The sequence below is a fragment of the Streptomyces hygroscopicus subsp. hygroscopicus genome, from assembly GCF_030269125.1.
GTDB classification, from domain to species: domain Bacteria; phylum Actinomycetota; class Actinomycetes; order Streptomycetales; family Streptomycetaceae; genus Streptomyces; species Streptomyces hygroscopicus_C.
This window is the reverse complement of record NZ_BSSM01000025.1, coordinates 55,991-104,481: the sequence shown is the minus strand read 5'-3', so window position 1 is coordinate 104,481 and position 48,491 is coordinate 55,991. Positions and strand designations below refer to the sequence as shown.

Genomic DNA, 48,491 nt, shown 5'->3' with positions numbered 1-48,491 from the left:
TGACGCCCACCTCACCGGCACACCCCGAGCCCGCACCCGCACCAGCCACTTCGCAGCACTTCGCCCCGCCGACCAAACGATCGACGGGGCGAAGTGATCAGGACCCCGAATTAACCAACAGCGTCCGTCACCGGAGCGGGGCCCCTCGGCGCCTCAGCCCTGCCAGACGCGGGTGCGCGGCGGCAGTCCGGGGGCACCCGAGGGCGGGGTGCGGATCGCCAGGACCTGGTTGATGCCGATGCGGTTGCGTTCGAAGGCGAGCGCGGACGCGGCCATGTACAGCCGCCACACGCGCGCCCTGCCGGGGCTGGTCAGCCGGACCGCCCCGTCCCAGCCGGCCTCCAGGTTGGCCACCCACTCGCGCAGGGTGTGCGCGTAGTGCTCGCGCAGCGCCTCCACGTCGCGCACCTCGAACCCGGCGCGCTCCAGCTGGGTGACGGTGGTGCCCACGGGAGCCAGCTCGCCGTCCGGGAAGACGTAGGCGTCGATGAACTGGTCGACGCTGTACGCCGATTCGTCGCTCTGCGGGCGGCGGGCGATCTGGTGGTTGAGCAGTCGGCCGCCGGGCTTCAGCAGGCCGTACAACTGACGCGCGTACTCCAGGTAGCGCTCGGCGCCGACGTGTTCGGCCATGCCGATGGAGGAGATCGCGTCGAAGGGGCCGTCACCGACGTCCCGGTAGTCCTGGACCCTGATCTCCACCCGGTCGGTCAGGCCCTCGTCCGCGATGCGCTTGCGGGCATAGCCGGCCTGCTCCTGGGAGAGGGTGACGCCGACGACGCTGACGCCGTGCTCACGGGCCGCGTGCAGGGCCATGGATCCCCAGCCGCAGCCGACGTCCAGCAGCCGCTGGCCCTCCTTCAGGCCGAGCTTGCGGCAGACCAGTTCGAGCTTGTCGCGCTGGGCGTCCTCCAGGGTGGCGTCCTTCCCGAAGGACTCCCAGTAGGCGCAGGAGTACACCATGGAGGGGCCGAGGACGAGTTCGTAGAAGTCGTTGCCGACGTCGTAGTGGTGGCTGATGGCCCGCCTGTCGCTGTGGCGGGTGTGCAGGTGGCGGTGCCTGCGCATCTCCTCCCGCGGCGGCGCGGGCGGGATGGGCGGCCCGGCGAGCTTCAGCAGCTCGCGGCCGGCGGCCCGTACGGCGGGGTCGCGCAGCGCCTGGAGGAGCGTACGGCCGTCGTCGTCGCGCTCCCAGATCAGTCCGGCCATCAGGTCCAGCGCCGTGTACAGGTCGCCCTCGACGTCCAGGTCGCCGGCGACCCAGGCGCGGGCGAGGCCCAACTCCCCGGGTTTGAAGAGGATGCGGCGCAGGGCGCGCCGGTTGCGCACGACGAGCGTGGGGGCGCCGGGGGGTCCGGCCTGTGATCCGTCCCAGGCCCGCAGCCGTACCGGGAGCGGGACCCCCAGTACCTGCTCGGCAAGACTGCTCAGCCGCGACGCGGCGTCGGTCATGACGCACACCTCCAAGACGAGATCCCGGATGCCGGATACCACGTAAACACCGTCGGCCGTCCGGCACAGTCCCGCAAAGGAGTTACGACTGGGCAAAATGGTTGCAGTAGCCATCCGAATGGACCCGGGAACGCCGAAAGACCTCCCGCACCACGGATGGCGGGAGGTCTTTCGGATGGAACGGGTGACCGGGTGTCAGGAAGCCTTGGCCTCGGTCTTCGCGGCGGCGACCGGCGCCGGCTTGGCGGCCTCGTAGAACTCCTCGCGGGGGTTCTCCATGGCGCCCAGCGACACGACCTCGCGCTTGAGGAACATGCCCAGCGTCCAGTCGGCGAAGATGCGGATCTTGCGGTTCCAGGTCGGCATCGCCAGACCGTGGTAGCCACGGTGCATGTACCAGGCGAGACGGCCCTTGAGCTTGATCTTGGTCTTGCCCATGACGATCATCGCCACGCCCTTGTGCAGGCCGAGACCGGCGACCGCACCCTTGTTGGCGTGCTCGTACTCCTTCTGCGGGAAGCCCCGCATGCCGGAGACCACGTTGTCGCCGAGGACCTTGGCCTGGCGCAGCGCGTGCTGGGCGTTCGGCGGGCACCAGGCGTTCTCGTTGCCCGCCTTGCGGCCGACGAGGTCCGGGACCTGGGCGTTGTCGCCCGCGGCCCAGATGTAGTCGGTGCCCTTGACCTGGAGCGTGGGCTCGCAGTCGACGTGGCCGCGCGGGCCGAGGGGCAGACCGAAACGGGACAGGGCCGGGTTCGGCTTGACGCCGGCGGTCCACACGATCGTGTTGGCGTCGACCTCAAGGCCGTTCTTGAGGACCACGTGGCCGTCGACGCAGGAGTCCATCGAGGTGGAGAGGTAGATCTCCACGCCGCGGCTCTCCAGGTGCTCCTTGCCGTACTGGCCGAGCTTCGGGCCGACCTCGGGAAGGATCTTGTCGGCGGCGTCGACGAGGATGAACCGCATGTCCTCGCGGGACACGTTCTTGTAGTACTTGGCCGCGTCGCGGGCCATGTCCTCGACCTCGCCGATGGTCTCCGCACCCGCGAAGCCGCCGCCGATGAAGACGAAGGTGAGCGCCTTGCGGCGGATCTCCTCGTCGGTCGTGGAGTCGGCCTTGTCCAGCTGCTCCAGCACGTGGTTGCGCAGGCCGATGGACTCCTCGATGCCCTTCATGCCGATGCCCTGCTCGGCGAGGCCGGGGATCGGGAAGGTGCGGGAGACCGCGCCCATGGCGATGACCAGGTAGTCGAACGGCAGCTCGTACGCCTCGCCCACCAGGGGGGCGATCGTGGCGACCTTGCGGTCCTGGTCGATGGTGGTGACCCGGCCGGTGAGGATCTCCGCCTTCGGCAGCACGCGTCGCAGCGGGACGACGACGTGGCGAGGGGAGATGTTGCCGGCGGCGGCTTCGGGGAGGAAGGGCTGGTAGGTCATGTACGACCGGGGGTCGACGACCGTGACGGTCGCCTCGCCGTAGCGCATCTTCTTGAGAATGCGCCGAGCTGCGTACAGGCCTACGTACCCACCGCCTACTACGAGGATCCTGGGACGCTCCGTGGTGCTCATGGCATCGAGTATCCACCCGCTCAGGGGGGGTGGCTCGTGCGCCCCTTCACAAGCTTGTCGAGGGCCTGTGCTAAACTCCGCGGCCCACTTGATGCGGATCACGGCGGCGAGAGGGAACCGCGAACCGGTTCGTACCGTTGTCAAGGCCGTGTGAGCTGCTGGTCCGGGTCCGCGAGGTGATCGCAGGGACTCCGGGACGGCCCGTGGAACCCCTCCTTCCGGCCATCTTTGCACGCTTCATCTGAACATGTTCAAACGGGTTTTGACCCCCCGGAAGGGCCAACCGGCCCCCTCGGGGCAGCGGTCGGGCCCCATTTCCTTGTGAAGAACTTCACGAAGGTTTCCACCGAGGCACGAACGCGGGGTCCACGAAGGCCCTCCGGAGACGCTCAAACGTTATCCGACCTGCTCAGCCTGATGCTACCGATGAGTAACAAAAGAGAGCCACGCCACCCTCCGGGAGCGGCCGGCGGGGGGGGCGGCGGGGGCCGGTTCGGCGCTCACCGGCGGGGCTCGCGCACCATGAACACGTCCACCTTGTCCTCGGTCTCCACCGTGAACCCGTGGCGCTCGTAGAGCCGCCGGGCCGGGCTGCCCCGCAGCACGTTCAAGCGGACGAGGGCGCCCCGGCGGTCACACCGCCGAAGCAGGTCGCCCAGCACTCCCGAACCGATGCCGCCGCCTTGGAGACGCGGCACCAGGTAGAAGTGCTCCAGCCAGTGGGCGTCCTCGGCCGGCCGCAGCGCCACGCAGCCGGCGAACGTGCCGCCCACCTCGATCACCCAGGTGTGCGCCGGGTCGAACGCGGCGAGCAGCCGCCGCCGCACCCGCTGCGGGTCGTAGCGCCCGAGCCGTTCCAGATCCGCCCGCAGCACCACGGCGCGCAGGTCGGCCACCGTCTCGGCGTCCGACGCCGAGGCCCGCCGCATCCCCCAGTCCGCCATCAAGTGCCGGCCTCCCCGCTTCCCCTTCTCGACGTCTTCCGCCCACCTCGAAGGCGATGCCGTCGAGGATCGCCCGCGTACGCGACTCCCCGAGCGGGACTCCGTGTACACGCGAATGCGTACACTAATCCCATGACTGAGAACACCGTGACCGTAAGGGAAGCCCGCGCGCACCTCGCCGACCACATCAACCGGGCCGAGGAAGGCGTTCCGACCGTCATCACGCGCAACGGCGCTCCGGTGGCGGCCGTGGTTCCGATCGCGGACTTCGAGGCGCTGGAGGAAGCGGCCGACGTGATGTTGGCGCGCGAAGCGGAAGCGGTCCTGACCGAGGGCGGTCCCACCGTGACGATGGCGGAACTGCTGGCGGATCTGTTCACCGAGCACGACGGCGAGGCGGCGTGAAGTACGCCTTCCGGTTCACCACGGCAGCACAGCGGCAGCTCCGGGCCATCAGCCGGCCCGACGCCATGCGCATCCTGACCGCGCTGACCGCGCTCGGCGACGACCCATACCGCGAGGACGCCGACGTCAAGAGACTCACCGGCCCGTCCGGGCTCTACCGGCTCCGGGTCGGAAGCTACCGGGTCGCCTACCAGATCAACGACGGTGAACTCGTCATCCTCGTCGTCAAGGTGGGCGACCGGCGGGACGTCTACCGCAACCTGTAGGCGGTCAGGCCACGGACCATCCGATGCCGTCGAGGATGTCGTGTTCGCTGACGACGACCTCCTCGGCGCCCGTGCGTTCCATGATCGCGAGGAGGACCAGGGAGCCGGCGCCGATGACGTCGACGCGGCCCGGGTGCAGGGAGGGGATCGCGGCGCGTTCGGCGTGGGTGGAGTGCAGGAGGCGCTCGGTGATCTCGCGGACGCGGGCGCGCGAGACGCGGGAGTGGTGGATGCGCGCGGAGTCGTAGTCGGGCAGGTCCTGGGCGATGGCCGAGACCGTCGTGACCGAGCCCGCGAGGCCGACCAGGGTACGCGCCTCGCGCAGCGGGACCGTCTGCTCGGCGAGGTCCAGCGCGGCCTCGATGTCCGCCCTGATCGCGGCGATCTGCTCCTCGGTGGGCGGGTCCGAGACCTCGCCGCCGTGCACCAGGTGCCGTTCCGTCATCCGCACGCAGCCGATGTCCACGGAGCGCGCGGCCCGCACCCGGTCGTCGCCGACGACGAACTCGGTGGAACCGCCGCCGATGTCCACCACCAGGTAGGGCCGGGCGAGATCCGTGCGGCCGGTCAGCTCCGCGGTCGCCCCGGTGAAGGAGAACTCGGCCTCCTGGTCGCCGGTGATGACCTCCGGCTCGACGCCGAGGATGTCCAGCACGCCGCGCACGAAGTCGTCGCGGTTCTCGGCGTCACGGGAGGCGGAGGTGGCGACGAAACGCAGCCGTTCGGCGCCGTGCTCCTTGATGACCTCGGCGTACTCGCGGCACGCGGCGAAGGTGCGCTCCAGTGCCTCGGGGGCGAGCCGGCCGGTGCGGTCGACGCCCTGGCCGAGCCGCACGATCGTCATCCGCCGGTCCAGCTCGACCAGTTCGCCCGTGCGCGGGTCCGCGTCGGCGACCAGCAGCCGGATGGAGTTCGTTCCGCAGTCGATCGCGGCGACCCGGGTCACTGCGCCTCCCCCTTCGATTCCTGCGCGGACGTCACGCACGCGCCCTTGCGCCACCACTGCGGCAGCATCGCGAGCGCCTCGTCGCCGAGCGGGTTGACGCCGGGGCCCGCGGCCAGGGAGTGGGCGACCAGGACGTGCAGGCACTTCACCCGGTCCGGCATGCCACCGGCGCTCGGGAAGCCCTGGAGGACCTCGATCTCGTCCCGGCGCCGGATGTAGTCCTCGTGCGCGGCCCGGTAGGCGGCGGCCAGCTCCGGGTCGTTCTGGAGGCGCTCGGTCATCTCCTTCATCACGCCGTCGGCCTCCAGCGTGCCGATGGCCGAGGCGGCCTTGGGGCACGTCAGGTAGTACAGCGTCGGGAAGGGGGTGCCGTCGGGCAGGCGGGGCGCCGTCTCCACGACGTCGGGCTGTCCGCACGGGCAGCGGTGCGCGATGGCCCGCAGGCCCCGCGGGGGGCGGCCGAGCTGCTGCTTGAACGCCTCGACGTCCGCGTCGGTGGGCTCGGTGCGCGGGGTGGGCGGCGGAGGGGTTTCCATGACTGCTTCCAGAGTGGCTTTCTGTGGGTCACCGGCCGGGGCCGGTCACTGGTCGGAGGCGTCGGACTTGTCGACCCCGTCCCAGATGTTCGTGTACCAGGGCCGGTGGGCGGCCCGGAGGTCGGTGCGGGACTGCCGGGCCGCGCCCGGGTCGACCACCACGTACCCGGTCTCCCCGGGCATCACATAGTGCAGGCGTCTGCGGATCTGCTGCTCGGCATAGGCGTCGTCCTGCCAGCGCGCCTTGAGGTCACGCAGTTGTTCGACGCGCTCGCGGGCCTCGGCCCGCTGCCGCTGGAGGTCGGAGATCTGGGCGCGCTGGGAGACGTACTGCCGCATCGGGTAGGCGAGCGCGACCACCAGCGAGCACAGCACCAGCGCGAGCAGCGCGGCCCGGCCGGTCAGCCGGGAGCGGCGCGCCTGCCGTTTGGTCTGCGAGCGGTAGACCCGGGCCGCCGTCTGCTCGCCGAGCAGCCGCAGCCTGGTCGCGGTGGAGAAACGGTCCCGGTCCCTTGCGGCCATGTCGGCTCTCCGCCTCCCCTTTCACGCCCTTTTTCACGCGGTCGCACGCGTGCGTACGTCCCCGGACACGGTACGGGACCGGGTACGGGGACGTACGTACGACTGGCCAAGAGGTGGCCCGGGGTGGCTCAGCCCTTGAAGCGCGGGAAGGCGCTGCGGCCGGCGTACACCGCCGCGTCGTCGAGGATCTCCTCGATGCGCAGCAGCTGGTTGTACTTGGCGACGCGCTCGGAGCGGGCCGGGGCACCGGTCTTGATCTGGCCGCAGTTGGTGGCGACGGCCAGGTCGGCGATGGTGACGTCCTCGGTCTCGCCGGAGCGGTGGGACATCATGCACTTGAAGCCGTTGCGCTGGGCCAGCTCGACGGCGTCCAGGGTCTCGGTCAGCGAACCGATCTGGTTGACCTTGACCAGCAGGGCGTTGGCGGTGCCCTCCTCGATGCCGCGGGCCAGGCGCTCCGGGTTGGTGACGAACAGGTCGTCGCCGACCAGCTGGACCTTGTCGCCGAGCTTGTCGGTGATGACCTTCCAGCCGGCCCAGTCGTCCTCGAACAGCGGGTCCTCGATGGAGACCAGCGGGTAGGCCGCCACCAGCTCCTCGTAGTACTCCGTCATCTCGGCGGCGGAGCGCTCCTTGCCCTCGAAGAGGTACTTGCCGTCCTTGTAGAACTCGGAGGCGGCGACGTCGAGCGCGAGGGCGATCTGCTCGCCGGGCGCGTAGCCGGCTTCCTTGATGGCCTCGAGGATCAGGTCCAGGGCCTCGCGGTTGGAGCCGAGGTTCGGGGCGAAACCGCCCTCGTCGCCGAGACCGGTGGCCAGGCCCTTGTTCTTCAGGACCTTCTTGAGGGTGTGGTAGACCTCGGCACCCCAGCGCAGCGCCTCGGAGAAGGACTCCGCGCCGATCGGGGCGATCATGAACTCCTGGATGTCCACGTTGGAGTCGGCGTGCGAGCCGCCGTTCAGGATGTTCATCATCGGCACCGGCAGCAGGTGCGCGTTGGGGCCGCCCAGGTAGCGGAAGAGCGGCAGGTCGGACGCCTCGGAGGCGGCGTGCGCGACGGCCAGGGAGACGCCGAGGATGGCGTTGGCGCCGAGCGAGCCCTTGTTGTCGGTGGCGTCCAGGTCGAACATGGCCTGGTCGATCAGGCGCTGCTCGGTGGCGTCGTAGCCGACCAGCTCCGGGCCGATCTGCTCGATGACGGCGAGGACGGCCTTCTCGACACCCTTGCCCATGTAGCGGTTGGGGTCACCGTCGCGCAGCTCGATGGCCTCGAAGGCGCCCGTGGAGGCGCCGGACGGTACGGCGGCACGACCGGTGCTGCCGTCGTCGAGGCCGACCTCGACCTCGACCGTGGGGTTGCCTCGGGAGTCCAGGATTTCCCGGGCTACGACGACGTCGATGGACGGCACGAGCATCTCCTTCTTGGATGTGACGCTGGAAGTGCGGGGCGGTCTGCCTTACGGCTGTGTCTTGCGCCTAGAGCCTAACCGTCCCGGGGTCGTCGGCCACCGACCGACCGTCTGGTAAGCGGCGGAGACATGCAGACGGTACCCATTGTTCACCGCCGGAACAAAGGGGTTCGACGATGAGACCCGGTTGAAGAACGGGAGAACGCAAGACCCCGCCCCGGCGCGAACGGGGGAAATCGCGCCGGGGCGGGGAGCTCGTGGGGACGGGGGGCGGACCTTTCGGGGTGTCCGCCGGGGGGGACGGACCCCTGGGGGCGGGGTCCGTCGGGGGAACGGACGGGGGCGGGGTCCGTCGGGGGAACGGACCGCCGGGGGCGGGGTCCGCCGGGACGGACCCTTTTCCGGGGGGAGGTCCGGTGGGCGGGTCCGTCAGCGGCCGGGCGTCACTTCAGGTGCAGCTGCTGGCCCGGGAAGATGAGGTCCGCGTTGTCGACGATGTCCTTGTTCAGCTCGAACAGCTTCTTCCAGCCGCCCGCCACGTGGTGCTCGACCGCGATGGAGCTGAGGGTGTCGCCCTTGACGACCTTGTACTCGCCGTCGCCCTTCTTGACCTTCTTGCCGGTCGGGGTGGTGACGGTCTTGCTCGCGGACGAGCCGGCGGAGGCGCTCGCGGACCTGCTCGGGGCCGGGGTGGTGCGCTCGGTGGAGCGGGTGGCGGCCCGCTGGTCCGCGGAGCGGGTGGCGGTGCTGTTCGACGTGGTGGTCGTCGAGGCGGAGCCGCCGTACGGGGTGCTGGTCAGGCCCGTGCCGCAGACCGGCCAGGCACCCTTGCCCTGCGCGGCGAGGACCTTCTCGGCGATGGTGATCTGCTGCGACTTGGTGGCCTTGTCGGCGGTCGACGCGTAGGCGGTGCCGCCGTACGCGGCCCAGGTCGAGGCGGAGAACTGCAGACCGCCGTAATAACCGTTGCCGGTGTTGATGGCCCAGTTGCCGCCGGACTCGCACTGGGCGACCGCGTCCCACTGGGAGGCGGTGGCGGCGGAGGCGTTGCCGGCCGCCATCAGCGGAGCGGCGACGGCGACACCGGTGACACCGGCGAGCGTGACGACGCGGACGGCCTTGGACGGACGACGGTGCTTGCCCTTGCCGGAAAACAGCATGGAACGATCCCCTCACCGACGCCTGCGAGGTGAGCTGTCGGATTCGGGCCGGTTGAGTTGCCCGGCCACACCTCCGCACGGAGGCGTGGCTTCACCCCTAGCCGGTCCGGCATCAACTGCCGGGCCCGGCGCTTACCTTGGGTCCCCCGCTCCTGCCTGCGGCGCTTGACGCGACGACTGTTCCCGGGCAGCCGCTGGCAGGATTCGGCGTTGCGGCCGCCGGGGCTCGTGGTGACGAGCGGCCTTGACCGTAGCCACGTGATCCGCGGAATTTCAAAGACGATCAGGGCTTCTGAGACTCATCCCACACTTTCACTAAAACGGACATTTAGCGATCAAGTGGGACGTCAACTACCCCTGTTCCGCGCCCGTTTCGTCACCGACTTTCAGGGTCTGACCGGCGGTGATGAGGTTCGGGTCGGCACCCACGACCTTCTTGTTGGCGGAGTAGAGCGCGTGCCATCCCCCACCGACGTCAAGGGAGTCGGCGATGGAGCTCAGCGAGTCCCCCTCGCGGACCGTGTAGGTGCCCGGTTCGGGTGAGGCGTGACGGCCGGAGCCGTTCTGTCCGTTTGTCTTGCTTTCGTCCGCGTTGCCGCCGCGGTGGCGTCCGCCACTCAGGGCTCCGGTGTCGACCAGGTCCCAAGAACCGACGTTCTGCCGGGGATTGTCCGGGGTGCCGGTGGACGGGGCGGGCGCCGCGGGGGTGCCGGCCGGGACGGACGGCGTGGCCGGGACGGACGGGTCGGCGGGGTCGGCGGGGACGGACGGGTCCGGGCTGGGGACGCCGGTCCCGGGGGTGCCGGTCCCGGGGGTGCCGGTGGGCTTGCCCGGGTGCGGGGTCGCGTGCTTGCCCGGCTGCCCGCCGGAGCCCTGGCCCGGCGAGGCGGAGGAGCCGGACGGGTCGGTGGAGGAGGCGTCGCCGGAGCCGGAGCCGTTGCCGGAGCCGTTCTGGTCGCCGCCCTGCGTGCCGGCCGGGGAGGAGGTCTCGGGCAGGCCGGACGGGTCGGTCGTGCCGCCGCCCTGGCCGCCGCTGTCGCCGACGCCCGGATCGACGTCGACGGAGCCGGAGTTCGAGGTGAGCCCGGACAGCAGGGCGCAGGTGGCCCAGGGCGCGGTGCCCTTGTCCTTGAGGATCCGCTCGGCCACGGCGATCTGCTGCGAGCGGCTGGCCTGGTCGGCGGAGGAGGCGTACCGGGTGCCGCCGTACCGGGCCCAGTCCTCCTGGGATATCTGGAGGCCGCCGTAGTAGCCGTTGCCGGTGTCGGCGCTCCAGGAGCCGCCGCTCTCGCACTCGGCGACCTTGTCCCAGGTGGTGCCGTCGGCCGCGTGGGCGCTCGCGGCGCCGAGCAGCGGGATGGCGATGGCGGAGCCGGTCACGCCGGCCGCGACGAGGAGGGCCGGAGCCTGACGGGGGCGGCGGTGACGACCGTTCCCGGAAATCATGCGGAAGCCTTTCGTGCGACGGCAGGAACCGGCGCGGCGGATCATGCCGGGCCGCCACGCTGAGGGGTGAAGGTAGCGGCACCCGATGACTTGTCACAAGTTCATGCCGCGCGGATCACGTGAAGATCACAGAGTTGGACGTTCGCCCTCCGCTCCGTCACCGGTTCTTTCACTCTTCGGGAACGGCGGTGCCTCGCCCGTGGCGGACAGGCTGCCCGGAACCATGGAACCGACCTGTTTCCGGGGGGCTGTTCACCCAGGAGGACACCTCATGCGGCACACCCGGTTGCACGGTGAGTCGGCGGAGTACCTCGCCGCGCGCGAGGAGTTGCGCGGCGCCGAGATCGAGCTGATGCGGCAACGCGAACGGGTCGCGGCGCTGCGCCGGGCACTGCCGCCGGGGGCCGAGGTCGGCGAGTACGTCCTCCTCGAAGGCCCCGCCGGTCTCGACGCGGGCGACACGCCCGTCCGCGAGGTGCGGCTCGGCGACCTGTTCACCGGCGGACCGGAGCGGGCCCTGGTCGTCTACCACCTCATGTACGGCAAACGGCAGACCGAACCCTGCCCGATGTGCACCCTGTGGCTCGACGGCCTGAACGGCGTCGCCCACCACATCGCCCGGAACGTCGACCTGGTGGTCGTGGCCGCCGCCGATCCGCCCGCCCTGCGCGGGCACGCGCGCGCCCGTGGGTGGTCCCGGCTGCGGCTGCTCAGCGCCGGGGACAGCGCCTTCAAGTACGACCTGGGCAGCGAGGACGAGGACGGCGTCCAGGACTCGGCCGTCTCCGTCCTCACCAAGGGCGCGGACGGCATCGTCCGCCACTTCTACTCCGCGCACCCGCGGATGGCCGAGGACATCGACCAGCGCGGCATCGACCTCCTCAGCCCCGTCTGGCACGTCCTCGACCTGACCCCGGGCGGCCGGGGCGACTGGTTCGCGGCCCTCGACTACTGACCGGGCGGCGTGAACCGCACCGGCAGGGTGCGCAGGCCGCGCATGATGAGCCCGCCGCGCCAGCGCAGCTCGGCCGGGTCGGCGGCGAGCCGAAGATCGGGCAGCCGGGTCAGCAGTGTGGCCAGCGCGGTCTGCCCCTCCAGACGGGCGAGCGGGGCGCCCAGGCAGTAGTGGATGCCGTGTCCGTAGCCGAGGTGCTGGTTGTCCCGCCGGCCGAGGTCCAGCACGTCCGGGTCCTCGAACCGCTCCGGGTCCCGGTCGGCGGCGGCCAGCACGACGAGCACCGGGTCGCCGGGCGCGATCTCCTGCCCGCCGATGGTGAGCGGCTCGGTGGCGAACCGCCAGGTGGCCAGCTCCACCGGGCCGTCGTAGCGCAGCAGTTCCTCCACGCCGGTCGCCAGCAGCTCGCTGTCGCCGCGGGCGAGGGCGTCCTGGAGGCGGTGGCGCTGCTCGGGGTGGGTGAGCAGGGCGTAGGTGCCGTTGCCGATGAGGTTGACGGTGGTCTCGAAGCCGGCGAAGAGGAGGATGAAGGCCATCGCCGCGGCCTCGTTCTCGGTGAGGTGCTCGCCGTGGTCGGAGGCGCGGATCAGGCCGGAGATCAGGTCCTCGCCGGGCGCGGGCTCGGCGGGCAGGGCCTCGCGCTTCTTGTGGATCAGCTCGGCGAGGTAGCCGCGCATCTTCTTCACCGACCGCGCGACCCCGCCCCGGGGCCCTCCCCCGTGCCGGATCATCATGCCCGCCCAGTCCCGGAAGTCGTCCTGGTCCTCGCGCGGGACGCCGAGCAGGTCGCAGATGGCGTAGATGGGCAGCGGGAAGGCGAACTCGTGGATGAGGTCCGCGGAGCCGCGCCGGGCGAACTGGTCGATGAGGTGGTCGGTCAGCTGCCGCACCCGGTGCTCGAACTCGGCGACACGGCGGGGCGTGAACGCCTTGCTGACGAGCCGGCGCAGCCGGGTGTGGTCCGGCGGGTCGATGTTCAGCAGGTGCGTCATCAACTCGGCCTTGCGCTCGCCCGGGATGCCGGTCTTGCCCTTGGCGTGCTCGGGCTCGTCGTGATGCGCCGGGTTCTTGCTCAGCCGCTGGTCCGCCAGCGCCTGCCGGGCGTCCGCGTACCGCGTGACCAGCCACGCCTCCACCCCGCTGGGCAGCCGCGTCCACCGCACGGGCGCGTGCTCGCGCAACCACGCGTACGCCGGATAGGGATCGGCGGCGAACTCCCAGGTGAACAGCTCGGGAGCAGGGGGAACGGTCTCGTCGGGGCGAAGCTGATCGGTCACTGTTCGACGGTATCCGGCCGGGCGTGGGGGTGTGTCACCGCCGGCCGCTAGCCATCTGCCCGGTCAGGGTCCACCCCCTCCGCCCTCCGTATCGCGTCCCGGTACGTACGGGCCGCGGCGCGCAGGGCCGTCTCCGGGTCGGTGCCGGCGGATTCGGCTCGGGCGGCGAGGGCGAGGAGGGTGTAGCCGATGTCGTCGCCCTCGGGGAGGGGGACGTCGAGGCCGGCGACGCGGGCGCGGGCGGCGAGTTTGGCGGCGAGGGCGAGGCCGGGCTGGCCGAGGGGGATGCCCTCGGTGACGGAGGTGCGGCGCTTCTCCTCGGCCTTGGTGCGCAGCCAGTGCGCCTTGACGTCCTCCGGGGTCTCCGCCTTCTCGTCGCCGAACACATGGGGGTGCCGGTGGATGAGCTTGGCGACGATGCCGCCCGCCACGTCGTCGATGGAGAACGGCTTCTCCGGGTGCTCCTCGGCGATCCGGGAGTGGAAGACGACCTGGAGCAGGACGTCCCCCAGCTCCTCGCGCAGTTCCTCGCGGTCGCCGGCCTCGATCGCCTCGACCAGCTCGTACGCCTCCTCGATGCCGTACTTGGCCAGGCCCTCGTGGGTCTGCCGGGAGGACCAGGGGCATTCGGCGCGGATGCGGTCCATGACCTGGACGAGGTCCAGCAGGCGGGCGCCGGGCAGGTCGTACGAGGCGGGCAGCAGCTCCAGCTCGGGCATGCGGACCCGGCCGGAGCCGGCCAGCCGGGCCAGGCCGTCGGTGAGGGCGGGCTCCCCCTCACCCGTCGCCACGACCACCACCGTCCGTCCGCCGGCGCAGGCGTCGACCAGCTCCCGCGCCGTGGGCGCCGCCTCGGCCACCGCTATCCCGGCCTCCCGCAGATACGGCAGCTGCGGATGGGCGCCGTCCGAGCAGAGCACGCTGTCGGCGGCGCGCAGGGCCTGCCACGCGGGCCAGGACAGCAGGCCGGGGGCGACACGGTGGCTGGTGGTGAGGAGGACGACGCGGCCGGGGTCGGCGGCGGTCGCGGCTCCGGGTCCGGTGGCTTCGGGGCTGGATGCGTTCACGATCCGAAAGTAACCCACCTCCGCGACGAGCGGGTTGGGTTGTCCACAGGGTCGACGGAGTCGTGGGATCGTACGACCTACGCCGTCACCGGGCCGCCTCCCGACACCGACGTGACCTCCCGCACCCACGGTGTCTTCGCGTCCACCCGGCTGCTCTTCTGCACGTCCCAGGTGCCGTAGCGCGGATTGACGTCGATGCGCAGTTCCTCGGACGCCTTGGCGAGGGCCTTCCAGAAGGCGGGCTGGGTGGTGTCCGTGCCGAGCCGGGCGGCGAGCTTCTGCGCCTCCAGCTGGAGCCGGAGGTTCTCGTCCAGGTGCGCGGGAGCGATGCCGTACTTCTGCAACCACGCGGTCTGCAGGCCCCTGGAGCCGCCCGCCTGCTGCTCCAGGCTCGCGCGCAGCTGCTGGACGTCCCTGCGGGTGACCGAGACGCCCTCGTCCCGCGCGGCCCGGTGGATCACCCGGTCCAGGACCATGTTGTGCAGGGTGTCGCGGGTGAGGCTGCTGGTCTGGGCGAGCACCTGCTGGTACTGGGCCTGGTCGGGCACCGCGGCCCGCTGGGCGTCGCGGACCTCGTCAACCCTGTTCTGCAACTGCGCGACGGTGATCCGCTGACCGCCGACCACGGCCGCCGCGCCCGGGTGCGCGTCGTGCCCGCAGGCGGTCAGCAGGGGTGCCGCGGCGGCGATCGCGGCGGTGAGGACGAGCGCGGTGCGACGGCGACGGGGCAAGGAGTCCTCCAAGGGGAGATTGCAAGGACAGGTGCGGCGCGCCAGCGCCTCCGCCAGGGTGGTGGCCGGGCGACGGGCGGGCGCACAAAGTCTTGCGGTGATCGATGGTAGGCAGCGGCACTGCTCCGGCCAACCCATTCGACCAACGATTCGCCACGACTTCGGGCACCGTCGCACCCCTAAGAGGTCACCGTTCAGCCCGTGATCGCCACCGGGCCGTCCCACGCGTCCCGGTCCACGGTGAGCGTCACGCCACCGTGCGCCTCCTTGCTGTTGACCATGTACTGGTGGGCGCGGCTGTGCCCGGTGAACTGCGTGGCGCCCCACGGCCAGTCCGTGGTCGTCGTGTTCTGCTTGTCGTACAGCGCGTACCAGAGGTTGCCCGGCAGGTCCGTCTTGTCCGACGCGGTGGCGATCGCCTTGGCGCTGGAGCTGGTGAAGCCGTAGAACCCGGCCCGGTACGTCTTGGCGTGCAGCTGCTTGTCGAAGGCGCGCACATACGTCAGCACGGCGGTGTTGCACGACGTGTTCGTCGTGTCGTAGCCCTCCATGTCGAGGTAGATGGGGCTGCCCGCCTTCATGCCGAGGGCGGATGCCTTGGCGACGGCGTCGGTGGCGTCCTGGGTGCCGAGGGTGGCGGCGTCCCGCCGTCGTCGCCGGGGGCGTGATCGCCGCGCAGACCTCCATGGCCGCCACCACCTGGCCCGCGCAGAGGACCTTCACCGGCCGGGCGTTCGACACCTGCACCGCGCCCTCGCTGTCCACGATGAAGGCCTGGCACACCGGCTTCTACGGCGCCGCCGCCGTCTACGTGGGCGGCGAGAACCGCGGCTGCGCCCAGCCCGACCTCACCGCCTCCTGGGTGAAGTCGGTCAGCTCCCTCGGCTGGAAGCTCGCCCCGATCTACGTCGGCGCCCAGCCGCCCTGCCAGTCCGGCTCCAACCCGGAGAAGATGACCACCACGACTGGATGAACCTAGCCGCGCACCTGGCCCAGCCAGTGCAGGGTGCGGCGGATCTCGACGGCCATCGGGTGGCCGGGGCCGCCGAGGCGTTCCACGTCCAGCACCAGGCGGGCGAGCGTGTCGTGCGCGGCGGGCCGGTCGCCGAGGGCGAGCAGCAGATGGCCGATGCGCCGGCGGACCTCGTGGGCCTGCTGCGGATCGCCGGAGACGTACTGGTTCTCGTAGTACGGCAGCAGCGCGCGGTACTCGGCGAGTGCCGCCGCGGGTTCGCCGAGTTGTTCGAGGCACTGGGCGGCGTCGTAGCGGAAACGCAGGGAGGCCGGGTCGGCCTGGCCGGCCTCGGCGGCGCGTTCGTCGGCGAGCCGGCGCAGTTCGGGCAGCGCGCGCCGGTACTGGCCGTCGTCCATGAGGGTCGCCGCGTACTGCTTGCGCAGTGTGCGGACGACCGGGGAGTGCTCGCCGTGCTGTTCGGCCGCGGCGGGCAGGATGGCGCCCAGGATGTCGACGGCCTGGGTGATACGGCCCTCCCCCAGCAGGCGTTTGACCTCGTCGACGGCGGCGGCGACATCGGGCTTGCCGGCCGCCGGGCCGGCGGGTGCGGCGGAGGCCGGCCGGGGCGCGGGCGTGCGGGCGCGGTCGGGCCAGGGTGCGTGCGGGCGCAGGAAGGGGCGCGTGGGGTCCAGGGGCGCCCCGCTGGGTGTGCCGCGCGCGGGCAGCAGCGGCACCAGGTGCTCGTACACCTCCTGCGCGGAGGCCGGGCGGTGCTGCGGGTCCTTGGCGAGCAGGCGCAGCACCAGGCTCTCCAGCGCCTCCGGGACCTCGGGGCGGATCCGGCGCACGGGCAGCGGGGGCTCGTACAGGTGCCGGTGCAGCACGCCGAGCGCGGTGGCGCCGGTGAACGGCACGTCGCCGCTGAGCAGTTCGTGCAGCAGCACCCCGAGCGCGTAGAGGTCGGTGTACGGGCCGACCGCGCCGCCCATCGCCTGCTCGGGCGCCATGTAGGCGGGCGAGCCGATCGGGGAGCCGGTGTGGGTGAGCCGGGTGGTGTCGGTGTCCATGACGGAGGCCACGCCCAGGTCGAGCACGGTGACCAGGCCGTCCTGCTTGACCATCACGTTGCGCGGCTTGAGGTCGCGGTGGACGATCGGGACGGCGTGCACGGCGCTGAGCACGGCACACAGCTGCGCGGCCACCGCGACCGCCCACGGCCAGGGGTACGGGTCGTGCTCGGCGAGGTGGTCGGCGAGGTCGGCGCCGTCGACGTACTGCATGACGAGGAACAGTTCCTCGCCCTCGCTGCCCGCGTCGTGGACGGTGACCAGGCCGGGGTGGTCGACCTGCGCGGTCACCCGGCACTCGCGCTCGAAGCGGCGGCGCAGTTCGTCGGCCTCCTGGCCCGCCACCTTGTCGGGGCGCAGCAGCTTCACGGCCACGCGCCGGTCGAGCCGCTGGTCGTACGCCGTCCAGACCTGGCCCATGCCGCCCTGGCCGATGAGGGTGGACATTTCGTAGCGGCCGGCGACGAGACGTCCTGTCGCCACGGTCACCTTCCGCTTCCGTCCGCGGGCCGGTCCCCGTGCCGCCCGTCGTGCCTGCGCAGATAGTCGCTGAGTTCGTCCAGCTCCGCCCGCACCTGGTCGATGCGCGCGGGGGCCGGGCGGTGCGGCGACGGGGGGCCGGGCACGGGGGTGTGCGGCGCCACCGGAGGCGGGGTGGGGGCGCCGGGTACGACGGGGGCGGCGGGCGCGGCGTACGGCGCGGCCGGGCCGGGGTAGCCGTACGCCGGTATCGGCGGGCGGGCCTCGAACTCGCGTCGGCGGCGCGCGTAGTGGCGTATCTCCGCGACGAGGTAGTACCCGGTCGCGGCGGCCAGCGTGCCGAACAGCAGGAAGATGCCCGTATAGCCGCCGGCGGTGTGGACGTCGTCGCCGGGCTCGCTGCCCAGCAGGACGAGACTGACGCCGTCCAGCACCAGCGCCGCCACGAACAGTCCCCAGTCCAGGGGCTTGCGGGTGACGGCGGCGAGCCGCAGCGGCATCACCCAGGCCATGAAGCCGAGGCTGAGGAAGCCGATCGCCACGAACAGCACGCGCAGCAGCACCAGCACCGCGGGGTGCGGCGGCTGCGCCGGCTGTCTGTAGCCGTGGCCTTGCATGGCTGCTCCTGTTGCCTGAAGTGCCTGGAGTGGGCGTGTGGGACGAGCATATGGCCCGGCGCCGACAACACATCCGGGATCTATCAAACCGTTGTCAGCGGTCAGTCAGGTGCGACGGTGCCGTCCGTGAGCCCGTCGTACATCCCGCGCACCAGGTGCTCCCCGAGCCGGCTCGCGTGGCGCAGCGCCCGCTCGAACTCGTCCAGGGCGTGGAACCGGGCGCCGTAGCGGCGCTGTTCGTCCAGCGGCAGCCGGGGCAGCTGGAGCCGGCGCACGTCGAGGCGGGTGGCGGTGGAGGCGTAGCTGCTGGCCTGCCGGTTGTTGGCGGTGCCGCGCAGGAACCCGGCGAGGAACCAGGGGTCGAGCGCCGTGCGGTCGGGGCGCAGGAGGACGAGGTTGCGCCCCAGGGCGGCGCCCGCCGTGGCCTCCTCGATCACCCGCGCCACCGAACCGCCGCCGAGCACCGGCACGACGACGTCGCCCGGCTCGGTCAGCACGGCCTCCTCGTCGCTCTCGGGCAGCGTGCCGGAGGGCGCCGTGGCGGTGAGGACGTCCGTGTCGGTGAGCACGGGCAGGCGCGCGTGGCCGCCGTTGCCGCCGGTGCGCATCACCAGTGCCCCCGCGCGCGCGAGTTCACCGATGGTGGTGAGGGGCCAGCGCACGGGCGGGGCCGCGTCGGCGGCCGGCGGGGTGAGGTCGGTGGTCAGGCGCAGGGTCTCGCCGAGGCGTTCGCGCACCGCCGCGAGCTGCTCCGCGCCGTCGGCCACGGAGGGCGGCGGCAGATGCCGGGCGGGCGCCAGGTCCACGTCGTCGTCGAGGAGTTCGATGACCGGCACCGAACGGGCGAGCCCCGGCCGCTCCGCCAGCCTCCCCGCGCGCGTGTAGGCGCGCCAGGCGTCCAGCACGGCGTCGCGCACCGCCGCCCAGTCCGGGCCCCCGCGCCCCTCCCCGGCGAACTGCCCGGTGTCCATGAGCAGCACCTCGGGCGAGGCCGGACTCCGCTCGGGCCGGCGCAGCACCCACACGTGCAGGGGGAGGTTGTACGGCGGTGCCGCGCCGACCGGCAGCGCGAGCACCGCCCGCAGCGCGCCCCGGCGCAGCAGATCGGCGCGGATGCGGCGCCCGGAGCGGCGGGAGGCGGCGGCCGGCGGCATCAGCAGGACGGCCGTGCCGCCGTCGGTGAGCCGGGCCAGGGCGTGCTGCACCCAGGCCAGCTCCGACTCGGTGCGCGCCGGGAAGCCGTACTCCCAGCGGGGGTCGTAGGCGAGTTCGTCGTGGCCCCAGTTGCGCTCGTTGAACGGCGGGTGGCACAGCACCGCGTCGGCGCGCAGCTCGGGGAAGGAATCGGCGCGCAGGGCGTCCCCGGCGGCGGCGCGCAGGGCGGCGCGCGAGTGCAGGGCGAGCCGCAGCGCGGTGAGCGCGGCGAGGTCGGGGGCGCTGTCCTGTGCGTACAGCCACTGCTCGGGACGGGTCTCGACGGCCCGCAGCAGGGTGCCGGTGCCGCAGGCCGGGTCCAGGACGCTGCGGGCCGGGCCTGCCAGGTCGGCCATGAGACCGGCGAGTTCGGACGGGGTGAGCGTGTACTGGCGGGGGTTGGCGTCCAGGTGCCGCCCCAGCAGGAACTCGAAGGCCTGCCGCGCCCCGGCCTCGGCGGCGAGTTCGGCGGCACCGCGCAGCAGGGGGACGGACGGCAGGAGGGCGGGGCCGGTGTTCACACCGGTGTCCTCGGTGTTCACGCCGGAGGCCGCCGACGGGGTGCTCGGAGGGGTGTTCACACCGGGAGCGGTCGACCCGCTGTTCGCCGCCGGTGGACCGTCCGGCGTGTTCACACCCCGTCCCACCCCGGCCCCGGGCATCAGCAGCCCCGCCCCCTCCCCGAACCGCGAGGTGAGCACCCGCTCCAGCGCGTCCGGCAACAGCCGGGCGAGCCGCTCGTCCGAGCCCGCGCTCGCCTCCAGCCAGACGGTGGGGCGCTCATGGATCAGCAGCAGCGCGCAGCCGGTGCGCACCAGTGCCGTGAGCGGTCCCTCGGGATGTCCCGCGAGCTGCTGCCAGACCCTTTCACGCAACGGGACTTCGGCGAGTTTCCCCTGCTTGCGCAGCCATGCCTCGACCTCGTCGAGCGCGAAGGACGGGCTGGTCTCCGTGCCGCCGACCGGCCTCGGGAAATCGGCGTGCCGGCGGCGCCAGTTGCTGACGGCGGCCCGGCCCACTCCGGCGAGCCGCGCGATACCGGCCGCGGTCACCTCTGTCGCCTGATCCTGCACCGGCCCCGCTCCCCTCGTCCCGTTTGCGCCGAGCATACCGGCGTACACAAGATCCGCGCATTCACGCTGTGTTCGCCATCGAGCGACAAGGTGATGTTGACTCGGTTCACAGGCTCTGGTCTTATTGATCCAGCGAACGAGCGGTCTCCGGAGGGGAAGACCGCCGTTCAGGGGAGGGAACAGCGCCATGGGCAGGAAGGCCGGGCTCACACCGAGCACCGCCGCGCGGGCGGCCGTCATCGCCGCCACGCCCTGACCTCGGTCCGCCCGGACTCCGCCCCACCGCACTCCTCTCGCTCATCCGTCCGGACCCGCGCCGGACGCGGTACGGCACGCCGTACGCACTTCTCCGTTCCACCAGCCCTGAAGGACTGTCATGCGTCTCTCGTCCCGCGCCGCCACGCTGCTCGCCGTCGCATCCGCCCTGCCCCTGGCCCTCACCGCCTGCTCCGGCGGCTCCACGGACGCCACCGCCCCGAGCACCAAGCAGACCAAGGCCAAGGACCCGAACGCCGGCCTGCTCACGGGCACGCAGCTGAAGAAGGCGCTGGCACCCGCCTCGGCCTTCCCGGCCGGGTTCACCGTCGAGGACGACAACTCCGCGGACAGCGGCGCCCAGCTCCTCACCCCGTCCGCCAGGAAGACCGCCAAGCCGGACTGCAGCAAGCTGGAGGCCACGTCCTGGATCCAGGTGACCGGCTACGAGGACAGCTCCTCGTTCGCGCAGAACGACTACGTGAACGGGCAGAAGACCGAGGAGATCGCCCAGGAGATCGACGAGTTCCCCGCCGCCCAGGGGACCGCCGTGATGAAGCAGCTGGAGACCGTGGCCACCGAGTGCGCCACGTTCACGGACACCGACGCGCACGCCAAGGTGAAGGTCACCGGCCAGGCCACCACCGGGCTCGGTGACGAGGCGTACACGATGACGCTGACGAGCGGCAAGTGGCAGAACGGCACCACCCTCGTCGCGGCCCGCTCCGGCAGCCACCTGGTCACCGTGCTGTCCACGGCGGGCGGCGACAACGGCGCCGCGTCCGCGAAGAAGCTGACGACGACGCTCCTGGCCGGGCTGAAGAAGTAGTCCCGCCCGCCGCCGTCCGCTCCGTCCTTCGCGAAGGGTGCCGATGCGTCCCCGCCCCGTCGGCCGGGCAGCCGCCGAGCAGGCCGCGGAGCGCGGCGCGCCGGGAGCCTCCCTGCGCGCCGCGCTCGCCCTCGGCCTGCTGCTCGGGTTCTACCTGCTGGCCCTGCTCCTCCTCGTCGCCGTGGCGGCCCTGGACGTCGTCCTGGCCCGGGGCACCTTCACCGTCGTCACCGTCCAGGGCTACCTCGGCTCGCTGGCCGTCGCCTGGTGCGTGCTGCGGGTCGTCGTGCTCAGCCGCGGCCCGAAGAAGGAGGAGCGGACGGGGCCCCCGGGCCTGTCGCTGACGCCGCGCGAGCAGCCGGAGCTGTGGCGGCACGTGCGTGAGCTGGCCGAACGGGTGCGCACCCGGCCGCCCGGGGAGATCCGGATCGTCCCGGGCGCCGTCGCCATGGTGCAGGAGGACGCCCGGCTGCTCGGGCTGGTCCCGGGCGAACGGCGGCTCTTCCTCGGCGTGGCCCTGCTGCTGGGCCTGCCCGAGGCCGAGCTGGACGCCGTGCTCGGACACGAACTGGGCCACTACGCCCACCACGACACGCGGCTGGGCAACCTGGTGGCGGCGCTGCGCGGCAGGCTGGAGCACACCGTCACCACACTGAGGGAGCGGGCCGCGCGCGAGGAGGCCGAGGAGAAGGCCGAGTTCGCCGCCAAGGCCGCACGGCGCCGGGCGGAGGGCAAGCCGCCACCGCTGAAGCGGGCCCGCACCCGGGGCCCGGACCACTACCTGGCCCTCGTCTTCACCGCGTACGCCAAGCTGTGCCTGCGGCTGACCGAGGCGGTCAGCCGTCGCCAGGAGTACGCGGCCGACCTGGTCGCCGCACGGATCGCCGGCCCCGGCACCACCGCCGACGCGCTGCGCCGCATCCCCGCGCTGGAGGCGGCGGACGACCTCTACCTGAACAGCTACGCCCTGATGGGCTGGGACGCCGGACTGCTGCCGCCGGAGGGCCAGTTCTACGGCGGGTTCGCCCTCCTGCTCGCGGACGGCACCCGCCGGGCGCAGCTGGAGGCACTGGCGCGCGAACCGCTGCCGGAGGAGACCTCCGAGGCGAGGTCGCCCTACGCCTCCCACCCGCCGACGGCCGACCGCGTCGAGGCGCTGACGGCGCTCGCCGCGTCCTCCGCGCCCTCGGGCGACGACACCCTCGTCCTCGTACGGCGTCCGGCCGCCACCCTGCTCCAGGCGCCGGAGCGGCTCCTCGCCGACCTGGAGCAGGCCACCCTCAGTCAGGAGGCACTGGCCAAGCGCCGGGTGCCCTGGGCCGAACTGCCGTGGCAGGCCCGGCGGGAGACCTTCGCGCGGGAGACCGAGCCGCTGCTCGCGGCCGTGGCCCGGCTGACCGGCACCCCGGCCCCCTCCGGCGCCGCGGCCCTGCACCACCTCCTGGACCTGCTCGACCACGGCCTGCTGCACGACCTCGCCGCCCGGCTGCCCCAGTCCGAGCAGGCCGCCCGCAGCAGCGGCCGCGCGGCGCGCGAGTTCGCCCGGACGGCCTTCCGCTCGGCCCTGCGCCAACTGGCCCTGCGCACCGCACTGGAGACGGGGCTGTGCCGGTGGGAGCTGTGCTGGGCCGGACCCCCGGTACGGCAGACGGCACCCCCGTGGTTCGGCGAGGACCTGCCGAGGGCGCTGGACCTGGCGGTCGCCGAGCCGGCTGTCACAGCACCCCTGCGTACCCTGCTGCTCGGCAGCGCCCGCGGTCCGCTCGACGGCACCGGGCCCGCACCCCTCACCATCCCCCAGCCTCCCCCGGCCTCCTCCCCCGGCGGCCCCTACCCCCGAAAAGACCCGGTATGAACGTCCTGATCGACATAGCCGGCGCCGGCGCCCTCGTCTACGCGGCCGTCACCATCCCGCGCAACGCGCGCAAGGCCCGCGCGCTGCGGGCCGAGGCGAAGGCCAAGGCGCCGGTCAACATCGACCCCGCCGCCTACGGACTGGTGCCCGCCGCACAGCTCGACAAGCGGACCGCCGGCCCCGACCCCGAGGCCGACGCGGTGACCGCGGCCGCGCTCGCCGGCGACTGGCGGCGGGCCGCCGACTACCTCGCCCAGGCGGGCCGCGACTGGGACCTGCGCTGGTACCGGCTCGGCATCCTCGTGCACGCCGCCGCCGAGGACGACACCTGGGTCAAGGCCTGGCGCGCGGAGTACCCCGACGACCCGTCCGCCGCGCTCGTGCACGCCGACGCGCTCGTCTCGCTCGCCGGCAAGGTCCGCGGCGCGAAGATGGCCAAGCACACCACGTCCGAGCAGTTCGAGGGCTTCCACCGGCTGCTGGCCGAGGCGCTGCCCGCCTGCCGGGAGGCCGCGCGGATGGCGCCCGAGGACCCCTGCCCCTGGATCGCGCAGATCACCATCGCCCTGGGCCTCGGCTGGTCGCACGACGACTTCCGGGCGCTGTGGGCCGAGATCACCGCACGCGACCCGCACCACTTCGGCGCCCACACCAGCGCCCTGCAGTACTGGTGCGCCAAGTGGCGCGGCTCGCACGAGCTGATGTACGCGTTCGCCGAGCAGGCCGCGGCCGCCGCCCCGCCCGGCAGCCTGCTGCCGGTGCTGCGGCTGTACGCGCTGTACGAGCACGCCGTCCGCGAGCCCGAGGAGCCCGTGTACGGCCGGCCGTTCGTCGACGCGGCCATCGACGCCACCCTGGACGCCGTGGACCGGGTCCCCGCCGGGCACCACCGGCTGCCGCTGGTGCGGCACCTGCTGGCCAAGATGCTGTTCCAGAAGAAGCGGTACGCGGAGGCCGTGGAGCAGTTCCGGGCGGTCGGCGGACACATCGGCAGCGTGCCGTGGACGTACTCCGCCGACCCGGTCAAGGCGTTCGTCTACGCCCGCACCAACACCTTCGTCGCCTGGGAGAAGGCGGGCCGCCCCGCCCCGCCGCCCCGCGTCCGCTGAGCGGCTCCCCCGGCCCAGGCGGGATGCGACCGGGCCTCTAGCGCGCCGTGAAGCGGGCGGGGGCCTCGGTCGGGTTGCCGCCGGAAGGGAGCTTCTGGTCCGGGCAGGCGGCGAGGACCTTCTCCATCGCCTCCTTCTCGCCGGAGGTGACCCACAGGCCGTACTTCTTCTTCACCGCCACCTGCGTCGCCACGTAGGGGCAGCGGTAGTCCTTGTCCGGCGGCAGCCAGGTGGCCGCGTCGCCGTCGCCCTTGCCGCGGTTGGCGCTCGCGTCGACCGCGATGAGGTTGAGCGGGTCGTTGGCCAGCGCGATCCGCTTGCTCGCGTCCCAGTACTTGGCGCCCTTCTGCCAGGCGTCCGAGAGGGCGACGACATGGTCGATGTCGACCTTGCTGGCACCGCGCCGGTAGGTGATCTCCTTGCCCGAGTACGGGTCCGGGTCCAGCAGACCGTAGGAGACCTTGCATCTGCCGCCGGTGAACCTCACGTCCTTCAGATCGCGTTTGAGGATGTCGTCCCGGGTGTCGCACGAGTTGGCGTCGGTGTCCGCCCACGCGCTGCCGAACCGCTCCCGGGAGTAACCCGTCTTCGGGGCCCGCCCCTTGACCGGCAGCGCCTCGGCGGCGGTCAGCACGGCGCCCCCGCCGCTCTTCGGTTCGGAGCCCGCCGCCCCCTTGTCCTGGCCCGACGTGCAGCCTGCCACGGCGGCCAGTACGACCACCGCACCGACCGCACCGCTCTTCAGACGCGTCATGCCGCGCCCCCCTCGCTCGCCCTGTGGGTCCGCCCTCGGAAGCGGGGCGGATCGTTCCGCCCCTTACCGTAACTGCCCGCTCCCGAGCGGCGAATGGGCCTCGAAGGGAGGATTCAGGGGCAGGCGGGCGTGCGGCGGAGCACATGGCGGACGGGCGCGGGCGCGCGGACGGGAGGTCCGAGCGCCGGTTCGCACCCGCGTTCCGGGCGGCGGCGCGGCGGCCGCGGCACCGGCGTCGAGCCGGCTACGGGGACGCGGGTCGCGGCCCGGCAGGAGCGCGGGTCACGACCCGAGCACCGAAGCCAGGAACTCCCCCGTCCACGCCAGCAGTTCGCGCCCGACCAGCGGCTTGCCGCCGACCTTCGCGGTCTTCGGGCGGGGCACCAGCACCTGGTCCACGGCCGGCTTGATGACCGTACCCGGGTAGAGCCGCTTGAGGCGCAGTTCCTGCGACTCGCGCAGCTCCACGGGGGCGAAGCGGATGTTGGTGCCCTGGAGGACGATCTCGCCGACGCCGCAGGCCCGCGCGAGCATCCGCAGCCCGGCCACCAGCAGCAGGTTCTCCACCGGCTCGGGCAACTTGCCGTAACGGTCGGTGAGTTCCTCGCGGACGGCCGTGATGTCCTCCTCCGAGTCGGCGGAGGCGATGGCGCGGTAGGCCTGAAGGCGCAGCCGCTCGCCGGGCGCGTAGTCGTGCGGGACGTGCGCGTCGACGGGCAGCTCGATCTTGACCTCCAGCGGGGCCTCTTCCGCTGGCCCCCCTGCCTCCAGCTGCCGCCGGTAGTCCGCGACGGCCTCGCCGACCATGCGCACGTACAGGTCGAAGCCGACGCCCGCGATGTGCCCGGACTGCTCGCCGCCGAGCAGGTTGCCCGCGCCTCGGATCTCCAGGTCCTTCATCGCGACGTACATGCCCGCGCCCATCTCGGTGTGCTGGGCGATGGTCGCGAGCCGCTCGTGCGCGGTCTCGGTGAGCGGCTTCTCCGGCGGGTACAGGAAGTACGCGTACCCCCGCTCGCGGCCACGCCCGACGCGTCCGCGCAGCTGGTGCAGCTGGGAGAGGCCGAAGGTGTCGCCGCGCTCCACGATCAGGGTGTTGGCGTTGGAGATGTCGATGCCGGACTCCACGATCGTGGTGGAGACCAGGACGTCGAACTTCTTCTCCCAGAAGTCGACGACGACCTGCTCCAGGGCCGCCTCCGACATCTGGCCGTGCGCGGTGGCGATGCGGGCCTCGGGCACGATGTCGCGCAGCCGGGCCGCCGCGCGGTCGATGGACTCGACCCGGTTGTGGATGTAGAAGACCTGGCCCTCGCGCAGCAGTTCGCGGCGGATGGCGGCGCCGATCTGCTTCTCCTCGTAAGGCCCCACGAAGGTGAGCACCGGGTGGCGCTCCTCGGGCGGGGTGGTGATGGTCGACATCTCGCGGATGCCGGTGACCGCCATCTCCAGGGTGCGCGGGATGGGGGTGGCGGACATGGTGAGGACGTCCACGTTGGCGCGCAGCTTCTTCAGCTGCTCCTTGTGCTCGACGCCGAAGCGCTGCTCCTCGTCCACGATGACCAGGCCGAGGTCCTTGAACTTGGTCTCGGAGGAGAACAGCCGGTGGGTGCCGATGACGACGTCCACCGCGCCCTCGCGCAGGCCCTCCAGGACGGCCTTGGCCTCGGTGTCGGTCTGGAACCGGGACAGCGCCCTCACGTTGACCGGGAACTGCGCGTACCGCTCGGAGAACGTCCCGAAGTGCTGCTGCACCAGCAGCGTGGTGGGCACGAGGACCGCGACCTGCTTGCCGTCCTGTACGGCCTTGAAGGCGGCCCGCACCGCGATCTCGGTCTTGCCGTAGCCGACGTCGCCGCAGACCAGTCGGTCCATGGGGACCGACTTCTCCATGTCGTCCTTGACCTCGGCGATGGTGGTGAGCTGGTCCGGGGTCTCGGCGTAGGGGAAGGCGTCCTCCAGCTCGCGCTGCCAGGGCGTGTCGGTGCCGAAGGCGTGTCCCGGGGCGGCCATGCGGGCGCTGTAGAGCTTGATCAGGTCGGCGGCGATCTCCTTGACCGCCTTCTTGGCGCGCGCCTTGGTCTTCGTCCAGTCCGCGCCGCCCAGACGGTGCAGGGTGGGCGCCTCGCCGCCCACGTACTTGGTGATCTGCTCCAGCTGGTCGGTGGGGATGTAGAGGCGGTCGCCGGGCTGGCCGCGCTTGGCGGGGGCGTACTCCACGACCAGGTACTCGCGGGTGGCGCCCTGCACGGTGCGCTGCACCATCTCGATGTAGCGGCCCACACCGTGCTGTTCGTGGACGATGTAGTCGCCCTGCTCCAGGGTGAGCGGGTCGATGGTCTTGCGGCGGCGGGCGGGCATCCGGGCGCCGTCGCGGGTCGCGGTGCGCTGGCCGGACAGGTCGGTCTCGGTGAGCACGGCGAGCCTGAGCCCCGGGTCGACGAGGCCGTACTCGATCGAGCCGCAGGAGACGTGCACGACGGACGGGCTCACCTCGCCGAGGTCGGCGTCCATGCGCGCCGCGATGCCCTCGTTGCCCAGCACCTCGACGGTGCGGGCGGCCGGGCCGTGCCCCTCGGTGACGAACACCATGCGCCAGCCGTCGGCGAGCCAGCCCTTGGCGTCGGCGAGCGCTCGGGCTGTGTCCCCGCGGTAGGTGTCGGGGGCGTGCATGCCCAGCTTGAGGGTGTCCGCCTCCAGTTCCTCGCCGGCGGCGAAGGGGGAGACCGACCACCACATCATGCCCAGCTCGCGGGCCCGGTCGCGGACATCGGCGATGGACCACAGGGAGGCCGCGCCGACGTCGATCGGCGCCTCGCCCCCGCCCGCGGTGGCCGCCCAGGACGCCTGGAGGAACTCCTGGCTGGTGGCGACCAGGTCGGCGGCGCGGGTGCGGACCCGCTCGGGGTCGCAGACCACGGACATCGACCCCTGCGGCAGCACGTCGAGGAGCAGCTCCATGTCGTCCACCAGGACCGGGGCGAGGGACTCCATGCCCTCGACCGCGATGCCCTCGGCGATCTTGTTCAGGAGTTCGCCCAGCTCGGGGTGTTCCTCGGCGAGGGCCCGCGCGCGTTCGCGGACGTCCTCGGTGAGCAGCAGCTCGCGACAGGGCGGCGCCCACAGGCCGTGCTCGGCGATCTCCAGGGAGCGCTGGTCGGCGACCTTGAAGTAGCGGATCTCCTCGACGTCGTCGCCCCAGAACTCGATGCGCAGGGGGTGTTCCTCGGTGGGCGGGAAGACGTCCAGGATGCCGCCGCGCACCGCGAACTCGCCGCGCTTCTCCACCAGCTCCACGCGCGCGTACGCGGCGGCCGCGAGGGCCGCCACGACGTCGTTCAGGTCGGCGCTCTGGCCGGTGCGCAGGGCCACGGGTTCCAGGTCGCCGAGGCCCTTGACCTGCGGCTGGAGCACGGACCGCACGGGCGCCACGACGACGGAGACCGGGCCGGTCTCCGGGTCGTCGGCGCGGGGGTGGGCGAGGCGGCGCAGCACGGCGAGGCGCCGGCCGACGGTGTCGCTGCGGGGGCTGAGCCGCTCGTGCGGCAGCGTCTCCCAGGAGGGGTACTCCACGACGCCCTCCGGGGGCAGCAGCGAGCGCAGCGCCGCCGCCAGGTCCTCCGCCTCGCGGCCGGTCGCCGTGACCGCGAGCACGGTGCGGCCGGTCTCCCGGGCGAGGCCGGCGACCGCGAAGGGGCGGGCCGCCGGGGGGCCGACGAGATCGACGTGCATACGGTTGCCGTCCGCGGCCGCCGTGATCGCTTCCGCGAGAGCGGGGTCCTTGACGACGGCGTCGAGCAGACCGTGCAGGCTCATGGGGCTTTCCGTCCAGGGTGGGCAACGCAAGCAGCCCGGCGCGGGGCGCGGCCGGGGGTGTCCAGCGTACGACGCCGTCGGGATTGGCGCCGGTGCCTGTGGACAACCCCGCCTCCCGCCGCCCCGCGCCGCGGTCGCCGCCCCGGGGGACTGCACCCCCGGATCCCGCAGCGCAACGGCAGAACCCGGTACCGAGGAGTCCCCCAAGACTCCTCGGTACCGGGTGCGCCCCCGCAACCCCCGTGTGCGGTGGCCGTCGGCCACGCCCGCGACGGCTAGTCCGTGGCGATGGCGTTCAGGATGTTCATGCGGCCCGCGCGGAAGGCGGGGACGAGGGCGGCGAACAGGCCCACGAAGGCGGAGCCGATGAAGACGGCGATGATCGTCGGCCAGGGGATGTCCAGGACGTTCAGCCCCTGGAGGGCGAGGAGCTGCTGGGCGGTCGCGCCCCAGCCCATGCCGAGGCCCAGGCCGAGCAGGGCGCCGAAGACGGCGATCACCACGGACTCCAGCCGGATCATGCGCCGCAGCTGGCGGCGGGAGAGACCGATGGCCCGCATCAGACCGATCTCCCGGGTCCGCTCCACCACCGACAGGGCCAGGGTGTTCACCACACCGAGGACCGCGACGATGATCGCCAGGGCCAGCAGACCGTAGATCATGTTGAGCATCTGCCCGATCTGGTCCTTGAGCGTTTTCTTGTAGTCGGTCTGGTCGCGCACGGTCAGCGCCGGGTCGGCGCGCAGCGTCCGCTTCAGCGACGTGTAGGCGGCGGTCTCCTGCCCGTCCTTGGCGGTGGCGAACACCAGCTGGTCCAGCGGCATCCGGTCGGCTGGCACGTACTTCGCGGCGGTGGCGATCGAGGCGTACATCGCGCCCTTGTCGATCACGACGTCGTCGCTGGTGATGGCGCGGACCGTCAGTTTGGCGGCCCGGCCGTCCCGGAAACCGACCGTGACCGTGGAGCCGAGCCTGATGCCGTGCTCCTTGGCGAAGCCCTCGAAGACGGACATGGAGTCGGGCCGGTAGGCGTCGGCGAGGTCACCGGCGACCGTCTTGGTACGCAGGTCCTTCGCGTAGGTGGCGTCGGCGGCGTTGATCGTCTCGTTCTTGGAGACCTTGCCGTCCGGCGTGCTCAGCGTGGCGTCGAGGAGCTTGTACTCGGTGACCCGCTCCAGCCCCGGCGTGGCCTTGATCTGCCGCACCATCTGCGGCTTGACGAAGGTGAACTCCTGGTCGCCCTGGATGATGAAGTCCGCGCCGACGGTCTTGTCCAGCTGGTCGGTGGCCGAGGCCACCATCGAGGAGCCGACCACCGACAGGCAGGCCACCAGGGCGAGGCCGATCATCAGGGCGGCGCCGGTGGCACCGGTGCGGCGCGGGTTGCGCAGCGCGTTGCGCTCCGCCATGCGGCCGACGGGGCCGAAGACCCGCAGGATGATCGCGCCGAGGACCCTGACCAGACCGCCGGCGAGCAGCGGGCCGATCACGACGAAGCCGACCAGGGTGAGCAGCACGCCGACACCCAGCAGGCCCGAGCCGGACTTGGCCTTGTCGGCGGTCGCGGCGGCGTACAGGCTCCAGCCTCCGGCGCCGGTGAGCACCAGCCCGAGCACGGCGCGCACGGCACCGGACCTGGCATCGGTCGGGGCGCCGGAGTCGCGCAGGGCCGCCATCGGGGAGACCCTGCCGGCCCGGCGGGCGGGCAGATAGGCCGCGAGGACGGTGACCACGACCCCCAGCAGCAGGCCGAGCGCGGGCGTGGTCCAGGCGATCGTCAGGTCGTCCGTGGACAGCTCCATGCCCATGCCGCTCATGAGCTTCATCAGGCCGACCGCGATGCCGACGCCCGCGCCGACGCCGAGCACGGAGCCGATCACCCCGAGCAGCAGCGCCTCGACCAGCACCGAGCGGTTGACCTGCTTGCGCGAGGAGCCGATGGCGCGCATCAGACCGATCTCGCGGGTGCGCTGGGCGACCAGCATGGAGAAGGTGTTGATGATCAGGAAGATGCCGACCAGGAAGGCGATCCCGGCGAAGCCGAGCATCGCGTACTTCATGACGTTCAGGAAGCTCTCGACGCTCTTCTGGTTGGCGTCGGCGACCTCCTTGGCCGTGCGCACCTTGTAGCCCTGGCCGAGGGCGGCCGTGACGTTCTTCTTCAGCTGGTCGTCCGTCACGCCCTTGGCGGCGGTGACGTCGACGTCGGTGTAGACACCGGTGCGGCCGATCAGGGTCTGCTGGGCGGTCCTGGTGTCCAGGTAGAAGATCGCCGCGCCGGGGTTGGTCACCTTGAAGGCGGCGATGCCGGACACCCGGGCGTGGTGCGTGCCCACGACCGAGATGACGCCGATGTCGTCGCCCAGCTTCAGGTGGTGCTTGTCGGCGGTGTCCTTGTCCACCATGACCTGGTCCGGGCCCTTGGGCGCCGCACCCTCGGTGATGTCCATGGTGCGGGCGTCATTGCCGTTCCAGCTGCCCACGATGGTCGGGGCGCCGCTGCTCGGGGACAGCTTGTCCTTCTTGGCGTCGATCACGGTCACCGAGGTGGAGAACACCGTGCCCTCGGCCGACCGTACGCCCCGCGCCGTGCGGACGGTGCCGACGACGGAGGCCGGCATGACCGGCGGCTTGCCTGTGCGGGAGGTGGTCTGGCCGGTGTCGGAGGAGCCCTTGGCGCTGACCGTGACGTCCGAGGCGGTCGCCTGGAACAGCTTGTCGAAGGTGGTGTTCATCGTGTCGGTGAACACCAGCGTGCCGCACACGAAGGCGACCGACAGCAGGACCGCGACCGCCGACAGCGCCATGCGGCCCTTGTGCGCGAAGAAGTTGCGCATCGAGGTCTTCAGGACGGTCATGACGTACGGCCCCGGGCGTCGAAGTCCTTCATGCGGTCGAGGACCTGATCGGCCGTCGGCTGGTACATCTCGTCCACGATCCGGCCGTCGGCGAGGTAGAGCACCCGGTCCGCGTACGAGGCGGCGACCGGGTCGTGGGTCACCATGACGATGGTCTGGCCGAGTTCGTCCACCGAGCGGCGCAGGAAGCCCAGCACCTCGGCGCCGGCGCGCGAGTCCAGGTTTCCGGTCGGCTCGTCCCCGAAGATGATCTCCGGGCGGGCGGCGAGCGCGCGGGCCACGGCGACGCGCTGCTGCTGGCCGCCGGACAGCTGGGTCGGCCGGTGCTTGAGCCGGCCGGCGAGACCGACGGTCTCCACGACCCGGTCCAGCCAGGCCCGGTCGGGCTTGCGGCCGGCTATGTCCATCGGCAGCGTGATGTTCTCCAGGGCGTTCAGCGTCGGCAGCAGGTTGAACGCCTGGAAGATGAAGCCGATCCGGTCCCGGCGCAGCTGGGTGAGCTTCTTGTCCTTCAGGCCGGTGATCTCGGTCTCGTCCAGGTAGATCTGACCGCTCGTCACCGTGTCGAGGCCCGCGAGGCAGTGCATCAGCGTGGACTTGCCGGACCCCGAGGGGCCCATGATCGCGGTGAACTGGCCCCTGGCGATGTCCACGTCGACCTGGTCCAGGGCGACGACACGGGTCTCCCCCGAGCCGTACGCCTTCACGACCTGCCGCGCCCGCGCGGCAACGGCCGTGCTCCTTCCAGTGCCCCCGTGCCTGGGAATGGTCACAGCCGATGTCACGGTATGTCTCCTATATCGGTCGGTAAATGCGTGCGCGACGCCCCGGTGGTCCGAGGCAAGCGGGTTCCGGCCACGTCGCGCGTGGTTCCGGCTACGTCGACGAGTCTCGCGCCCGACGAGGGTGCGGCGCGCTGGTGCGGAGCCCCCTCTTCGGCAGGGGGAAAACCCCACCCCTCCGGTCGGGCCGGCCGCCCCCCAGCGGCGTAAAGCCAGCTTAAGGAACCCCCCGGCCCCGGCTCGTCCTCCGCCGGGACGAGCCCTCCCCGACCCTTGGTACGGAGATACCCCTAGGGGACCCCCACCCTCGGGTGGACCCGTTCTCGGGGTTCGCCTCCACCCTCCGGCGGTTCGCCTCCACCCTCCGGCGGGTCCGTCTCCACCCTCCGGCGGGTCCGTCTCTCCCCCCGGCGGGTCCGTCTCCACTCCGGGTCGCTACTCCGCGACCGCCTGACCGGTCAGCGCGGTCAGCTTGCTGCGCACGTGGTCCATGTGGGCCTGCACGTCGTCCCAGGTCGCGCTGTGTTCGCGCAGGACCCGTTCCGTTTCGCGGGCGATGCGGTCGGCGCGCGCGTGGGCGTCGGCGAGGATCGCGGCCGCGCGGATCCCCGACTCCTCCTCACGGCGGCGGGCGTACTCCTCGGCCTCCCGCAACGCGGCCCTGGCGGCGACCGCTCCGGCCTCGGCGCGGGCCACCGACTCCTCCTGGCGCGCCTCCAGCGCGGCCGCCTCCTCGATCTCCTCGCGCTCGACCGCGGCCCGGCGCTCGGCCTCCTCCCGGGACCGCTCGGCGAGCAGGTCCGCGGTGCGCCGCCGTACCTCGCGCAGCGCTTCCAAGGACTCCTTGCGGCCCTCCTTCACCGCGCGCCGGGCGCCGACGCGCAGGTCGTCGGCCGCGGCGCGGGCGACGAGGAGGATCCGACGGGCGCGTTCGTCGGCCTCCGCGCGCAGCGCGTGCGCCGCTTCTTCCGCCGCCCGGCGCACACCCTCGGCCTCCGCTTCCGCCCGCGCGACCTGCTCGCGCGCCTCGCACCGCGCGCGCTCACCCAGTTGCCGCGCCTCCTCCAGCGCGAGCCGGAACAACTGCCGGGCGCCCTCGTCGAGCGTGTCGTACTCCTGGGGCCGCAGCCGGGAGACGACCTCGCGCAGCCGCGCGGCCTCCGCCGCCATGTCCTTGGCCAGCACGGTCAGCCGCGCGGCACGTTCCCACGCGGCGTCCCGGTCCCCGGACAGCGCCTCCAGATACGCGTCGACCTGGTCGGGGCGGTAACCACGCCCCCGGACGGTCGCGAAGCCGTGCGGCGGCATCCATGCGCTGCTCACCTCGGGAACCCCTCTCCGACGGACATGCACGACAGCAAGAGTTCGCGCACATCGTGACGGATAGGGCGTAACTGTTCATAACGCGACACTCCGCAGCCGTGTCACGGGCGGAGTGTCGCGGGTTCACCGTCCTCGGCGTGTTCCCGAGGGCCGGGCTACAGCAGCCCGTCCCACATCTGCTCCAGCAGCACCGACCACCAGCTCTCCGGCGACCCCAGCGCCGCCGGGTCCAACGCGGCCAGCTGCGCCTGGAAGTCGACGGTCCAACGGCCCGCCTGCTCCTGGTTCAGCCCGTACCGCAGCCGCCACATCCGGCCCAGCAGCGCCAGGCAGCGCACGAACTCCGGCAGCCCCGTGTTCACGAACTGCGGCGGCACCGGCGCGCCGCCCGGACCGGCCTCCACCGGCACGGCCACGATGTTCGCCGTCCCGTACTGCACGCAGAGCGCCTTGCCGAAGTCCGTGCCCATCACGAGGTACGACCCCGCGTCCGCCGCCGGACGCACCCCGCGCTCGGCCGCCAGCTCCGCCAGCGTCGGCACCGGACGGCCCGGCTGCGCCTGCGCCCAGAAGAACGGGCCCATGTCCACCGGCAGTCCGGCCACCACCAGGGTGTGCGCCACGACCGGCGGCACCCCCTGCCGGGACACCGCCTGCTGCTCGAACCGGAAGACCCCCGGCCCGAACGCCGCCGCCAGCTCCTGCCCGACCGCCTCCGGCGGCACCGGCGGCGCGGCCTGCACCGGCGGCAACGGCGCCCGCACCGGCGCGGGCCGCGCGGGACCGTCCGCCACCTGGTGCAACTCGCCCTGGTGAGCCAGCAGCTGATGCATCCCCTGCTGTCGGCTCGCATGGTCCGTGCCGTACGGCGCGATGCTCGTGATCCGCGCCTGCGGCCACTGCTCCCGGATCATCCGCGCACAGTAGGCACCCGGCAGCTCGCACGACTCCAGCTCCGTGTGCAGCTCCAGCACCTGGTCCGGCGGCACGTTCATCGACCGCAGCTCGTGGAAGATCTGCCACTCCGGATGCGGCGTACCCGGCGCCGAACGCCGGATCAGCTGCTGCTCCGAACCGTCCTGCGCGCGGTACCGCAGTACCGCCTGGTAGCCGGGGCCCACCGTCGGCTGCCCGGCCTGCGGATACCCGTACGCCGGGGGCTGTCCCGGCAGGGGGGCGCCCATGCCGGGAGGGGGCATCGGCGGCGGCGCCCCGGGCACGCCCGGGGGCATCCCCGGGGCACCGGGCGCACCAGGCGGCGGGGGCGCGCCGGGGCCGACCACGGGCGGCGCCGCCAGCATGGTCTCCGCCTGGTGTACGGCACCACGGGCACCCGGCACCCCGGCGGCACCGGGCACGCCGGGGGCGCCGGGCACGCCGGGGGCGCCGGGGGGCTGCGGGGCACCGGGAGTCGGGGGCACGCCCGAAGCCGCGGGGGCCCGGGGCACGCCGGGGGGCTGCGGTACGCCGCCCGGGGCGGGGGGCATGCCGGGGGCGCCCGGAACACCGGGCACGCCCGGGGCCGCCGGAGGCTGGGGCGCGCCGGGGCCCATCCGTGCCGGGTCGGCCAGCATCGTGGCCGCGTGGTGCACGTCGCCCGGAGGCGTCGCGGGCGGCTGGGGAGCACCCGGCGCACCCGGGCCGGCCGCCGTACCGTCCTGCCCCTCAAGCCCCTCCGGGTCGATCGCGGACACGAGACGCGTCGGCACGTACCCGCCGCCCGACGACGCGCCCGGCGGAGGCGGTGGCGGCGCGCTCCCCGGGTGCGCGCCCGGCGTACCCGGCGCACCCGGCGGCGGAGGCGGCACGCCCACCCCGCCGCGCGCCTTCCTCGGCGGCGGCGCGGCCTTGCTCGTCGCGGCATCGGCGATGTCCCCGGCGTTCGGCGCGAGCCGGCGCTCGGACGCACCCGCGCCGCCCGGACCCACCGGAGGCTGCGGCGCGTGCGGACCGCCCGGCGCCTGCGGGTGGGCCTGCGGCGGAACACCCGGCGGCGGAGTGCCGCCCGGCGGCACGGGCGCGGCGCCGGGCCCCTGCGGATAGCCGTGCACGGGGGCGCCCGGAGCGGGCGCGCCGCCCGGCGGCGGGGTGCCGGGGCCCGCCGGTGCCTGCGGGTACCCGTAGGCCGGGGCACCCGGAACCGGCGGCGGGGGCGGCGTGCCGAGGATCGGCGCACCGGGAATCGGAGGCGGAGTGCTCCCCGTCGGCGCGCCGGGCGCACCACCGGGGCCGGGCGAACCACCCTGCGCGCCCGGCGGGTTCGGCAGGTCGAGCGCCGGAGCGACCGCCGTGCGCGGCAGCTGGCTGCCACCCGACATCAACGCCGTCTTCGCGTCCGGCACGGAGACCGGCGGCTTCGACGCGTCGTCGTCCGAACCGCCGAGCGGCGGCGCGAACACCGTCGCGGGCAACGGCACCGAACGGTCGTCGTCCTCACCGGCGCCCCCGTTCGTGTCCGTACCCGCCCACGGGGTCGCCCCGGCGGGCACATCCGCGGGAACCGGAGCGGGAACCGGAGCGGGAGGAGGCGTCGGGGCAGCTGTAGGAGCAGCCGGAGCGAACGAAGGCCCTGCCTGCGTCTGCGCCAGCCCACCCCCGGCCGCAGGACCGGCACCCGCGAATGCACCGGAGCCCTCGGCCGGAACACCCGCACCCCCGGAAACACCGGAATCCGCGACCGGAACACCCGCACCCCCGGAAACACCGGAGTCCGCGACCGGAACACCCGCACCCTCGGAGACCCCGGAATCCGCGACCGGCTGCCGCCGCTCCCCTATCCCCATCTTGTCCGCCGCCTCCTGCAACCACTCCGGAGGAGTCAGCAGGAACGACGTCTGGTTCAGGTCCACCCGCGCCGCGGCCGGCGCCGGCACCGCGTCCTCGGGCCCGTCGGGGCGGCCGTACTCCTCCTCGTACCGGCGGATCACCTCACCCACCGGCAGCGCCGGCCACAGCGTGGCCTCCCCGCTGTCCCGAGCGATGACCAGCCGCTGGGCGCCCGCGTCCGAACGCGGCCCCTCCGCCCGGTCCTCGCCCCACACCACGAACCCCAGCTCGAACTCCCGCACCCGCACCTCACGGTGCTGGTACGCGGGCACGTCACCGTTGATCCACTCCTCGGCGCGCTCCTGCGCCTGCGCGTACGTCACCATCGCCGTCAGCTCACTCTCCCACCGGGCCGGAAGACACCGGGACGGCACGCGCGAAACCGCCGTCCACCATCAGGTTCGCCACCGTCTCCAACTCCGGCGGATTACCCGCCAGCCGCGACAGGAAGGCGTCGAAGTCGTCACCGCACGGCAGCAGCAGACGCTCCACCCGCTCCGCCGGCGGCCACGACGGGTCCACGTCCCGCACATCGTCGTACGCGCAGAACCACACCGAGCCGAGCCGCTCGCCCTTCACCTTCACCGCGAGCAACCCGCCCTGCACGAAGGCCACCCCGAGGTAGTCCTTCGTCAGATGGTCGCGCAGGCACTTGTTCACGTACACGAGGTCGTTGACCGCGGCCTCGTCCCGCACCGTGAAGAACGGCTGGTCCACCAGCAGCCCCAGCTCGGCGTCCAACGCCGTCCCCACCGGGGCGCAACCGCCCGCCGCCTTCAGGAAGTCGCGGTAGGCACCCGGCAGCCGGTACCCCAGATCCTCCTCGACGCCCTGCACCTGCGACTCGGTCACCGCCACACCCGACTTCGGCAGACCGAAGTGCGCGGGCCGCGTCTCCTGCAACGGCCGCGTACCCCGCTTGCCGTGGTCCACCGGCGCCGTCGCGATCCCGCCGTGATGCCGCAGCAACGCCTTCACATCGACCGGAACCAGCTCCAGCCGCCGCGTGCCCGCCACGTGATGCCACGTCCAGCCGTGCGGCGTCGCGACGTCCGGCACCGTGTCCCACCACTCGTGCCCCGCCGCCGCCAGCGCCGCGTTCGCCGACACGTAGTCCGTCAGCCGCAACTCGTCGACGCCGAAACCGTCCGGCGGCTCCGCGATCTCCACCGCCGCGCGCGCATAGGGAGAGAAGTCCGGAAAACCGTGCTCGTCGACCCGTACCCCTCTCGGGTGGCGCGCCGCCCGCACCGGGTCCGGGAAGTGCACGACCTGCCCGGCGTACGCCGCGTTCGGCGGCACGGCCTGTCCCCCCTGGCGGCCGGGAGGTGTCCCCAGCCCGAGCCGACCTGTCGTCATGGCGGTTGCCCCCTGGGCGTTCTCTTGGGCCTGAACGGCGGTGTCCATCACGGATGCCGACAGCCTAAGCGGTACCCGAACCCCGGTCACCGGCCCACCGTGCCCCCACCCCGCACACCACCACCGCCACCCGCGTCCGTCAGCCGCCTCCGTGACCAGCCGTCACCCCACCGTGACGGCCCCCACCCCTCACGGGCGTGTCGCACCGCCCCAGCTTCCACGCGACCCACGGCATTTGGCACCCTGTGTCCTTCGGGGGACAGCCCGGGGAGGGAAAGCCAACATGAATACCTTGCAGACCGGAGGTACCGACGTGCGCGCCGGCGACCCGCGCATCGACTGGAGCGGCACCGAGGCGCCCCCCGTACCCGTCCTCCGGCAACGCCGCGACGGCATCCTGCCCACCGTCGCCGCCGCCCTCTCGGTACACGGCACCACCCTCACCGGCACAGCCGCCCGCGGCGAGGAACCCCCCGCCCTGCACCCCCTCGTCCAGGACTTCCTCGACACCCTCCCCAGCAGCCAACGCGACCGCTTCACCGGCCGCTGCGCCGAGACCATCCTCATCTCCCGGCACCTCGCCGCCGCCGACGCCACCCGCAGCAAGCGCGCCTCCCGCAGACCCATGACGAACGGCGAGGCCCGCAAGGCCCTCAAACACGCCAAGCTCACCGCCCGCCGCATACGCGAGGACGGCGACCCCCTGCACGGCAGCTTCGCCACGCCCTGCCGGGCCTGCAGCGCGCTCACCGCCCACTTCGGCGTCCGCGTCGTCGATCCCACCACCGCCTGACCACCGGACCGACCGCGCGAGCACCCTCGCACCACCCACCAGCACGACGAACGAAGGGCAGATGCACCCCGACCGCACCTCGACCACGCGCTTCCCCGTCCCCGTCGACGCCGCCCTGCGCGCCGCCGGCTGGCAACCCGGACGCTGGGACATAAGACAGGCCGAGATCTGGGCCGACACCCTGCGCGAACACACCTCACCCGCCGGGCACCGGCACACCGTCTTCCCCGCCGCCGTCGAGGCCTGGGCCGAATTCGGCGGCCTGCGCATCGCCCCCGGCGGCAGCGGCCGGCAGATCGCCCCCGCCGCGCTCCACCTCGACCCCCTCCACGGCCGCCACCTCGCCCGCACCCTCGGCGACCTCGGCCGCGCCCTCGGCACCGAACTCTGCCCCCTCGGCACCGAGACCGACACCGCCGCCGCCCTCGCCATCGACACCGAGGGCCGCGTCTACGCCCTCGACCACACCGGCGACTGGTATCTCGGACCGGACATCGACCACGCCCTGGCCACGCTGATCACGGGGATAGAGCCGGTCCGGCTGACAGCGGGCTGAGCGCGGAGAGACGGCGCGGGAAGGGGGCGCGCCAGGGACGAGCGCGGCGGGGACGAGGGCCGAAGAAGAGGACGGAGCCGACGCCGGGCCCCGACACAGGCCGACGCCGGACCAGGGCAGGGCCCCGCTCCGACACACGGCCGGGCGCGGTGACGAGGCCCGCACCGGGCCGGCCCGAGCGCCGGAGCGGGGCCAGCCCGGTCCCGGGCACCTGCCGAGCCCGACGCCGAAGCGGCGAAGGACCGACCCGGCACGGCCCTGCGCCTCACCAGGACCGGAATCGGCCGGCCAGCGGAGCCGGGGCGAGGCGAGACGAGACGGGCGCAGCCACACACCCAGCCACACCGGGGCTAGTCCGGCACAGCCTCACACCGAGGCGAGACGAGACGGGCGCAGCCTCACACCGAGCCGAACCGAGTCGACGCAAGTCGCGGCGAGTTGAGGCGATCCCGACACAGCCTCACACCCAGCCGCACCGAGCCACGTCCGACACACCCTCCCACCCAGCCGAACCGAGACGGGCGCAGCCGCACGCCCGGCCGCCAAAAAGCCGGGTCCGGGCACCCGCCCCGACGCAAGACCGGCGCCACCCTGATCCGGGGCCGGAACCGGCCCCGAGACGAAACCTTCCCCGCCGCGGCCCGCCCCGAGCCGACACCGAGCCGCGACACCGAGCCGACAGCGGCACGGCCCTACGCCGCCGGGATCACCGCCGACACACGGAAGCCCCCCGCGTCCGTCGGGCCCGAGACGAAGACTCCGCCCAGGGCCAGGACCCGTTCCCGCATGCCCAGCAGGCCGTTGCCGCCCGACGGCAGGCCCGCCGCCGAGGCGGAACCCGATTCCGTCGGGGGCTCGTTCTCCACCTGCATCGCGATCTCCGCCACCCGATGCGCCAACCGCACGTGCGTCTTCGCCCCCGCCGCATGCTTGTGCACGTTCGTCAACGCCTCCTGCACCACCCGGTACGCCGTCTGCTCCACCTCCGCCGCATACGCCCGCACCTCCCCCTCCACCGACAGCTCCACGACCATCCCCGCCGCCGCGGACTGCCCCACCAGCTCGTCCAGCTCCGACAGGCACGGCCCCTCACCGGCCTCCTCCACCACCCGCGAGGCCGCCGCCGCGGCCGCGGCCGCCGCCTCCCCCACCGACACCAGCGGCACCCCCGCCCCCCGCCGGCCCGCGACCTGGTCCGCCTCCCCCGCCCGCAGCACCCCGAGCATCTCCCGCAACTCCGTCAACGCCTGCCGGCCCATGTCCCCCACCAGCGCCGCGTTGCGCACCGCCTTCTCCGGATCCTTCCGGGCCACCGCCTGCAACGCCGCCGCGTGCACCACCATCAGACTCACCCGGTGCGCGACCACGTCGTGCATCTCCCGCGCGATCCGCGTCCGCTCCTCGTTGCGCGCCCACTCGGCCCGCTCCTCGGCCCGCTCCGCGAGCAGCTGAAGCTCCCGCTCCAGACTGTCCGCCCGCTCCCGCAGACTCTCCATCAACCGCCGCCGCGCCCCCACGTACAGCCCCAGCAGCACCGGCGGAGCCGTCAGCCCCAGCGCCGTCGCCACCGCGGCGAACGGCACGAACCAGTCACCGAGCGTCAGATCGCCCCGCGCCATGTCCTGCCGCACCCGTACGAACGTCACCACCGCCGTACCCGCCAGCGTCATCCCCGCCAGCGCGCCGATCACCCGCCGCGGCACCTCCGCGGCGGCCAGCGTGTACAGGCCGACGATGCCCAGCAGGAAACCCATCTGCGCCGGGGTCACCGCGATCGCCACCAGCACCACGGCGACCGGCCACTTGCGCCGCACCAGCAGCACCGCGCCGGCCGCCACACCGAACAGGACGCCCGCCCAGAGCGGGATCCCCGCGTCCCGGGCGAAACCGATCCCCTCCGCGCCGCACTCCAGCGCGGACGCCAGCGCGAGGCAGCCGTCGAACACGGCGCTGCGCCGGCGTGGCCACCACCAAGGGCCGGTCAGCGCCCTGGCGTGCTCTTCCCCCGTCATGGTCATGCGCCCAGCCTACGGGCGACGGGTGCGGCTTTTCCGGTGACTTTCGCCTACCTCCACACACCACGCTGCGTAACCGAACCACGTCGAAACCTCCCACCATCCCTCGAACTGGTGAACTTGCCGCGTTCGACTCCGGAACCTCTCATTCCGTACGGACGGTATGCCCATGGGACACACCCACGGCACATACGCCGACTTCGAGGGGCTGCGGGAGCGGGCGGTGGCGCTGCGACGGGCGGGGCTGAGCCTCCGGCAGATCCGCGACCAGCTGAAGATCTTCAACAACGACATCCTCAACCAACTGGTCGAGGGCGAACCCCCACCCGCCCGGACCAAGCGCCCGAACGCCAAGGACGACCTCCGGGAGCGGGCCCGAGAGCTACGGCTCCAGGGCCGAACCTACGACCAGATCGAAGCGGAACTGGGCTGCTCGCGCAGCTCGGTTTCCCTGTGGGTACGGGATCTGCCGAGGCCCGAACGCAGACGCAGCCCCGAAGAGGCCTCGGCGATCGCCCGCAAGGGCTGGGAGCAGACACTGCGCATCCGCGACGAGGAGCGCCGGCGCACCAAGGAGGAGGCCCGACTGGCGATCGGCGCCCTGTCGGCCCGCGAGCTGTTCCTGGTGGGCGTAGGCCTGTACTGGGCCGAGGGCGGCAAGGACAAGCCATACGACCGCCGTGAGAACGTCACCTTCGTCAACAGCGACCCCGGCATGATCAGGGTCTACCTCGCCTGGCTGCACCTTCTCGAGGTCGAGCCCGAGCGGTTGAAGTTCACCGTGATGATCCACGAGAGTGCGGACGTGTGCGGGGCCGAGCGCTACTGGGCGGAGCTCGTCGGCGCCGCCCCGTCCTCCTTCAACAAGACGGCCCTCAAGAAGCACAACCCCAAGACGGTCCGCAAGAACACCGGCGACGACTACCGCGGATGTCTCGTGATCAAAGTCCTGAAAGGTGCCGACTTGTACCGTCGCATCGAAGGGTCTTGGTACGGCATAGTGGAGGCCGCGCACGAAGCCGATCAACCGAATCGGCCCTAAGGCGCGAACAGTCCCGGATCGTCTAAGGGCAGGACAAACGGTTTTGGTCCGTTGAATGAGGGTTCGAATCCTTCTCCGGGAGCCCACAGCACACAAGACCCGCGTTCGGGCCCTGACCGGCGAACCGCCCCGTCGGGGCCCGCCCCCATATCCCCCCAACCCCGCCCCGGTATCCTGCGGCTGTTCCCACCCTCAGAGCCGAAGGGCAAACCGTGAGTGCCATCCGCCCGGCAGCCGTCGTCGTTCTCGCAGCGGGTGAGGGCACCCGTATGAAGTCGGCCACACCCAAGGTGCTGCACCAGATCTGCGGCCGCTCCCTGGTGGGCCATGTGCTCGCCGCCGCCCGCGAGTTGAAGCCCGAGAACCTGGTCGTCGTCGTCGGCCACGCCCGTGAGCAGGTCACCGCGCACCTGGCGGAGACCGACCCGGCCGCCCGTACCGCCGTGCAGGAGCAGCAGAACGGCACCGGGCACGCCGTACGGACGGGTCTGGAGGAGCTGGGCGGGGCCGTGACGGGGACCGTCGTCGTGGTCTGCGGGGACACCCCGCTGCTCACCGGCGAGACCCTGCGGCGGCTCGCCGAGACCCACCAGGCCGACGGCAACGCCGTGACCGTGCTGACCGCCGAGGTGCCGGACGCGACCGGCTACGGCCGGATCGTGCGGGACGAGGCGTCGGGCGCGGTGACCGCGATCGTGGAGCACAAGGACGCGAACGAGGCCCAGCGGGCGATCCGGGAGATCAACAGCGGGGTGTTCGCGTTCGACGGCCGGCTGCTGGCGGACGCGCTGACGAAGGTGCGCAGGAACAACAGCCAGGGCGAGGAGTACCTCACCGACGTGCTGGGGATCCTGCGCGAGGCCGGGCACCGGGTCGGCGCCTCGGTGGCGGCCGACCACCGGGAGATCGCCGGGATCAACAACCGGGTGCAGCTGGCGGAGGCCCGCCGGGTCCTGAACGACCGGCTGCTGACCCGGGCGATGCTGGACGGCGTCACCGTCGTGGACCCGGCGACGACGTGGGTGGACGTGACCGTGACGTTCGAGCGGGACGCGGTGGTGCACCCGGGCACGCAGCTGACCGGCGCCACGCATCTCGCGGAGGGCGCGGAGGTCGGCCCGAACAGCCGGCTGAAGGACACCAGGGTGGGCGCGGGCGCGCGGGTGGACAACACCGTGTCCGACGGCGCCGTGGTGGGCGCGGAGGCGAGCGTGGGGCCGTACGCGTATCTGCGGCCGGGGACGCGGCTCGGCGCGAAGGGCAAGATCGGGACGTACGTCGAGACGAAGAACGCGCGGATCGGCGAGGGCACGAAGGTGCCGCACCTGTCGTACGTGGGGGACGCGACGATCGGTGAGTTCACGAACATCGGAGCGGCGAGCGTGTTCGTGAACTACGACGGCCAGGACAAGCACCACACCACGATCGGGTCGCATTGCCGTACGGGTTCGGACAACATGTTTGTGGCGCCTGTCACGGTCGGGGACGGTGCGTACACCGCCGCCGGGTCCGTGATCACGAAGGACGTGCCGCCCGGTTCGCTGGCCGTGGCCCGTGGTCAGCAGCGGAATATCGAGGGTTGGGTGGCCCGGAAGCGGCCGGGCAGCGCGGCGGCGAAGGCGGCCGAGGATGCCTCCCGGCAGCGCGGTGCCGGGGACTGACCGGAAACGAGTACGTCAAAGTCGGCGTACCGTGATAAGTGCACATCCGCACGTGTGCACCCGCACCCCTACCAGTTGATTCGGCTTCTCACGCTCGGACGGGAGGCCGGTTCGAGCAGTCGGCTGGGCTGAGACAACCTCTGAGGAGACAGTGCTGTGACCGGGATCAAGACGACCGGCGAGAAGAAGATGATGTTCTTCTCCGGCCGCGCCCACCCCGAGCTTGCCGAGGAGGTCGCCCAGCAGTTGGGTGTCGGGGTCGTCCCGACGAAGGCCTTCGATTTCGCCAACGGTGAGATCTACGTTCGTTACCAGGAGTCGGCGCGTGGTGCGGACTGCTTCCTGATCCAGAGCCACACGGCTCCGATCAACAAGTGGATCATGGAGCAGCTGATCATGATCGACGCGCTGAAGCGCGCGTCGGCTCGTTCCATCACGGTGATCGTGCCGTTCTACGGTTACGCGCGGCAGGACAAGAAGCACCGCGGCCGTGAACCGATCTCGGCGCGGCTGATCGCGGATCTGATGAAGACCGCGGGTGCCGACCGGATCCTGACCGTGGATCTGCACACGGACCAGATCCAGGGCTTCTTCGACGGTCCGGTGGACCACCTCTTCGCGCTGCCGCTGCTGGCGGACTACGTGGGCGAGCAGGTGGACCGGAACAAGCTGACGGTGGTCTCGCCGGACGCGGGCCGGGTGCGGGTGGCGGACCGGTGGTGCGACCGGCTGGGCGCGCCGCTGGCGATCGTGCACAAGCGCCGGGACAAGGACGTGGCGAACCAGGTGACCGTCCACGAGGTCGTGGGTGAGGTCAAGGGCCGCGTGTGCGTGCTGGTGGACGACATGATCGACACCGGTGGCACGATCTGCGCCGCCGCGGACGCGCTGTTCGCGCACGGTGCGGAGGATGTCATCGTGACGGCGACGCACGGTGTGCTGTCGGGTCCGGCGGCGGACCGGCTGAAGAACTCGCGGGTGAGCGAGTTCGTGTTCACGAACACGCTGCCGACGCCGGCGGAGCTGGGCCGGGATCTGGACAAGATCACGGTGCTGTCGATCGCTCCGACGATCGCGAGCGCGGTGCGTGAGGTGTTCGAGGATGGTTCGGTGACCAGCCTCTTCGACGAGCAGTGAGGTTTCTGCGGGTCGGCCGTCGCGGCTAGCCGAAGATCCTTTTGGTACGGCCTCCCGGTCCGGGTAGACTTCTGGAGTTGCTCGGCGAGGGAGGCCGTACGCGTGCGTACGGCGGTCCGTTATCGACGCGCTCTTCGTAGCAGGCCGTTCGTGGCCGGGTGACCACGTCCGTTCGAGTTTCTACGAGGAGTGATCCACATGTCCGAGGTGAAGATCGCCGCCGAGTCCCGCACCGAGTTCGGCAAGGGTGCGGCCCGCCGCATCCGCCGCGACAACAAGGTTCCGGGTGTCCTGTACGGCCACGGCTCCGACCCGCTGCACCTGACCCTGCCGGGCCACGAGCTGCTGATGGCGCTGCGTACGCCGAACGTCCTGATCTCCCTGGACATCGACGGCAAGACCAACGAGCTGGCGATCCCGAAGTCCGTGCAGCGCGACCCGCTGAAGGGCTTCCTGGAGCACGTCGACCTGCTGCTGGTCAAGCGCGGCGAGAAGGTCACGGTCGAGATCCCGGTGCACACCGAGGGCGAGCTGGCCCCGGGTGGCAACCTGCTGGAGCACGTCCTGGTCGCGCTGCCGGTCGAGGCCGAGGCCACGCACATCCCGGAGTCGGTGACCGTCTCCATCGAGGGCCTTGAGGCCGGTGCCTCCATCCACGCCAAGGACATCACGCTGCCGAGCGGCGTCGCCCTGGCCGTCGAGGAGGACGCGGTCGTCCTGCAGGTCCTCCAGGCGCAGGCCGAGGAGACCGAGGGCGAAGAGGCCGCCGAGGGCGAAGCGGCCGCGGAGGCCTGAGCCTCGGCTTCGTCAACATCTGTTTCAGCCGCCGCTCTCCCTCGCGGGGAGCGGCGGCTGGCGCGTATCAAGGAGACATGGACGTGACCACCCCCGCCAGCACCCCCTGGCTGGTTGTCGGGCTCGGGAACCCCGGGCCGGAGTACGCGATGAACCGGCACAACGTCGGCTTCATGGTGGTGGACCTGCTCGCGCAGCGGATCGGGGGGAAGTTCAAGCGGGCGGGGAAGGCGCAGGCGCAGGTGCTGGAGGGCCGGATCGGTCCCGCGGGTCCCGCGAACCGCCGGGTGATCCTGGCGAAGCCGATGTCGTACATGAACCTGTCCGGCGGGCCGGTGAACGCGTTGAAGGACTTCTACAAGGTGCCGGTGGCGAACATCGTGGCCGTGCACGACGAGCTGGACATCGACTACGGCACGCTGCGGCTGAAGCTGGGCGGCGGGGACAACGGGCACAACGGCCTGAAGTCGATGACGAAGGCGATGGGCGCGGACTACCACCGGGTCCGGTTCGGGATCGGCCGCCCTCCGGGCCGTATGCAGGTGGCGGACTTCGTGCTGAAGGACTTCTCCTCGTCGGAGCGCAAGGAGCTGGACTACTTCGTGGACCGTGCGGCGGACGCGGTGGAGAGTCTGGTGATCGAGGGTCTGGAGCGGGCGCAGAGCACGTACAACTCCTGACTCCTCTGACACGGACCCGCCGACTCCCGACTTGTACGGCTATGCCGCCCGGCGGAGTTGACCGGTCGCGGGGGTATGGCCAATGATCCCGGCCATGCCTGCCACCGCCTCCCGTTCCGCTGTCCAGGCGTCCGTGTCCGCGTTGCGGTTCGGGCGGGTCGCGGTGATGGGCGCCCTCGCCGCGCTGATCGTGTTCGCGGGGGTGTGGGGTTCCTGGGGAAACGCCCAGCACGTGCTGCTGACCAAGGGCCGGGAGCAGGGCACGGTGCGGGTGACCGCGTGTGCGGACGGGACGTGCAGCGGGCCGTTCACGCCGTCGTCGGCGGGGGCGCGGGCCCGTGCGCGGGTGCGGCTCGCGGAGACGGTCGCGGTGCGCAGGGGTGGCACGTACGACGTGGTGCTGAAGCCGGGCGGTTCGGACGCGCTGCGTTCGGGTCCGGCGGGGATTCTCTACGCCTGGGTGCCGCTGGGCGGGGCGTTGTTGCTGGCCTCGGTGGTGGTCGCGGGCGGGATGCGGCTGACGCGGGTGGCGTGGGGGCTGGGGCTGTCGGGGCTCGGCCTGTTGACGGCGGCGTTCGTCGCGGTGCGGTGAGTCTTCGGAAAGAGGGTGCCCCCGGGTCGTAGGACCCCGGGGGCACCCTTTTCGTCAGGGGATCAGCCGGTGTTGCGCAGGCCGGCCGCCACGCCGTTGACGGTGAGGAGCAGGGCGCGGGCGAGCAGCGGGTCGGGTTCGGCGCCGGTCGCGGCCTCGTCGCGCTGGCGCTTGAGCAGGGCGACCTGGAGGTAGGAGATGGGGTCCAGGTAGGCGTCGCGGATGGCGAAGGTCTGCTTGAGGACGGGCTGGGCGTCGAGGAGTTCACGCTCGCCGGTGATGCGCAGGACCTCGTGGACGGTGAGCCGGTGTTCGGCCTCGATGGTGTCGAACACGTGCTTGAGGTCGTCGGGGACGAGCGTGTCGACGTAGTGCCGGGCGATCCGCAGGTCGGTCTTGGCGAGGGTCATCTCGACGTTGGAGACGAAGTTGCGGAAGAAGTGCCACTGTTCGTGCATCTCGGCGAGGACGGTGTCGAGGCCCGCTTCGCGCAGGGCCTTGAGTCCGGAGCCGACGCCGAACCAGCCGGGGACGATCTGGCGGGACTGGGTCCAGCCGAACACCCACGGGATGGCCCGCAGTCCGTCGAGCCCGGCGCCCGAGTCGGGGCGTCGTGAGGGCCGGGAGCCCAGGTGCAGGTCGGCGAGCTGGTCGACGGGGGTGGAGGCGAAGAAGTAGGCGGGCAGGTCGGGGTCCTCGACCAGGCGGCGGTAGGCGGCGTGGGCGGCGTCGGAGACGACGTCCATGGCGGCGTCCCAGCGGGCGAGGGCCTCGTCGGACTGGCGGGGCGCGGTGTGCAGGGCGGAGGCCTGGAGCGTGGCGGCGACGGTGAGTTCCAGGTTCTCCCGGGCCAGCGCGGGGATGAGGTACTTGTCGGAGATGACCTCGCCCTGTTCGGTGACCTTGATCTCGCCTTCGAGGGTGCCCCAGGGCTGGGCGAGGATGGCGTCGTGGGAGGGGCCGCCGCCGCGGCCGACGGTGCCGCCGCGGCCATGGAAGAGGCGCAGGCGCACGCCGTAGCGGTGGGCGACGTCGCGCAGCCGGCGCTGGGCGCGGTGGATCTCCCACTGGCTGGTGGTGATGCCGCCGAACTTGGAGGAGTCGGAGTAGCCGAGCATGACCTCCTGGACGTCGCCGCGCAGCGCGACCAGGCGCCGGTAGGACGGGTCGGAGAGCATGTCCTCCAGGATGGTGTCGGCGGCGCGCAGTTCGTCGGTGGTCTCCAGGAGGGGGACGATGCCGATCTTGGCCCAGCCGGCGTGCAGGTCGACGAGGCCGGCCTCGCGGGCGAGGACGGCGGCGGCGAAGACGTCGTCGGCGCCCTGGCACATGGAGATGATGTAGGACTCGATGACCTCGGGGCCGAAGACGTCGAGGGCCTTC

Annotated in this window: 38 protein-coding genes, 1 tRNA gene, 2 pseudogenes and 1 riboswitch (1 of these 42 cut by a window edge); of the genes and pseudogenes, 16 read left to right on the top strand and 25 right to left on the bottom strand. The window is 72.4% G+C overall.

The window, feature by feature from the left end; genetic code table 11:
• Window positions 1–153: 153 nt before the first annotated feature.
• From QSK45_RS35885 to QSK45_RS35875, 3 genes are all read right to left on the bottom strand, one after another.
• Window positions 154–1,452 carry an SAM-dependent methyltransferase gene (locus QSK45_RS35885; RefSeq protein WP_285563125.1) on the bottom strand — a complete coding sequence of 433 codons (1,299 nt, stop codon included), beginning with the start codon at window positions 1,450–1,452 and terminating at the stop codon, window positions 154–156.
• A gap of 195 nt (window positions 1,453–1,647) precedes the next feature.
• Entirely contained in the window at window positions 1,648–3,021 is a 1,374-nt protein-coding gene (locus QSK45_RS35880) for an NAD(P)/FAD-dependent oxidoreductase (protein ID WP_285563124.1), read from the bottom strand.
• 500 nt (window positions 3,022–3,521) lie between these two features.
• Window positions 3,522–3,965, bottom strand: a complete 444-nt coding sequence (locus QSK45_RS35875; protein ID WP_285563123.1) for a GNAT family N-acetyltransferase — start codon at window positions 3,963–3,965, stop codon at window positions 3,522–3,524.
• A 132-nt stretch (window positions 3,966–4,097) separates the two neighbouring features.
• Here QSK45_RS35875 and QSK45_RS35870 point away from each other — a divergent pair, with 132 nt between their 5' ends.
• Window positions 4,098–4,370 (top strand): type II toxin-antitoxin system Phd/YefM family antitoxin, encoded by a 273-nt coding sequence (locus tag QSK45_RS35870; protein WP_285563122.1) that lies wholly within the window; start codon window positions 4,098–4,100, stop codon window positions 4,368–4,370.
• Window positions 4,367–4,636: a type II toxin-antitoxin system RelE family toxin gene (locus QSK45_RS35865; RefSeq protein ID WP_285563121.1), complete on the top strand. Its 270-nt coding sequence runs from the start codon at window positions 4,367–4,369 to the stop codon at window positions 4,634–4,636. The genes QSK45_RS35870 and QSK45_RS35865 overlap by 4 nt, the downstream gene beginning before the upstream one ends.
• Window positions 4,637–4,640: 4 nt before the next feature.
• Here QSK45_RS35865 and QSK45_RS35860 read toward each other — a convergent pair whose 3' ends face one another.
• The 6 genes from QSK45_RS35860 to QSK45_RS35835 form a co-directional block, all read right to left on the bottom strand.
• Window positions 4,641–5,582 (bottom strand): Ppx/GppA phosphatase family protein, encoded by a 942-nt coding sequence (locus QSK45_RS35860; protein ID WP_285563120.1) that lies wholly within the window; start codon window positions 5,580–5,582, stop codon window positions 4,641–4,643.
• Entirely contained in the window at window positions 5,579–6,118 is a 540-nt protein-coding gene (locus tag QSK45_RS35855) for a DUF501 domain-containing protein (RefSeq protein ID WP_285563119.1), read from the bottom strand. The genes QSK45_RS35860 and QSK45_RS35855 overlap by 4 nt, the downstream gene beginning before the upstream one ends.
• Window positions 6,119–6,163: 45 nt before the next feature.
• Window positions 6,164–6,640, bottom strand: coding sequence for an FtsB family cell division protein (locus QSK45_RS35850; protein WP_285563118.1), 477 nt, complete (start codon window positions 6,638–6,640; stop codon window positions 6,164–6,166).
• A gap of 128 nt (window positions 6,641–6,768) precedes the next feature.
• The gene (gene eno / locus QSK45_RS35845) at window positions 6,769–8,049 is read right to left on the bottom strand and encodes a phosphopyruvate hydratase (protein WP_285563117.1); all 1,281 of its coding nucleotides are present in this window, start codon (window positions 8,047–8,049) and stop codon (window positions 6,769–6,771) included.
• A 443-nt stretch (window positions 8,050–8,492) separates the two neighbouring features.
• Window positions 8,493–9,209: a LysM peptidoglycan-binding domain-containing protein gene (locus QSK45_RS35840; RefSeq protein ID WP_285563116.1), complete on the bottom strand. Its 717-nt coding sequence runs from the start codon at window positions 9,207–9,209 to the stop codon at window positions 8,493–8,495.
• A gap of 4 nt (window positions 9,210–9,213) precedes the next feature.
• Window positions 9,214–9,383: riboswitch (cyclic di-AMP (ydaO/yuaA leader) on the bottom strand.
• A 177-nt stretch (window positions 9,384–9,560) separates the two neighbouring features.
• Window positions 9,561–10,655 (bottom strand): LysM peptidoglycan-binding domain-containing protein, encoded by a 1,095-nt coding sequence (locus QSK45_RS35835; RefSeq protein ID WP_285563114.1) that lies wholly within the window; start codon window positions 10,653–10,655, stop codon window positions 9,561–9,563.
• Between the two features lie 271 nt (window positions 10,656–10,926).
• Here QSK45_RS35835 and QSK45_RS35830 point away from each other — a divergent pair, with 271 nt between their 5' ends.
• Complete coding sequence (locus QSK45_RS35830; protein WP_285563113.1) at window positions 10,927–11,610, top strand: DUF899 family protein; 684 nt, start codon at window positions 10,927–10,929, stop codon at window positions 11,608–11,610.
• On the opposite strand, the gene QSK45_RS35825 is transcribed toward QSK45_RS35830, so the two are convergent.
• From QSK45_RS35825 to QSK45_RS35810, 4 genes and pseudogenes are all read right to left on the bottom strand, one after another.
• The gene (locus QSK45_RS35825) at window positions 11,604–12,887 is read right to left on the bottom strand and encodes a cytochrome P450 family protein (RefSeq protein ID WP_285563112.1); all 1,284 of its coding nucleotides are present in this window, start codon (window positions 12,885–12,887) and stop codon (window positions 11,604–11,606) included. The two genes, QSK45_RS35830 and QSK45_RS35825, sit on opposite strands and share 7 nt — an antisense overlap.
• Before the next feature lie 47 nt (window positions 12,888–12,934).
• Window positions 12,935–13,954 carry a nucleoside triphosphate pyrophosphohydrolase gene (locus tag QSK45_RS35820; protein ID WP_285563111.1) on the bottom strand — a complete coding sequence of 340 codons (1,020 nt, stop codon included), beginning with the start codon at window positions 13,952–13,954 and terminating at the stop codon, window positions 12,935–12,937.
• Between the two features lie 77 nt (window positions 13,955–14,031).
• Window positions 14,032–14,685 carry a SurA N-terminal domain-containing protein gene (locus tag QSK45_RS35815; protein WP_285563110.1) on the bottom strand — a complete coding sequence of 218 codons (654 nt, stop codon included), beginning with the start codon at window positions 14,683–14,685 and terminating at the stop codon, window positions 14,032–14,034.
• A 194-nt stretch (window positions 14,686–14,879) separates the two neighbouring features.
• Window positions 14,880–15,326, bottom strand: a pseudogene (locus QSK45_RS35810) (DUF1906 domain-containing protein); the annotation flags it as partial.
• On the opposite strand from QSK45_RS35810, the pseudogene QSK45_RS35805 reads away from it, so the two are divergent.
• Window positions 15,278–15,652: pseudogene (locus QSK45_RS35805) on the top strand (glycoside hydrolase domain-containing protein); the annotation flags it as partial. The pseudogenes QSK45_RS35810 and QSK45_RS35805 sit on opposite strands and share 49 nt — an antisense overlap.
• 8 nt (window positions 15,653–15,660) lie before the next feature.
• On the opposite strand, the gene QSK45_RS35800 reads toward QSK45_RS35805, so the two are convergent.
• The 3 genes from QSK45_RS35800 to QSK45_RS35790 all read right to left on the bottom strand — a co-directional run bounded on the left by QSK45_RS35800 (window position 15,661) and on the right by QSK45_RS35790 (window position 20,071).
• Window positions 15,661–17,154: a serine/threonine-protein kinase gene (locus tag QSK45_RS35800; protein WP_285563131.1), complete on the bottom strand. Its 1,494-nt coding sequence runs from the start codon at window positions 17,152–17,154 to the stop codon at window positions 15,661–15,663.
• Between the two features lie 38 nt (window positions 17,155–17,192).
• Complete coding sequence (locus QSK45_RS35795; protein ID WP_285563109.1) at window positions 17,193–17,804, bottom strand: hypothetical protein; 612 nt, start codon at window positions 17,802–17,804, stop codon at window positions 17,193–17,195.
• 101 nt (window positions 17,805–17,905) lie between these two features.
• On the bottom strand, window positions 17,906–20,071 hold the full coding sequence (locus QSK45_RS35790) for an N-6 DNA methylase (protein WP_285563108.1): 2,166 nt from the start codon (window positions 20,069–20,071) through the stop codon (window positions 17,906–17,908).
• A gap of 376 nt (window positions 20,072–20,447) precedes the next feature.
• On the opposite strand from QSK45_RS35790, the gene QSK45_RS35785 reads away from it, so the two are divergent.
• The 3 genes from QSK45_RS35785 to QSK45_RS35775 are packed head-to-tail and all read left to right on the top strand — an operon-like array spanning window position 20,448 to window position 24,119.
• On the top strand, window positions 20,448–21,155 hold the full coding sequence (locus tag QSK45_RS35785) for a hypothetical protein (protein ID WP_285563107.1): 708 nt from the start codon (window positions 20,448–20,450) through the stop codon (window positions 21,153–21,155).
• Window positions 21,156–21,198: 43 nt separating this feature from the next.
• Window positions 21,199–23,010, top strand: coding sequence for a M48 family metalloprotease (locus QSK45_RS35780; protein ID WP_285563106.1), 1,812 nt, complete (start codon window positions 21,199–21,201; stop codon window positions 23,008–23,010).
• A complete protein-coding gene (locus tag QSK45_RS35775) occupies window positions 23,007–24,119 on the top strand; it encodes a hypothetical protein (protein ID WP_285563105.1) in 1,113 nt (370 codons plus the stop codon). The genes QSK45_RS35780 and QSK45_RS35775 overlap by 4 nt, the downstream gene beginning before the upstream one ends.
• Before the next feature lie 37 nt (window positions 24,120–24,156).
• Here QSK45_RS35775 and QSK45_RS35770 read toward each other — a convergent pair whose 3' ends face one another.
• The 7 genes from QSK45_RS35770 to QSK45_RS35740 form a co-directional block, all read right to left on the bottom strand.
• A complete protein-coding gene (locus QSK45_RS35770) occupies window positions 24,157–24,873 on the bottom strand; it encodes an HNH endonuclease family protein (protein WP_285563104.1) in 717 nt (238 codons plus the stop codon).
• Window positions 24,874–25,155: 282 nt separating this feature from the next.
• The gene (gene mfd, locus QSK45_RS35765; RefSeq protein WP_285563103.1) at window positions 25,156–28,689 is read right to left on the bottom strand and encodes a transcription-repair coupling factor; all 3,534 of its coding nucleotides are present in this window, start codon (window positions 28,687–28,689) and stop codon (window positions 25,156–25,158) included.
• Window positions 28,690–28,964: 275 nt separating this feature from the next.
• Entirely contained in the window at window positions 28,965–31,547 is a 2,583-nt protein-coding gene (locus QSK45_RS35760) for an ABC transporter permease (protein WP_285563102.1), read from the bottom strand.
• The gene (locus tag QSK45_RS35755; protein WP_285563101.1) at window positions 31,544–32,332 is read right to left on the bottom strand and encodes an ABC transporter ATP-binding protein; all 789 of its coding nucleotides are present in this window, start codon (window positions 32,330–32,332) and stop codon (window positions 31,544–31,546) included. Before QSK45_RS35755 ends, QSK45_RS35760 begins: the two co-directional genes overlap by 4 nt.
• 432 nt (window positions 32,333–32,764) lie before the next feature.
• On the bottom strand, window positions 32,765–33,652 hold the full coding sequence (locus QSK45_RS35750; protein ID WP_490993665.1) for a DivIVA domain-containing protein: 888 nt from the start codon (window positions 33,650–33,652) through the stop codon (window positions 32,765–32,767).
• Between the two features lie 155 nt (window positions 33,653–33,807).
• Window positions 33,808–36,804, bottom strand: coding sequence for an SUKH-4 family immunity protein (locus QSK45_RS35745; protein ID WP_285563100.1), 2,997 nt, complete (start codon window positions 36,802–36,804; stop codon window positions 33,808–33,810).
• A gap of 10 nt (window positions 36,805–36,814) precedes the next feature.
• On the bottom strand, window positions 36,815–37,837 hold the full coding sequence (locus tag QSK45_RS35740; RefSeq protein ID WP_285563129.1) for an SMI1/KNR4 family protein: 1,023 nt from the start codon (window positions 37,835–37,837) through the stop codon (window positions 36,815–36,817).
• A gap of 283 nt (window positions 37,838–38,120) precedes the next feature.
• Between QSK45_RS35740 and QSK45_RS35735 the strand changes: the two genes are divergently transcribed.
• Both QSK45_RS35735 and QSK45_RS35730 read left to right on the top strand, forming a co-directional pair.
• Window positions 38,121–38,630: a YwqJ-related putative deaminase gene (locus QSK45_RS35735; protein WP_285563099.1), complete on the top strand. Its 510-nt coding sequence runs from the start codon at window positions 38,121–38,123 to the stop codon at window positions 38,628–38,630.
• Between the two features lie 61 nt (window positions 38,631–38,691).
• Window positions 38,692–39,186: an SUKH-3 domain-containing protein gene (locus tag QSK45_RS35730; protein ID WP_285563098.1), complete on the top strand. Its 495-nt coding sequence runs from the start codon at window positions 38,692–38,694 to the stop codon at window positions 39,184–39,186.
• A gap of 692 nt (window positions 39,187–39,878) precedes the next feature.
• Here QSK45_RS35730 and QSK45_RS35725 read toward each other — a convergent pair.
• Complete coding sequence (locus QSK45_RS35725) at window positions 39,879–41,204, bottom strand: sensor histidine kinase (protein ID WP_285563097.1); 1,326 nt, start codon at window positions 41,202–41,204, stop codon at window positions 39,879–39,881.
• A gap of 166 nt (window positions 41,205–41,370) precedes the next feature.
• Between QSK45_RS35725 and QSK45_RS35720 the strand changes: the two genes are divergently transcribed.
• From QSK45_RS35720 to QSK45_RS35690, 7 genes are all read left to right on the top strand, one after another.
• Window positions 41,371–42,243, top strand: a complete 873-nt coding sequence (locus tag QSK45_RS35720) for a hypothetical protein (protein WP_285563096.1) — start codon at window positions 41,371–41,373, stop codon at window positions 42,241–42,243.
• 11 nt (window positions 42,244–42,254) lie between these two features.
• A tRNA-Gln gene (locus QSK45_RS35715) sits at window positions 42,255–42,325 on the top strand.
• Window positions 42,326–42,455: 130 nt separating this feature from the next.
• Window positions 42,456–43,904: a bifunctional UDP-N-acetylglucosamine diphosphorylase/glucosamine-1-phosphate N-acetyltransferase GlmU gene (glmU, locus tag QSK45_RS35710; RefSeq protein ID WP_285563095.1), complete on the top strand. Its 1,449-nt coding sequence runs from the start codon at window positions 42,456–42,458 to the stop codon at window positions 43,902–43,904.
• 156 nt (window positions 43,905–44,060) lie between these two features.
• Window positions 44,061–45,041 (top strand): ribose-phosphate diphosphokinase, encoded by a 981-nt coding sequence (locus tag QSK45_RS35705; protein ID WP_070023711.1) that lies wholly within the window; start codon window positions 44,061–44,063, stop codon window positions 45,039–45,041.
• 198 nt (window positions 45,042–45,239) lie between these two features.
• Entirely contained in the window at window positions 45,240–45,836 is a 597-nt protein-coding gene (locus tag QSK45_RS35700; protein WP_285563094.1) for a 50S ribosomal protein L25/general stress protein Ctc, read from the top strand.
• 77 nt (window positions 45,837–45,913) lie between these two features.
• Window positions 45,914–46,516 carry an aminoacyl-tRNA hydrolase gene (pth, locus tag QSK45_RS35695; protein ID WP_285563093.1) on the top strand — a complete coding sequence of 201 codons (603 nt, stop codon included), beginning with the start codon at window positions 45,914–45,916 and terminating at the stop codon, window positions 46,514–46,516.
• A 94-nt stretch (window positions 46,517–46,610) separates the two neighbouring features.
• Window positions 46,611–47,108 (top strand): hypothetical protein, encoded by a 498-nt coding sequence (locus tag QSK45_RS35690; protein ID WP_395483105.1) that lies wholly within the window; start codon window positions 46,611–46,613, stop codon window positions 47,106–47,108.
• A gap of 62 nt (window positions 47,109–47,170) precedes the next feature.
• On the opposite strand, the gene ppc is transcribed toward QSK45_RS35690, so the two are convergent.
• Window positions 47,171–48,491, bottom strand: partial view of a phosphoenolpyruvate carboxylase gene (ppc, locus tag QSK45_RS35685; protein WP_285563091.1) — the 3' end only. The gene runs 1,412 nt beyond the window's last position; only the last 1,321 of its 2,733 coding nucleotides appear in the window; the start codon falls outside the window, past its right edge — the gene reads right to left on this strand; it ends in the stop codon at window positions 47,171–47,173.

Excerpts from the sequence above, each read along its gene's own strand:
- QSK45_RS35785 (WP_285563107.1), top strand. The coding sequence starts at position 20,448 with ATGCGTCTCTCGTCCCGCGCCGCCACGCTGCTCGCCGTCGCATCCGCC.
- QSK45_RS35870 (WP_285563122.1), top strand. The coding sequence starts at position 4,098 with ATGACTGAGAACACCGTGACCGTAAGGGAAGCCCGCGCGCACCTCGCC.
- pth (WP_285563093.1), top strand. The coding sequence starts at position 45,914 with ATGGACGTGACCACCCCCGCCAGCACCCCCTGGCTGGTTGTCGGGCTC.
- QSK45_RS35725 (WP_285563097.1), bottom strand. The coding sequence starts at position 41,204 with ATGACCATGACGGGGGAAGAGCACGCCAGGGCGCTGACCGGCCCTTGG.
- QSK45_RS35800 (WP_285563131.1), bottom strand. The coding sequence starts at position 17,154 with ATGTCCACCCTCATCGGCCAGGGCGGCATGGGCCAGGTCTGGACGGCG.
- QSK45_RS35720 (WP_285563096.1), top strand. The coding sequence starts at position 41,371 with ATGGGACACACCCACGGCACATACGCCGACTTCGAGGGGCTGCGGGAG.
- QSK45_RS35735 (WP_285563099.1), top strand. The coding sequence starts at position 38,121 with ATGAATACCTTGCAGACCGGAGGTACCGACGTGCGCGCCGGCGACCCG.
- QSK45_RS35875 (WP_285563123.1), bottom strand. The coding sequence starts at position 3,965 with ATGGCGGACTGGGGGATGCGGCGGGCCTCGGCGTCGGACGCCGAGACG.
- QSK45_RS35760 (WP_285563102.1), bottom strand. The coding sequence starts at position 31,547 with ATGACCGTCCTGAAGACCTCGATGCGCAACTTCTTCGCGCACAAGGGC.
- QSK45_RS35830 (WP_285563113.1), top strand. The coding sequence starts at position 10,927 with ATGCGGCACACCCGGTTGCACGGTGAGTCGGCGGAGTACCTCGCCGCG.
- QSK45_RS35840 (WP_285563116.1), bottom strand. The coding sequence starts at position 9,209 with ATGCTGTTTTCCGGCAAGGGCAAGCACCGTCGTCCGTCCAAGGCCGTC.
- QSK45_RS35740 (WP_285563129.1), bottom strand. The coding sequence starts at position 37,837 with ATGACGACAGGTCGGCTCGGGCTGGGGACACCTCCCGGCCGCCAGGGG.
- QSK45_RS35880 (WP_285563124.1), bottom strand. The coding sequence starts at position 3,021 with ATGAGCACCACGGAGCGTCCCAGGATCCTCGTAGTAGGCGGTGGGTAC.
- QSK45_RS35780 (WP_285563106.1), top strand. The coding sequence starts at position 21,199 with ATGCGTCCCCGCCCCGTCGGCCGGGCAGCCGCCGAGCAGGCCGCGGAG.
- QSK45_RS35700 (WP_285563094.1), top strand. The coding sequence starts at position 45,240 with ATGTCCGAGGTGAAGATCGCCGCCGAGTCCCGCACCGAGTTCGGCAAG.
- QSK45_RS35835 (WP_285563114.1), bottom strand. The coding sequence starts at position 10,655 with ATGATTTCCGGGAACGGTCGTCACCGCCGCCCCCGTCAGGCTCCGGCC.
- QSK45_RS35770 (WP_285563104.1), bottom strand. The coding sequence starts at position 24,873 with ATGACGCGTCTGAAGAGCGGTGCGGTCGGTGCGGTGGTCGTACTGGCC.
- QSK45_RS35855 (WP_285563119.1), bottom strand. The coding sequence starts at position 6,118 with ATGGAAACCCCTCCGCCGCCCACCCCGCGCACCGAGCCCACCGACGCG.
- QSK45_RS35745 (WP_285563100.1), bottom strand. The coding sequence starts at position 36,804 with ATGGTGACGTACGCGCAGGCGCAGGAGCGCGCCGAGGAGTGGATCAAC.
- QSK45_RS35885 (WP_285563125.1), bottom strand. The coding sequence starts at position 1,452 with ATGACCGACGCCGCGTCGCGGCTGAGCAGTCTTGCCGAGCAGGTACTG.
- mfd (WP_285563103.1), bottom strand. The coding sequence starts at position 28,689 with ATGAGCCTGCACGGTCTGCTCGACGCCGTCGTCAAGGACCCCGCTCTC.
- QSK45_RS35795 (WP_285563109.1), bottom strand. The coding sequence starts at position 17,804 with ATGCAAGGCCACGGCTACAGACAGCCGGCGCAGCCGCCGCACCCCGCG.
- QSK45_RS35730 (WP_285563098.1), top strand. The coding sequence starts at position 38,692 with ATGCACCCCGACCGCACCTCGACCACGCGCTTCCCCGTCCCCGTCGAC.
- QSK45_RS35775 (WP_285563105.1), top strand. The coding sequence starts at position 23,007 with ATGAACGTCCTGATCGACATAGCCGGCGCCGGCGCCCTCGTCTACGCG.
- QSK45_RS35690 (WP_395483105.1), top strand. The coding sequence starts at position 46,611 with ATGCCTGCCACCGCCTCCCGTTCCGCTGTCCAGGCGTCCGTGTCCGCG.
- QSK45_RS35850 (WP_285563118.1), bottom strand. The coding sequence starts at position 6,640 with ATGGCCGCAAGGGACCGGGACCGTTTCTCCACCGCGACCAGGCTGCGG.